A 56666-nucleotide genomic window follows, 5' to 3' on the forward strand; every position below is an offset into this window, starting at 1 on the left:
TCCAGATCTGCGCCGCGTCGGCGATCTGGCTGGTGAAGGAGGGCGCGTTGGCGGTGTCGTAGGTGACGGTGACGGTCTGCAGCCACGGGTCGGCGGCCCGCTTGGCCTTGACCGAGGCCATCACGGCTTGGAAGAAGGCCTGGTTGTGTGCGGCCTCGGCGGCCGCGCCGGCGTGCGTCGAGGCGGTGTAGCCCTGCACGGCCGGGGCGGCCGGGGCCGCGTTCGCGGTGGTGGCGGCGTCGGCGCCGGGCAGGGTGGCGAGGCCGGCCGCGAGGGCTAGGCCCAGGGCGGCGGACAGCACGGATCGCTTCATGTGGGGGCTCCTGATGCGCGGTGCGCCGCGTCGCCGGAGCCGGTGGGGGCCGGGTGCGGCGGCGGCGCACGGTGGGGGACCGCCCCGGCTGGCGGCCGTGGCGGGTTGCTGCCCCTGAGCTTCGACCCGCCCGGGCCCGTCGCGGATGATGCCAACCGGCGATAGCGCCGCCGCATACCGGTGCGGGTCGGCCGGACCGTCCGCCGGTTCGTCCTCGGGTGCCGGCCGGGCTCTTTGATTGCCTGTCATGTCCTTGGCGAGGTGGCTCCGTTCCGTCTATGCTCCCGACGTGGAGCTCGACGTGAGACACCTCCGGGTGCTGTGCGCGATCGCCGACACCGGCAGCCTCCGCAAGGCCGCGCTCCAACTCGGCATGACCCAGCCCTCCCTCACCACCCAGCTGCACCGCATCGAACGGGCCATCGGCGGCACCCTGTTCACCCGCGAGCAGACCGGCAGCCGGCCGACCGCGCTCGGCCACTCGGTGCTCTCCCGCGCCCGGCCGGTGATCACCGAGATGGCCGCCCTGGTGGCCGCCGCCCGCCAGGAGGCCCGGGACGCGACCGGGCCCGGCCGACAGCGGCGGCTGCGCATCGGCAGTGTCGGCAGCCGGGCGGTCGCGGCCTGGCTGCGCCGGGTGCACGAGCGGCTGCCGGACACCGACACCACCATCCACGTGGACGTCTCGGCCAGCGCGCTGCTGCGGATGGTCGCCGCCGACCAGCTCGACGTCGCCTTCGTGCACGAGAGCGAGGGCTTCCCGCTGCGGGTGCCGCCGGACGCCGAGCAGCGGGTGCTCATGGACCGCGAGCCGCAGTTCGTCGAGCTCGCCGTCGGACACCCCGCCGCCGGCCGCCCCGTCGTCCGCCTCGCCGACCTCGCCGGGGACACCTGGATGGTCGACCCGACCGCCGACCACGAGTACGCGGCGATGCGCCGGGTGTTCAGCCTGGCCGGGCTCAACCCCCGGGTGCTGCAGGTGCGGGACAACGCCACCGCCGCCGAACTGGTCGCCTCCGGCGAGGCCGTCCGCCCCTGCCAGCCGACCTCGCCACCGGCCCCCGGCACGGTCGTCCGCCCGGTACAGGGCGACCCGCTGGCCGTCCGGCTCCTCTTCACCTGGCGCCCGAACGCGCTCAGCCCGCCCGCGCTGGACGCCCTGTACGGCGAACTGCGCGCCGCCTACCTGGATCTGGCCAACGTCAACCCGGCCTACGCGGCCTGGCTGGCCCGGCACGAACCGGTGCTGCCGGAGCCGCCCGACCACGGCCGGGACGACCAGGGCCGGGACGACCAGGGCCCGTACGACCACGGCCCGTACGACCACGGCCCGGCGGCCGCCCGTTGCACGGCCGGCGGCCCCGCGGGCCCCCGCTAGCCCCCGTGCCGCTCGCCCGCCGGGGCGCGGCCCTCCCGGCTGTGGACCAGCACGCCCACCGCCACCGTCAGCGCGCAGACCAGGCCCGCGGCCGGTACGCCGGAGACGCCGAGCGCGGTGCAGGACAGCACCAGGACGGCCCCCACCGGTGCCACCGACTGGGCGAGCGTGCCCCGCTTGGTGTGCCGGGAGTGCAGGAACCAGACCGTGGCCAGGTAGACCGCCGTGGGCACGGTGACCGTCGCGGCGGCGGCCCGCTCGGAGATCTCCGCCGTGTGCACGGCCGACTCCACCGCCACCTCCAGCCCGGTGCCGATCGCCGCCGCCGCGCCGAACACCACGTAGTGCCCATAGCCCCAGGCGAAGGCCTGCCGGTTGGAGCGCAGGTGCGCGTGGACCGGCCGGGCGAAGTAGATCCACCAGGCGGAGAAGCAGATCAGCAGGCCGCCGATCGCGACCGGCACCAGCCGGGCCAGCCCCTCGTGCCCGTCCACCGCCGACTGCACCGCGACGGTCGCCGCCGCCACCGTCTCGCCGAGCACGATCAGGGTGAACAGCCCGTACCGCTCGGCGATGTGGTGCGGGTGCCAGGACGTCTGCATCCGCAGCTCGGCGATCACCGGCACGGCCAGCTCGCACAGCACGCCGACCGGGATGACGTACGGCCGCACGTCGTGCGGCAGGAACAGCACCACCGTCCAGCCGACCTGGCAGACCGTGATCCCCACCGCGTAGCGCAGTGCCACCCGGCGCGCCTCGCCCTGCTCGCCGGCTGCCGCGCGCAGCCACTGGGTCACCATCGCCAGGCGCATCACCACGTACCCGGTGATCGCCAGCACCAGGTCCTGGGTCGCGAACAGCCTCGGCACCCCGGCGGCGAGGATCAGCACGCCGGCGATCTGCACCAGCGTGGTGAGCCGGTACGGCACGTCGTCGCAGTCGTAGGCGGAGGCGAACCAGGTGAAGTTCATCCACGCCCACCAGATCGCGAAGAACGCCAGCGCGTAGCCGCGCAGCCCCTCCCCGTAGTGCCCGGCCGCGAGGGAGTGGGCCAGTTCGCGCCCCGCCTGGCCGACCGCGACCACGAAGCAGAGGTCGAAGAAGAGTTCCAGCGGGGTGGCGACCCGGTGCGGCTCGTCGCGGTCGCGCGGGACCATCCGGCGCACCGGCGGCGGGTCGGCGGGGTGCGTGCGGGGTGCCGCGGCGGCGGGGTCACTGGCCATCGGAGCTGCTCCGGGGTCGGGGAGGGGCTGGTCGTCCCGCGCATCCTGGCAGCGGCCCGGCGCGGGCGCACGCACCGGCGCGCGACCCGGGGAGGGCCGGTGGGGCCCGGGAAGGGCCCGGCAGGGGCCGGACGGCCCCGGAGGCGATCGCCCCGTATGCCCCTTTTCTCCTTGCCGTCAGCCGTAGTTGACGCTTCGGTGCGCGAACTGGGTGACAGCTCACGGGTTTCCGGGCGCGCCCCGCGCGCGGTGCCCCGGGAGTCCGGAGAGCGCCGCTACATTCGTCCCCGGTTGGAAGAGCGCGGGCCCTGCGGGGCCCCATGACACGGGCGGCCTGCGGGCAACGCGGAAGGTCAAGGCGGGTGGCGGGACAGCGGGGGCGGCAGAGCCGACCTCCCCTGTCCGCGCCACCGGCCTCGTGATCACCGCGCTGCTCGCCAGAGCCTGCCGTGCGGCGCTCGCCGGAGCGTGCCGTGCGCTGCTCGCCGGAGCCCGCCGTGCGGCCCGCCCGGGGTCGCCCTCAGCCGCTACTTCTCCCAGCCGACCTTGCTGTAGTCCTCCTGCGCGAGGCCGAAGGCGCCGTAGTTGGCGAGCCCCTTGCGGACGGCGACCACGGCGGGGCGCTGGTAGAGCTCGACGGTGTGGCCGAGCTCCCAGATCTTCGCGTCCGCCTGGTTGTAGAGCTTCGCGGCCTCCACCGGGTCGACCGTCCCGGCCGCCTTCTTCAGCAGGCCGTCGATCTCCGGAGTGCCCAGGCGGGACGGGTTGCTGAAGGTGTTGTCGCCCACCGGCAGGCGGAAGTTGGCCAGGCTCTTGGAGTTGGGGAAGGAGTCGGTGTTGCGCCAGCTCGCGACGTCGAACTTGCCCGGGGTCACGTACTTGGCGAAGTAGTCGTTGGCGGCCACCTTGTCCAGGTCGACCTTGACTCCGGCCGCCTGCCACATCGCCGCCGCCGCGGTGGCGAGGTCGAGCTGGGCCTGCGTGGAGCCGTCGCTGAGCACCCAGTGCAGTTCCAGCTGCTGTCCGTCCTTGGTGCGCGGCTGCCCGCTGCCGGCGTCCTTCCAGCCGGCGTCGTCCAGCTGCTTCTTCGCCGCGGCCAGGTCGAACGTGGCCCAGCTGCCCGAGTTGTCCTGGTACCCGGCCTGGTTGGGCATGATGATGTGGTTGCCGAGCGGCTTGAACTCCACCGGCACCCCGTTGTTGGCGATCTTGATCAGCGCCGAGCGGTCCAGCGCCTTGCCGAGCGCCTGGCGGACCCGCTGGTCCGCCAGCGCGCCGGTGCCGCCGAAGGAGATGTGCACCTCGTCCCAGGGGCTGGCGGCCCGGATCACGGTGTCCTTGGCGTCCTTGAGCTGCCCGTACGCGGTGGCGGTGCCGGCCGAGGCGAGGTCGATCTCGTTGTTGAGGTACGCCTGGATGCTCGCCGCCTTGTCCATCACCCGGAAGGTGATCTTGTCGAGCTTGGCCTTGGTGCCCCACCAGGCCGGGTCCGGGACGAAGCTGATGGTCTGCGCGGTCTTGTCCGCCACACCGATCTTCAGCGCGCCCGCGGTGATCGGGACCTTCTCCACCCAGCCCTTGTTGAAGTCGTCCGGGGTGGCGATGCCGGCCGCCGGGACCAGCGGGCGGAACAGGTTCTGCCAGTCCGCGTACGGCTCCGAGAAGGTGACCTTCACCTCGCTCGGGTCGGCGCCCTGCTCGACCGCGGAGATCAGCTCGTAGCCGGACGGGTCGTAGATGTTGTACGCCGGGTCCTTGCCGTTGCTCGCCTGCCAGTCGGCCTTGAAGTCCAGGTAGCTCAGCGGCTTGCCGTCCGACCACTTGGCCTTGGGGTTCAGCTTGTAGGTGATCACCTGCGGCGAGGTCGAGGTGACCTTGGCGTCCACCAGGAAGTCCGGGTTCGGCTGGAAGGTCCCGGAGGCGTCGGTGTCGAACAGCGAGGGCTCCAGGGCCCGGACGAGGTCCACCGTGTCGGTGTAGGAGCCGCCGTCCACCTGGAGCGGGTTCCACTGGGTGATCCACTGGTCCAGCGCGAAGCGCACCTCGCCGCCGTCCTTGACCTGGTCCAGCGGCTTGGCGTTGATGTCCTGGGAGTTCTGTCGCGGCGGCTCGCTCTTGGCCACGTCACCGGCGGAGCCGCCCCCGCCCGAGGTGCACGCGGTGACCGCGAGCACGACGGCGACGGCGAGGGCGGCGGCCCGGCCGAGGCGGCGGGCCGTGGTGGAAGCGTCCATGGAGGTCCCCCTGGTGAGGTCTGCGAAGCGGGAGTCGGGTCGCGGCAGGCATGACTTGGCTTGAGCGTGGGCACTCAATCCGGCACCGAGCCAGAGGAACGTAACAGCGGATCAGATCCGCCACCAGGGGGAGGAGCGCACACCTGATCCGAACGTCACGTGCCGCAATGCCGCCGCAACACCCCCGCCGTTCCCGGGTGCTTCACTCTGACCTGCACTTTCCCCAACCACCCTGATTCCAGAGCCGCCTGACGCCCCGACCGGGCCCCGACCGAAGGCCACCACCCCATGCCCACCAGACGCACCGACCCCGCCCCCACCCCGGGCGGCCGTTGATGCTCCACTACCTGGCGAAGCGGCTGAGCTACTACGCGGTGCTGCTGATCGCCGCCCTCTTCCTCGCGTACGCGGTCTCGGCGACCGCCCTGCAGCCGCGCACCTACTTCGACGCCAAGGTGCCCCGCCCGTCCGCCGAGTCCGTCGAGCGCCAGCTCACCGCGCTCAACCTGAACGACCGCACCCCGGTGGTCGAACGCTTCGGCCACTGGGCCGGCGGACTGCTCCACGGCGACCTCGGCCGGACCATCCACGACACCCCCGTCACCGACGACTTCGGCCGCCGGGTCTGGGTCTCGCTGCGGCTCCTGCTGCTCGGCAGCCTGCTCGGCATGTTCCTCGGCGTCGCCGTCGGGGCGTGGGGCGCCGTCCGCCAGTACCGGATCTCCGACCGGCTGCTCACCGTGCTGTCCTTCGTGCTGCTCTCCACGCCGGTCTTCCTGGTCGCGCTGTTCCTCAAGAACGGCGCCATCGCCGCCAAGGACGCCGCCGGGCACGAGGTGATCCCGTTCACCGGCTACGAGACCCCCGGGCTCACCGGCGGCCTCGGCACCCACCTGGCCGACTGGGCGCTGCACCTGCTGCTGCCCACCATCTCGCTGGCCCTCGGCGGCCTCGCCACCTACAGCCGCTACCAGCGCGGCACCATGCTCGACGTGCTCGGCTCCGACTACCTGCGCACCGCCGAGGCCAAGGGCCTCACCCGCGGACGGGCCCTGCTCAAGCACGGGCTGCGCACCGCCGTGATCCCGATGTCGACCATGTTCGCCTACAGCTTCCTGGGCATCTTCACCGGCGCGATCTTCACCGAGACGATCTTCGGCTGGCACGGCATGGGCGAGTGGCTGATCCAGTCGATCAACGAACAGGACGTCAACTCGGTCGTCGCGATCAACCTGTTCACCGCCGTCGTCGTCCTCGCCTCCGGCTTCCTCGCCGACACCCTGCACGCCGCCCTCGACCCGCGCGTGCGGACCTGACCGGAGGAGACCCGAGATGACCACCCTCTCCGTCGAACCGGCCGAGCCCGTGGCCACCGTCGGCGTGCCCCGGGCGGCCGGCCGCGGACGGCTCGTCCTCGCCCGGCTGCTCGCCGCCCGCGGGGCCGTCGTCGGTGCCGTCGTCGTCCTGCTGCTGTTCGCGCTCGCCTTCGGCGGGCCGTACCTCACGCCCTGGCACTACGCCACCCCCGACTTCACCGCGCTGCACCGGCCCCCGTCCGCCGAGCACTGGTTCGGCACCAACGGGGTCGGCCAGGACGTCTTCGCACAGACCGTCCGCGGACTGCAGAAGTCGCTGGTCATCGGCCTGCTGGTGGCCCTGTTCTCCACCGTGCTGGCCTCCGTGGTCGGCGCCTGCGCCGGCTACTTCGGCGGCTGGATCGACCGGGCGCTGATGTTCCTGGTGGACCTGCTGCTCGTCTTCCCCTCCTTCCTGGTCATCACCATCGTCTCCGCCCGGCTGAGGAGCGCCGGCTGGATCGCCTTCGTGCTGCTCCTCGCCCTGTTCAACTGGATGATCACCGCCCGGGTGGTCCGCTCGATGACCATCTCCCTGCGCGAGCGCGAATTCGTCCGCGCCGCACGGTTCATGGGGGTGCGGCCGCTGCGGATCATCAGCCGGCACATCCTGCCGAACGTCGCCTCCTTCCTCATCATCGACGCCACCATCGCGGTCGGCGGCGCCGTGATGAGCGAGACCGCGCTCTCCTACTTCGGCTTCGGGGTCAAGGCGCCGGACGTCTCGCTCGGCACCCTGCTCGCCGCCGGGACCAGCGAAGCCCCGGTGTTCCCCTGGCTGTTCTACTTCGCCGCCGCGCTGCTGGTGCTGTTCGTCCTCGCCGTCAACCTGATCGGGGACGGGCTGCGCGACGCCCTCGACCCCACCTCCGCGGCCGCGCCGCGCCGCCGCCCCCGCCGTTCCGTCAGCCGTAGGAAGCGCCCGTGACCACCACCGCCGGAACGACCACCGGAACCACCGCCGTCGAAACCCCGCTGCTCGCCGTCCGGGACCTGCGGGTGGACTTCGCCGGACCGCACGGCCCGGTCCCCGCCGTCCGCGGGGTGGACCTCACCCTGCACCGCGGCGAGACCCTCGGCATCGTCGGCGAGTCCGGCTCCGGGAAGTCCGTCACCGCCCTGTCCGTGCTCGGGCTGCTGCCCGGCACGGCGCGCGTCAGCGGATCGGTGCGACTGGACGGCCGGGAGCTGGTCGGGCTGCCGGGCAGGGAGCTCGCGACGATCCGCGGCCGCCGGGTCGCCATGGTCTTCCAGGACCCGCTCTCCGCCTTCACCCCGGTCTACCGGATCGGCGACCAGATCGCCGAGGCGGTCCGCATCCACCAGCGGGTGGACAAGGCCACCGCGCGCCGCCGGGCCGCCGAACTCCTCGACCTGGTCGGCATCCCCGCGCCCGACCGGGCCCTGGACAGCTTCCCGCACGAGTTCTCCGGCGGCATGCGCCAGCGCGCGATGATCGCCATGGCCGTCGCCAACGAGCCCGACATCCTGCTCGCCGACGAGCCCACCACCGCCCTCGACGTCACCATCCAGGCCCAGGTGCTGGACGTGCTGCGCACCGCCCGGCGGGAGACCGGCGCGGCGCTCGTCCTGGTCAGCCACGACCTCGGGGTGATCGCCGGGACGGCCGACCGGGTCGCCGTGATGTACGCGGGGCGGGTGGTCGAGACGGCCGGGGTGGACGACCTGTTCGCGGCCCCGCGCCACCCGTACTCGCTCGGCCTGATCGGCGCGCTGCCCCGGCTGGACGGCCGCGGCGGCCCGCTGGTGCCGATCCCCGGCGCCCCGGCCCCGATGGCCGACCTGCCGCCGGGCTGCCCGTTCGCGGCGCGCTGCCCGCTGGCGGAGGCGCGCTGCTCGGCGGCGGAGCCCGCCCTGGAGGGGGCGGACGGCCACCTGGCGGCGTGCGTACGGTCGGCGGAGCTCGCCGAGCGTCGGCCCGCGCCGGCCGAGGTCTACCCCGTTCCTGCGCTGCCCGCCGCTGCCGCCGACGGCCGCGACCGCTCCGCCCGGCCGCCCGTCCTGTCGGTGAGCGGCCTCGGCAAAACGTTTCCGCTCCTCAAGGGCGCGGTGTTCAAGCGCAAGGTCGGCGAGGTGTACGCGGTGGACGGCGTCGACCTGGACCTGCGCGAGGGCGAGACCCTCGGCCTGGTCGGCGAGTCCGGCTCCGGCAAATCCACCACACTGTTCGAACTGCTGAAGCTCGGCGCCCCCGAGACCGGCCGGATCGAACTGCTCGGCCACGACACCGCCGGCCTCACCCGGGCCGCGGCCCACCGGCTCCGCGCCGAGGTGCAGATCGTCTTCCAGGACCCGATGGCCAGCCTCGACCCCCGGATGCCGATCGGCGACATCGTCGCCGAACCCCTGCTCGCCCAGCGCACCCCGCGCGAGGAGATCGCCCGCCGGGTGCCCGGACTGCTGCGCCAGGTCGGCCTCGACCCGGAACACGCCGCCCGCTACCCGCACCAGTTCTCCGGCGGCCAGCGCCAGCGCGTCTCGATCGCCCGGGCGCTCGCCGTCCGGCCGAAACTGCTGGTCCTCGACGAACCGGTCTCGGCACTGGACGTCTCCATCCAGGCCGGGGTGCTGAACCTGCTGCAGTCGCTCAAGGCGGAACTCGGGCTCTCCTACCTGTTCGTCTCCCACGACCTCTCGGTGATCCGGCACCTCGCCGACCGGGTCAGCGTGATGTACCTCGGCCGGACCGTCGAACAGGGCGAGGTCTCCGCCGTCTTCGACCGCCCCCGCCACCCCTACACCCGGGCCCTGCTCTCCGCCGTCCCGCTGCCCGACCCCGCCGCCGAGCGCGCCCGCGACCGCATCCTGCTGGCCGGCGACCCGCCCTCCCCCACCGAGCGCCGCACCGGCTGCCCCTTCCGCACCCGCTGCCCGCGCTACGCCGGACTCGCCGACCGGGCGGACCGGGCCCGCTGCGAACAGGAAAGGCCGGCACTCGACGGCACGGCGGGCACGGACCACCAGGCCGCCTGCCACCACCCGGAACCGGGAACGGCCGACGATCACACAAGGTGACCACCCGAATACGATTCGGCGGATCGCGTCGGAGCCGTGTAAAGTCTCCGACGTCAGCAAGCGCCGCTAGCTCAGTTGGTTAGAGCAGCTGACTCTTAATCAGCGGGTCCGGGGTTCGAGTCCCTGGCGGCGCACATGGCAAGGTCTCAGGCCGTCCACTCCGGTGGGCGGCCTGAGGCGTTTCCGGGCGGCGGCGCGGCCCGGCCGTCGGGTTCCCGCTGCCGGTTCCGGCCGGCGGTTCCGTCCGACGCCGCCCCACCGGCTCCCGCCTGTTCAGCGCGTGTCGAGCACGGCCGCGGCCACCGCGTCCGGGCGGTCGAACATCACCAGGTGCCCGGCCGGGGCGGTGGTGCGGAACTCGGCGCCGAGCAGCGCCGCGAGCTCCCGCTGCTCGGCCAGCCAGACCACGGTGCGGCCGGAGTGGCGGCCGTCGTCGGCGGCCAGCACGGTGACCGGCAGGTCCTCGGGCAGCGGCCGGGTGCGCCGCAGCCCGTCCAGCTCGGCCGCCAGGTCGAGGTAGCGGGTGTTCTCCCGGAGCAGCGCGCGCAGGGCGCGGCCGGTGCGGTAGCAGTGCCGGACCAGCGGCTCCGGGGCGAGGTCCTCGCGGCGCACGGTGGACAGCCGGGCCGTCATCCGGCGGACGGTCGGGCCGAGCAGGTAGGGCACGGCGAGGGCGGTCGCCGCACCGGCCACCGCCCGGGCGGCCAGGTCGCGCGCAGCGGGCGCCGGCAACGGCCGGGCCCCCGGCTCGACGCTGCCGTCGACCAGGACCAGGGCGGCGGTCCGGTCGGGGTGCAGCCGGGCGAAGGCCTCGACGTGGAACCCGGCGAGCGAGTGGCCGACGACGGTGCAGGGCTCCCTCAGCCCGAGGCCGTCCAGCACCGCCCGGATCCGGTCGGCCTCGCCGGCCGCCGTCGGGGCGGGGCGCCCGGTGGCGGGCTCTGCGGCGCTCAGCCCGTAACCGGGCCGGTCGAAGCGGACCACGGTGCGGTAGGGCGTGAGGAACGGGACGACCAGGTCCCAGTCGAACCAGCTGCTGCCGAGGCCGCCGCTGAGCAGGCAGACCGGGCCGCTCCCCTCGGTGCGGACGTGCAGCGGGACGCCGTCGACGCGCAGGAAGCACGCCCGGGTGGCGGGGTCGTCGGGCCTGCGGGGGTCTCCCGGGCGGGCGCCGCCGGGCGCGCTCATGTCGGCCGCCGCTGCGGCAACGGTTCGTCGGCCGGGTTCGTCGCGTCGGCCGCGTCCGGCGCGGGCCCGTCCGCCGGGTTCGTCGCGTCGGCCGTCTCCGGCGCGGCCGACCGCTCGGCCCGGGCGACGCCCAGGGCCAGCACGGCCAGCCAGAGCGCGACCAGCAGCACCTGCAGCCGCTGCCCGGCCCCGAGCGCCCAGGTGCCGCGCCCGGCCTGGAAGGCGGCGATCGCGGTGAGGCTCCAGCCGGTGGCGAGCAGTTCGGCACCCAGCAGCCACGGCCCGAACCGGCGCACGGGCGGCCACCAGCCGTGGCGGCGGGCGGCGACGGTGAGCGCGACCAGCGCGGTGAGGGCGCCGAGCATCGCCAGGCTGCTGGTGACGCCGTGCGCGGTGTGGGTGGCGGGGACGAGCCCGGCGGTCTCCCGGGCGGCGCACATCTCGTCGCTGGTGGGGGCGCAGCTGAGCGGCAGCCGGGAGTCGGCTGCGGTCGCGGCGCCGAACAGGGCCAGGGCGGACCAGCCGACGAGCGCCCAGCGGTCGCGCCGGGAGGCCCCGGGCCGGCCGGTTCCGGCGGCGACGCCCGTTCCGGTGGCTGCGCCGGTGGCGAGGGCGGTGCCGGCGGCGGCGAGCAGGCAGAGCCCTGCGGCCAGGTCGGTGGCCCGGAACAGGCCGCCCAGCGGCTGGTCCTCGGCGGCGAGTTCGCTGATGTACGCCTGCACCGGGTCGAGCCCGGTGCTCAGCACGACCTCCAGCACCCACGCCGTGTACGCCACGGCGCTGAGCAGCAGCAGGCCGGCGACCGTCGTCCGGGCGGCGCGGTGTCCTGGCTGGGGGCTGGGCACGGTTCCACCCTAACCAGCGGCGAACTCCGCCCCAACCGGAAGGGGAGGGGCGGATCGGACGGCGGAGGACGGAGTGGTTCGAGGCACCCCTCCGGACCGTGTATTGTTTTCCGCGTCAGCAGGCGCCGCTAGCTCAGTTGGTTAGAGCAGCTGACTCTTAATCAGCGGGTCCGGGGTTCGAGTCCCTGGCGGCGCACAGACACCGGGGAGCCTCTCGCAGCAGCGAGGGGCTCCCCGATTTTTTGGGCCCTCGACGTCCGATTTGTGTGTGATGTCGGTCTCGATCCGCGATCCGACGGAGCCATCCGGCCCGTCCCGCCCGTCCAGGGCAGTACAACCGGAAACGGGGCGAAGGTCCCCGTCCCCGATGACCCCCATTCGTGCAGGCTGCTCAGGTCCGCTCCGCAGGAAAGGCCGCGCTTTGTCCCGAAACGCCCAGGGCGGCCGTCGCACGCCGTCGATCAGTCTCCGGCCGGTCAAGCGGCTCAGGCGCCCCACGGCCCCGCTCGGCGGGTCCGGCGGGTCCGGCGGCGGGAAGCCGCGCCGTCCTCGGCGCACCGGCTGGCGCCGACTGATACCCACCTGGCGGATGACCCTGCTCGGCTTCGTCTCCGCCCTGCTGCTCGGCATCGGCCTGTTCGCGCTGGGGATCACGCTGGTGAAGGTCCCGGACGCGCACGCCGCCGCCACCGCGCAGAGCAACACCTGGCTCTACGCCGACGGCTCGGTGATCACCCGCACCGGCCAGACCAACCGGCAGAACGTCACCCTGGACAAGGTCTCCCCCGCCGCCCAGCACGCCGCGCTGGCCGCCGAGGACCGGAACTTCTACGGCGAGGGCGCGGTCAACGTCCAGGGCCTGGTCCGCGCCGCCGTCAACACGGCCAAGGGCGAGGGCACCCAGGGTGGCTCCACCATCACGCAGCAGTACGTGAAGAACACCTACCTGAGCCAGAAGCAGTCGATCACCCGCAAGGTGAAGGAACTCTTCATCGCCATCAAGGTGGACGCCACCGAGAGCAAGGCGGACATCCTCTCCGGCTACCTGAACACCTCCTACTACGGCCGCGGGGCCTACGGCATCCAGGCCGCGGCCCAGGCGTACTTCGGGATCGACGCCTCGGCGCTCGACCCCGCGCAGGGCGCCTACCTGGCCACCCTGCTGAACGCGCCGAGCGCCTACGACGTGGCCACCGCGACCGCGGCGGGCAAGCAGAACGCCGTCAACCGCTGGAACTACGTGCTGGACGGCATGGTCAAGGAGGGCTGGCTCTCCGCCGGCGAACGGGCCGCGACCGCCTTTCCCGACGTCCGTGACCCGCAGCCCAACCCGGGCCTGTTCGGCCAGTCCGGCTACCTGGTGGACGCGGCCACCCAGTACCTCACCTCGACCGGGGTCATCAGCGAGACGGAGCTGGCCAAGGGCGGCTACACGATCAAGCTGAGCATCGACCCGGCCCGCCAGCAGGCGCTGCAGGACTCCGTCCAGGCGCAGCTGCACGACACCCTGAACCCGGACAAGCGGAAGAAGGACGCGGCCGCCCAGGCCGGTGCCGCCTCCGTGGACCCGAAGACCGGCGCGGTCGTCGCCCTGTACGGCGGCGTCGACTACCTGAAGCACTACGTCGACAACGCGACCCGGCGCGACTACCAGGCCGGTTCGACGTTCAAGGCGATCGCCCTGGCCGCGGCGTTCGAGAACGGTGCCAAGACCCAGGACGGCCGCACCGTCACCCCGCGGACGATCTACGACGGCACCAGCGGCCGGAAGGTCCGCGGCGGCAAGGGCACCCCGTACGCGCCGCCGAACGAGGGGGACCGGAGCTACGGCCAGATCACCCTGCAGCAGGCCGTCGACTGGTCGGTGAACTCGGCGTTCGCCCAGCTCGCGCAGGACACCGGGCTGCAGAAGGTCAAGGACACCGGCATCGCGCTGGGCCTGCCCGGCAACACCCCGGGGCTCGACCCGGTGCCGTCCATCCCGCTGGGTGCGGCCACCCCGAGCGTGCTCGACATGGCGGGCGTCTACGCCACGCTGGACAACGGCGGCAAGCAGATCACCCCGTGGCTGGTGCAGTCGGTGGACCGCGAGGGCGAGGCCGTGCCGCTGCCCGCGCACAAGACCACCCAGGCGATCAGCGCGGACACCGCCAACCAGGTCACCTCGATGCTCCAGGGCGTGGTGAGCGACCCGGGCGGCACCGGCTGGCGGGCGAAGGCCCTCGGCCGCCCGGCGGCGGGCAAGACCGGCACCACCGACGACCAGAAGTCGGTCTGGTTCGTCGGGTACACCCCGGAGCTGGTCACCTCGGTCGCGCTGTTCGGGCAGGACCCGGGCACGGGCGCCCAGGTCAGCCTGAGCGGTGTCGGCGGGATCGACGGCGCGGCGGGCGGCCAGTACCCGGCACAGATTTGGACCGGGTACATGAAGGCCGCGCTCAAGGGCGTGCCGGTCGGCGACTTCCCGACTCCGGCCGACGGCGGCGACTCCTCCGGCGCCACCGACCTGCCGACCGCCCCGAGCACGCCGAGCGGCACCCCGTCGACGGGCGCGGCCACCGGCGGCCCGAGCAGCGCGGCCACCCCGCCGACCGACGGGTCGGGAGCCGGGGCGAGCACGCCGAGCGGCGGCACCGCCGGCGGCGGGGCGACCACGGCTCCGACCGCTCCCCCGACCACCCAGCCCACCACCCAGCCCACGTCCCGTCCCACCGGTCGGCCCACCACCCAGCCGACGCCGACCACCCAGCCCACCACCGGCCCGACCACGCAGCCGACCACCAAGCCCACGGGCGGGGCCGACCCGCTCGTGGGCGCGGGGGCCTCGTCAGGCTCCGGGGGCTGACCGGCGGGCGCGGGGCCGCAGTCCGGTCCCGCGCCCGCACTGGCGGTCAGGTCGGCACTGGCAGTCAGGTCGGCACTGCGATCAGGTCGGCACTGCCGTCGTCGGCCTGCCTGACCTGGAAGGACGCCGTCCCTGCGGGCGAGTGACGGCGCCGTCGCGCACCGTGGGCGGCAGGACCGAATAACGAAATGACGCCTTACCGAATCATCGGTACGACTGTCACAATGCGGCGGTGCACAGATCAACGGCCTCGCCCACCCTCCCTTCGGGCAGATCCCTCGGCCTCGGCCTCGCCCTGGTCTCCGCCTTCGCCTTCGGCGGCTCCGGAACGGCGGCCAAACCGCTCATCGAGGCCGGGCTCTCCCCGCTCCACGTGGTGTGGCTGCGGGTCACCGGCGCGGCCGTGGCCCTGCTGCCGGTGGCCTACCGGCACCGCGACGCCGTACTGCGCCGCCCCGGCCTGCTGCTCGGCTTCGGCCTGCTCGCCGTGGCGGGCGTCCAGGCCTGCTACTTCGCCGCGATCTCCCGCATCCCGGTCGGCGTCGCCCTGCTCATCGAGTACCTCGGGCCGCCGCTGCTGATCGGCTACGTCAGGTTCGTGCAGCGCAAGCCGATCAGCCGTGGCGCGGCCATCGGCGCCGGCGTCGCGGTGGCCGGGCTCGCCTGCGTGGTCGAGGTGTGGAACGGCCTGGGCTTCGACGCCCTGGGCGTGCTCTTCGCGCTCGGCGCGGCCTTCTGCCAGGTCGGCTACTTCCTGCTCGCCGACGCCGGCCGCCGAGGCGAGCGGCCGGTGGATCCGCTGGCCGTCAGCGCGTACGGACTGCTCGTCGGCGCCGTCCTGCTCACCGCCGTCGCCCGCCCCTGGCAGGCCGACTGGGGACCGCTCGGCGGCGACGTGGTGATGAACGGGCACACCCTGCCGGCGTTCGTCCCGGCCGCCTGGATGGTCCTGATCGCGACCGTACTGGCCTACCTGACGGGCGTGGTCTCCGTCGGGTACCTCTCGCCGCCGGTCGCCGGGGTGGTCGCCAACCTGGAGGCGGTGGTCGCCACCGTGCTGGCCTGGGTGCTGCTGGGCGAGCGCCTGGGACTGTCGCAGATCGTGGGCGGCGTGCTGGTGCTGGCCGGGGCCTTCGCGGCTCAGGTGAGCAAGGCGGGGGCGGCTCCGGCGGAGGCGGCGGGCGCAGCGGTGGCAGGTGCGGCGGTCGCGGGCGCAGCGGTGGCAGGTGCGGCGGTCGCGGGCGCAGCGGTGGCAGGTGCGGCGCCTGCGGGGCCGGCCCCGGATCCGGCTCCGCAGGACCGGGTGGTCGCCGAGCACGGGATCAGCGGGACCGGCGGGATCAGCGGCCGGTCCAGCCGAACCAGTCGAGGTGATTGAGCGGCCACACGACGGCCGACACCGGGCCGACCACGTTGCCCACCGGCACGGCGCCGCCGCCGGGGCCGCGCTGGTGGTAGCGGGAGTCCGCCGAGTCGCTGCGGTGGTCGCCCTCGACCCAGACGTAGCCCGCGGGCACCTTGACCGGCCCGAAGTCCAGGCCGGCGCAGGAGTCGTCACCGGCGTGGAGGTACGGCTCGTCGACCTTGCGCCCGTCGACGCTCAGGGTGGTGCCCTCGCACTGCACGGTCTGGCCGCCGGTCGCGATGACCCGCTTGACCAGGTAGTTGTCGTCCTTCGGCGGCACCAGCCCGACGAAGCTGAGCACCGAGCTCACCGTGTCGGTGATCGGGTTCGGGTCCGCGGGCTGCGGCGGCAGCCAGCCCCCGGGATCCTTGAACACCACCGGCTGCCCCGGCTCCGGCTCCCAGCCGGTCAGCGGCGCCAGCTTGTTCACCCCGACCCGGTCGCCGATCCGCAGGGTGTTCTCCATCGAACCGGACGGGATGGAGAACACCTGGAACAGGCAGGTCTTGATCAGCAGCGCGACCACCAGACCCACCGCGGCCATCGCCGGCAGCTCGATCCACCACGGCCGGGAGCGGCGGCCCGAGCGGCCCGAGCGGCGACCGCCCGACTCACGCGCCCGGCGCCTGGACTCGGCCCGGCCCCCGGGCACCCGGTGGGCGTCCGGCGCGGCGGAATCGCCGGGCGTTCCACTGGGGGTTCCGCTGGGCGTTTCGGGCAGGTTCACCGCCATCGTCGCTGCTCCACCTCTCCGGCTGGGGAAACCTGCACGCTACGCCAACCGTGGAGCCTGACGAAATCGGGCATTTAGCCGCCACCGACAACTCGGGGTGCCCCCGAGCCGCCCCGGGGCCCTTCGGAACGGGTGCTCCGCGCGCGGGAGTTCCCGCCCGGCCCCCGCGGCTCGCCCTTCAGGCGCGGGCGATGGCCTCGTGGTGGCGGATGACCTCGGCGATGATGAAGTTCAGGAACTTCTCAGCGAAGACCGGGTCCAGCTTCGCCCCGGCGGCCAGTTCCCGGAGCCGCTCGATCTGGTCCCGCTCGCGCGCCGGGTCGGCCGGCGGCAGCTTGTGCTCGGCCTTGAGCCGGCCCACCTGCTGGGTCGCCTTGAACCGCTCGGCCAGCATGTGGACCACCGCGGCGTCGATGTTGTCGATGCTCTCGCGCAGGCTGGTCAGCTCCGCGCGTACGGCGTCGTCGATCCCCTCGGGCAGGCCGGCGTCGGGGGTCGTGGGGTGGTCCGTCATCGGGGCGGCTCCCGGTGTCTGAGTGGGCGCCCGGCCGTACGGCGGCCGGGCTCGGGCCCGGGCAAATCTAACAGGGCCCCTGCTCCGGGCCCTCACGATCACCCGGATCCGTCCACGATCCGGACAGCCGTCCGGTCGGTGCCCGTCCGCCGGGCCGCCCGTGCGGTCCGGCGTGCACACGGGGCGGCGGGCGGGGCGGCCCGTAGGGTGGGACGTGCATGACCGGAAGTGTCCGCACAGCCGTCCGCCAGCAATGGAGGTACCGATCGTGGCAACCACCCGCACCGCCCGCACGGCCTGGGAGGGCGACCTCCTCCACGGGCAGGGCCAGACGTCCTTCGAATCGTCCGGCATCGGCACGTTCCCGGTGTCCTGGCCGGCCCGCGCCGAGCAGGCCAACGGCAAGACCAGCCCGGAGGAGCTCATCGCGGCCGCCCACTCGGCCTGCTTCTCGATGGCCCTGTCGCACGGCCTCACCGGTGCCGGCACCCCGCCCACCACGCTGGACACCCAGGCCGACGTCACCTTCCAGCCGGGCGAGGGCATCACCGGCATCCACCTGACCGTCACCGGCGACGTGCCCGGCCTGGACCAGGCGGGCTTCGTCAAGGCCGCCGAGGACGCCAAGGCCAACTGCCCGGTCAGCCAGGCCCTGACCGGCACCACCATCACCCTCACGGCCAACCTCGCCTGAGACTCCCTCCCGCCCGGCACCGGCCGTGACCCATCGCGGCCCACTACCGGCCCGCTCCCGGCGCGCAACCAGCGCCCGGGGGCGCGGCTTCGGCGCACGCGCCCCCGGTGCACATCATGTGATGTGTACCGGGGGCGTCCGCATGTACCGCCATCCATGATCACAAAGGGGGCGAATCACCCTGGCGGCGGTCACCGCGCGTTGCCGTCGCGGCCTATGATCGGCCGCAGCGCCCTGTTCTTCACGCGGGTCCCCGCGCGACAGCGCCCCTCCCGGGCGCCCCGCAGCGGACCGACTCCGAGGACCGCGACAGAGTGCGCAGCCGACCGCCGGGTCACGACTGGCCGGCCGGACCATCGTCAAGCGTCAGCAGCGGACGGGAGCATGCCGTGCCGGGCCAGAACGAGGGGGCCGACGCACACCACCCGGGCGTGCGGCACGAGGAACCACCGCACCACCGCCACTTCGCCGCGCCGTTCGCCGACGGCGCGGCCGGGGGATCCACCACCCCGCTCGGCGTCTGCGGGACGCTGGAGGAGCCCGAGGTGCTGCTCTGCCCCACCTGCTCGGCCCCGCTGACCAGCGGCACGCACCGGGGCGCCGCCGACGGAGCCGGGGCGGAGGACGGGGAGCCCGGCCCGGCGCAGGGCGGCGGCGACCGGCTGCTGGCCGCCCTGCGGGCCAGCGAGTCCCGGTTCCGGGCCGCCTTCTGCGACGCGGTCATCGGCATGGCCCTGATCGACCCCGACGACCGGATCATCGAGGTCAACCCCGCCTTCGCCGCCCTGATCGGACGCGGCGTCGGCGAACTGGTCCGCACCCCCCTGCACGAGATCATCGACCCGGAGGGCATGCCGGACCGGCTCTTCGCCGAACTCGTCCACGGGGAGCGGGAACGGTTCCGCGTGGAGAAGCAGCTCAAGCACCGCGAGGGCCACGAGGTCTGGAGCAAGGTCACCGTCTCGCTCATCCGGGACGGCGCCGGGCAGCCGCTCTACACCCTCGCCCTGGTGGAGGACATCACCGAACAGCGCCGGCTCGGCGACCGGCTGGAGTACCAGGCCCTGCACGACCCGCTGACCCGGCTGCCCAACCGGACCTACTTCTTCGAACGGCTCGACGCCGCCTGCCTCGCCGTGACCGACGACCCCGGGCCCGGCCGGACCGCCGACGAGGGGCGCCGGGTCGGCGTCTGCTACCTGGACCTCGACGGCTTCGCGGCGATCAACGAGGCCCTCGGCCACCACATCGGGGACCAGTTGCTGACCGCCGTCGCCACCCGGCTGCGCCACCGGTTCTCCGGGCTCGACACCCACCTGGTGGCCCGGATGGGCGGCGACGAGTTCGCCGTCCTGGTCACCGACAGCCGGGGCAGCGAACAGCTCACCGAACTGGCCGCCCGGATCCTCGAAGTGCTGGAACAACCCTTCGACGTGGCCGGGCACCGACTGGCCGTCACCGCCAGCGTGGGCGTCGTCGAACGGTCCGTCCACGAGACCACCCCGACCGACCTGGTCAAGGACGCCGACGCCACGCTCTACTGGTCCAAGGCCGACGGCCGCGCCCGCTGGACCCTCTACGACCCCGACCGCGGCGCCCACCAGCTCACCCGCCAACTGCTGGCCACCGCACTGCGCCCGGCCCTGGAACGCGGCGAGTTCACCATCGAGTACCAGCCGCTGGTCGGCCTGGCCGACGGCACCGTGCACGGCGCGGAAGCGCTGGTCCGCTGGCGCCACCCCCGCTACGGGACGCTCTCCCCGGACCGCTTCATCCCGCTCGCCGAGGAGTCCGGCGCGATCGTCCCGCTCGGGAAGTGGGTGCTGGAGGAGTCCTGCCGCCAGGCGAAGCAGTGGCTCACCGAGTTCCCCGACACCGAGACCTTCGTCAGCGTCAACCTGGCCGCCCGCCAGATCTGGGACTCCGACGTCGTCGCCGACGTCGCCCGGGCCCTCGAAAACACCGGCCTGCCGGCCCGCCTGCTCCAGCTGGAGATCACCGAGAGCGCGCTGCTCGGCCCCGGCGGACGCCCCCTGCAGGCCCTGCAGGCACTCGCCGACATGGGCGTGCGGATCGCGATCGACGACTTCGGCACGGGCTACTCCAACCTGGCCTACCTCTCCCGGCTGCCGGTCCACGTGCTGAAGCTCGACGGCACCTTCATCGAGGGATTCCGCGACCCGGCCCCCGCGGACCGCCCCCGCTGCCCCGAGCTCGGCGCCCGCCGCAGCGACGCCGACGAGCAGATCGTCGGTGCGATGGTGCAGCTGGCCCACACCCTCGGCCTGACCGTCACGGCCGAGGGCATCGAGAGCGCCGCCCAGGCCGAGCGGCTGCGGCTGACCGGCTGCGACACCGCCCAGGGCTGGTACTTCGCCCGGCCCGGCGAGGCGGCGCTGGTCGCGGCCATACTCCGTGAGGGTCGCCCGGCCCTTGACGGGCGGTAGGCGCCGCGCGGGCGGGGGCGAAGGCCGCCGCCGCGCGGGCGCGGGCGGGCGGGGTCAGGCCTCGGCCGTCAAACCGTACGCCTCGGCGATCAGGCCGTAGGAGCGGAGCCGGGCCTCGTGGCCGTGGATGTGCGAGGTGACCATCAGCTCGTCGGCCCCGGTCCGCTTGCGCAGCGCCTCCAGTCCGTCGGCGACCCGGCCCGGGTCGCCGAGCACGACGTTGTCGAGCCAGCTGTCGATGAAGTCCGTCTCGGCCGGGCTGTACGGGTACTGCTCGGCCTCCTCCGGGGTGGGGATCGGGCCCGGGTTGCCGCGTCGCAGCCGGAGCATGCCGAGGGCGGCGGAGCGGGCGAGGCGGCGGGCCGTCGGCTCGTCGTCGGCGGCGACCGCGCTCACGCCGATCAGCGCGTACGGCTCGGCGAGCACGGCGGACGGGCGGAAGGACGACCGGTAGAGGTCCAGCGCCGGGAGGGTGTTGGCGCTGCTGAAGTGGTGCGCGAAGGCGAACGGGAGGCCCAGTCGGCCCGCGAGCCGGGCGCTGAAGCCGGAGGAGCCGAGCAGCCAGATCGGCGGGCGGCCCTCGCCCTTGGGGACGGCGGTCAGCCGGTCGTACGGGTGGCCGGCGGGGAAGTCGCCGTCGAGGAAGTGGGTCAGTTCGGCGAGCTGCTGCGGGAAGTCGTCCGCGCCTTCGGCGAGCCCCCGGCGCAGCGCCCGGGCGGTGGCCGGGTCGGTGCCGGGAGCACGGCCGAGGCCGAGGTCGATCCGGCCGGGGTGCAGGGCCTCCAGCAGGCCGAACTGCTCGGCGATGGCGAGCGGGGCGTGGTTGGGAAGCATCACGCCGCCCGAACCGAGCCGGAGCGTGGTGGTGTTGGCCCCGAGGTGGGCGAGCAGGACGGCCGGGGTCGAGCTGGCCACCCCGGGCATGCCGTGGTGCTCCGCCACCCAGAAGCGGTGGTAGCCCCACCGCTCGGCCTCGCGGGCCAGCGCGGTGGTCGCCGCGAGGGCCTCGGCGGGTGTGTAGCCGACGCCGACGGTGGCCAGGTCGAGGATCGAGAGCGGAGCGGGTGCCCCGCCACGGGCGGTGCCCCTGATCGCCGCGCCGGCCGTCGGCCCGGTCCCGTGCTCCTGCTGGTCCTCGGTCGTCATGCCCGTCCGCCCTCCTGGCTGTCCTCGTGCCGGCTCTCGTGGACGACCGCGCGGGCCCGGACGGCCCGGCGGTCGCTGTCGCCGACCGGGGTCAACCACCGTCGGGGGCTCCCTGTTCCCGCCCGCCGGCCGGCAGTCCGTGCCCCCGGCGGGCGGCCGGAACCGGTCGTCGTGATCCACGGCATACCGGGGTGCTTCAGGGCATGAAAAGTCGAGGCGCTAGCGTTGACCCGATACAGCCACCTGCTCGCTCGGGCGGCGTGGAGGGAGTGAGGGCCTTGAACTTCGTAGCGGCGATCGGATCTTCGTGGATCTGCGCCCTGGCTATCGTCGCCGTCCTCGGAGACGCCCTCCTCCCGTTCATCCCCAGCGGCACGCTGGTCATCCTGGCCGTGCTCAAGACGGCACAGGTCAACGGTGCCCCGCTGATGCTCGGCCTGGGCGTGGCGGTGGCGTCGTTCCTGGGTGACCTCCTCCTGCTCCAGCTGGCCCGACGCGGTGCCCCGGTGCTGCACCGCCGGCTCGCCCGGCGCCCCCAGCTGGCGGCCAGTGTGACCCGGGTCCAGCAGGCCCTGGTCGAGCGCCCGCACGGCGCGGCCGCCGCGATGGTGGTGATCGCGCGGTTCGTCCCGGCCGGGCGCACCGTCCTGGACCTGGCGATCGGCCACTCCCCGGCCCACCCGCACCGCTTCCTGCACTGGTCCGCGCTGGCGGCGCTGGTCTGGGCCGCCTACATCGTGACGCTGGGCTGGCTGAACAGCCACTGGTTCAACACCGCGTGGCTGAGCCTCGCGGTCTCCTGCGCGGCGGCCACCGCCATCAGTACGGCGGTCGCGCGCGTGGTGCGCCGCACCCGGCGGCTCGCCACCGCCTGACCGGCCCTCACCGACCGGGTCTCGCCGGGGTCGGGCCTCACCGACCGGCCCTCACCGGTCGGGCCTCACCGGGCGGCCGCCCCTACCCGACTTCGTAGAAGCCGGACCGGCAAGGGGCAAAAGTTTTCCCAAAAAGACGATCAACCGGGCCGAACGCTGACGAATTCGGCGAGGGCGGGGCAGACCGCCGGTACCGTACTGGCCGGGCCGCAAGGAGTGCGAAGCGTCACAGGACCGCAACAGACGCCGGATCCCTGCAGCCCAGCCGCGCCCGCCCGACGTGTTGAGAGTCGTCGGAGTTCGGCGACCTTGGTGGCCGCCAGGGCGACATGACAAGCTAACGGCGGAATACACATCAATTGCCCGATTTGACCGGTGTGGCCGTACGGGCCCCCACCACCGGCATCGGCACCCAGGGGAGACCATGACCAGCATCTCGCGCAGGACGGTGCTCAGTGCGACCGCTGCGACCGCAGCACTCGGCGCGGTCGCAGCCTGCTCCAGCAACGGATCCGGTCCGAGCCAAGGCTCATCCACCCCCGGCTCCGGCGGCGGCACGAGCGCCACCCAGGGCAGCACCGGCGACCCGACCCAGGCGACGGTGCCCAAGGGCACCCCGATCGGCGACGGCTCCAACGCCGACACCGGCCCGCAGCCGAACCAGCCCAAGCCCGAGAAGCTCAAGCCCGGCGAGCGGCCGCCGCAGTTCGTGGTGTTCTCCTGGGACGGCGCGGGCGGCACCGACGACGGCCAGTTCCCCCGCTTCCTGAAGCTGGCGGAGCAGTACAAGGCCACGATGACCTTCTTCCTCTCCGGGATATACGCCCTGCCCAAGAGCAAGTCCGACCTGTACCACCCGCCGAAGCACTCGGTCGGCGCCTCCGACATCCCGTACCTGTCGGACGGCGCGGTCAAGAGCACGCTCAAGCTCATCAGCCAGGCCTGGGTGGCCGGGCACGAGATAGGCACCCACTTCAACGGGCACTTCTGCTCCAGCCGCCCGGACAAGAACGGGGTCAACATGTGGACCCCGGAGGACTGGCAGAGCGAGATAGACCAGGCGATCGGCTTCGTCACCCAGTGGCGGACCAACACCGGCTTCACCGACGTCGACCCGTTGCCCTTCGACTACAAGAAGGAGCTCATCGGCGGCCGCACCCCGTGCCTGGAGGGGCAGAAGGCGCTGCTGCCGACCATCGCCAAGCTCGGCTGGAAGTACGACGCCAGCTCCGCGGGCGGCCTCCAGATATGGCCGCAGAAGGTCCAGGACGGCAAGGTCTGGGACTTCCCGCTGCAGTCGATCCCGTTCCCCGGCCACACCTTCCAGGTCCTGTCGATGGACTACAACATCCTGGCCAACCAGTCCGGCGGCAGCACCAAGGGCGACCCGGCCAAGTACGACGAGTGGCGCACCCAGGCCACGAACTCCTACCTCGCGGGCTTCGACCGCGCGTACAACAGCAACCGCGCCCCGTTCTTCGTCGGCAACCACTTCGAGCAGTGGAACGGCGGCATCTACATGGACGCCGTCGAGCAGACGCTCAAGGCCGTCGCGGGCAAGCCCGACGTCCGGCTGGTCTCCTTCAAGCAGTTGGTCGAGTGGCTGGAGGTGCAGGACCAGTCCACCCTGCGCAAGCTTCGCACGCTCAACGTCGGCCAGGCACCGGCGGGCGGCTGGGAGAGCTTCCTCGGCGCGGCAGGCTGACCCGCCCGGGCCGGGGGGTCGACACCGCTGCGGGACCGGTACGGCCGGCGGGGCACGTGGCCCCCGCCGGCCGTCGTCGTGCCCGGTCCGGCCGGACGGGCAGCCGGCGCACCGCAGCCGCCGCATTTCCGGTCCGGGAGGCCCAACCGGCGCGCGGCGGCGCCGAATTCACCGCAATAGCATCAACGCCCGGCGGATCGGCCGGGAACCGCGGCATCTTCACGCTTGCGCGGTGGCGGTCTCCCGACTGGTTGCGATCACCGTTACGCTCAGGGAGAGTTGGGGTCGAGGAAGCCGATGTTCCCGAAGCGCCCGGAGGGGAAGCCGGAAAGCGCACCGGGATCCCGGATTCGAGGCCGCCGTACCGACGCACAACTGAACCGGTCGCACACACTGGATGTGCCGGACAGCCCGGAAACCGCCTGAGGACCGCAGTCCACCGGGCCCTGTTCCACCCGGACGGCCCCGAGTCGAGGCAAGGCCACGCGGAAGCCGAGCGAGCGGAACAAGGCGCGAACTCCGGGGGGAGCAGCTATGACCACGCCGTTCACGCGACGAAAGGGCGTCGGAACGGCCCACGGGCGGGGCACCGGGCAGCCGGACGAGGCCGCCCTGAGCGCCGAACCCGCACCCGAAGCCCCCTACGACTACGGTCACTTCAGCCGCCTCGCCGGCCCCGCGCACGACCCCGGCGAGGCCGACGGGTTCGACGGGGGCGGCGGGTTCGACGAGTTCGACGAGTTCGACGAGTTCGACGGCGGCGTCTACTGCACCGAGCCCTCCGTGAGCCATGCGGAACAGGACACCCGCCCCGACTCGGCGGCCCGGCCCGCGCCGCCCCCGGCAGCCCCCTACCGCGTCCGGTACCGCAGCCTGCTGCACCGCGAGCCGCACCGGGTCCGTGCCGCCCTGCTGCTGCTGGCCGCACCGGCGGTGGAGGCGGTGCTGCTGGTCTGGCTGCTGCTGCCGGAGCACTGGCCGGAGCGGCTCGACGAGACGAACTCCCTGGTCCTGCTGGGCGACAAGGTGATGATCGGGATCATCGCCGTGGTCGAGGTGTTCCGGCTGGTCAACGTGGTCTCCAACACCCATGCCACCCTGGTCGCCCGCGATCCCGTGCCCGTGACGCCGGAAGCGGGCACCCGGGTCGCGTTCCTCACCACCTGCGTGCCGGGCAAGGAGCCGCCGGAGATGGTCCGGGCGACCCTGGTCGCGGCCCGCGCCGTGCGGCACCGAGGACCGTACGACGTCTGGCTGTTGGACGAGGGAAACGATCCTGCAATGCAGGAGCTCTGCGCCGAACTGGGCGTCCGCCACTTCAGCCGCGCCGGCCGGCCGCACTGGAACCGTCCGAAGGGCCGGTTCCGCGCCAGGACCAAACACGGCAACTACAACGCCTGGCTCCAGGCCCACGGCGACGACTACGACTTCTGGGTGTCCGTCGACACCGACCACGTGCCGCTGCCGGACTTCTGCGAACGGATGCTCGGCTACTTCCGCGACCCCGACGTGGCATTCGTGGTCGGCCCCCAGGTGTACGGGAACTACCGCAGCTCGGGATCGGCCGTCACCAAATTCTCCGAGAGCCAGCAGTACCTCTTCCACGCGCTCATCCAACGCGCCGGAAACCGTTACGGCGCGCCCATGTTCGTCGGCACCAACAACGCCGTCAGAATTCGCGCACTCCAGTCGATCGGCGGGTTGTACGACTCCATCACGGAGGACATGGCGACCGGACTGGAGTTCCACCGGAGCCGGAACCCGGAGACCGGAGAGCGCTGGAAGTCCGTGTACACCCCGGACGTGCTCGCCGTCGGCGAAGGACCGTCCTCCTGGACCGACTTCTTCGCCCAGCAACTGCGCTGGAGCCGGGGCACCTACGAGACCCTGCTCACCCAGTACTGGCGCGCGACCCGGCGGTTGTCGCCGGGCCGGCTCCTCAACTACTCCCTGATGATCGGCTTCTACCCGATGGCCGCGCTCACCTGGCTGCTCGGCGGCCTGTCCAGCGTGCTCTACCTGGGCTTCGGAGCCTCGGGCGTCCACGTCTCCTCCGAGATCTGGATGATGCTCTACAGCGACGCCGCCGCGCTCCAACTCCTGCTCTACACCTGGAACCGCAAGCACAACGTGAGCCCGCACGAGCCGGCCGGCTCCTCCGGGGTGGCCGGCATGGTGATGTCGGCGCTCTGCGGCCCGATCTACGCGGCCGCGCTGCTGCAGGCCCTGGTCCGCCGCCGCAGCCGCTTCGAGGTGACGCCGAAGGGCCGCTCGGCCAGCACCGACCGCCTGGGCACCTTCCGCTTCCACCTGTTCTGGACCCTGGTGTTCGGCGGCGCGATCGCCGCGTCCTACGTCACCGGCTACGACCACGTGGCGATGCGCACCTGGGCGTGGATCGCCCTGGTGCTGACCCTCCTGCCGATCCTCATCCTGGCCGGCGACACCGCCCACCGCCGCCGGGCCCGCCCCACCGCCACCCTCACCGTCACCGGCGGCCCGGCAGCCGCCCCGAGGGTCGTCCTGGAGAAACACCGCCCGCGCCACGCCCGCGACCCCCGGACGGCGCCACGGCCCGCAGGAGCCCAACCGCCCGCCCGGGCACCGCAGCCGACCCAGGCGTTCCCCCTCCCCGCACCCGACCGGGCCGAGAGCGGCACCCGCATCCACTGAGGGAGCAACCACCGTGAGGATCCACAAGACCGGTCGCACCAAGCGCTTCGCCCTCGGCAGCACCGTCGCCCTGACGGTGGCCGGGATGAACGCGCCGGCCGTCCTCGGCTTCGCGAGCCGGCAGTACCACCACTACGTGATCAACCGGCCCGAGTACAAGGCGCAGTACGGCCACTGGCAGACCCTGACGCTGCCCGCCGAGTTCCGGGTCAACGCCGTGCACGCCACCCTGCTGCGCACCGGCAAGGTCCTGATCGTGGCAGGCTCCGGCAACGACGAGAAGCAGTTCGACGCGGGCACCTTCCGGAGCCTGCTCTGGGACCCGGCGAAGAACACCTACAAGCTGATACCCACCCCGGCCGACATGTTCTGCGGCGGCCACGCCTCGCTGCCGGACGGCCGGGTCCTGGTGGCCGGCGGCACCCAGCGCTACGAGAAGCTGGCCGGCGCGGTGAAGAAGGCCGCCGGTGTCATGCGGATCCGCAACGAGAGCCCGGACCACGACCGGACCTTCCCCAAGGGCACCGTCCTCGTCGCCCCGAACGGCCGCGAGTACGCCACCACCGCCCCCGTGACCGTCCCGGCCGCGGCCAAGAGCGGCTCCGGCAGGCAGACCGTGGTGACCGCCGGCGAACAGCACGTGTTCGTGGAGGCGCTCGGCCCGGGCCCCGACTACGTCATCGGCTCCCCCGCCCAGTACCGGATCAAGGGCCTCAGCGGCGCCGACGCCCACGACCTGTACGGGCAGAGCGACAAGCTGACCCTGGACAAGCAGGAGTACCAGGGCATCCGCTCCGCCTTCGAGTTCAACCCGGACACCGAGCTGTACGAGCCGGTCACCGACATGGCCCACGCCCGCTGGTACCCGACGCTGACCGGCCTGGGCGACGGCCGCGTCCTCACCGTCTCCGGGCTCGACGACACCGGGGAGATCCTCAACGGCAACGACAACGAGATCTACGACCCGAAGAACAAGACCTGGGCCAAAGCCCCCGAACGCTACTTCCCGACCTACCCGTCGATCTTCCTGACCGCGTCCGGCAAGCTCTTCTACTCCGGCTCCAACGCCGGCTACGGGCCCGCCGACAAGGGCCGCGACCCCGGCGTGTGGGACCTGGCGGACAACAGCTTCCGGCCCGTCCCCGGCCTGCGCGACCCCGGACTGACCGAGACCTCCTCCTCGGTGCTGCTGCCACCCGCGCAGGCACAGAAGGTGATGGTGCTCGGCGGCGGGGGCGTCGGCGAGTCGCCGCTGTCCACGGCCCGCACCGACATCGCCGACCTCACCGCCGCCGAACCCGTCTACACCCCCGGCCCGGACCTGCCGGCCGGCGGCACCCGCTACCTCAACAGCGTGATCCTCCCGGACGACACCGTCCTCACCACCGGCGGCTCCAGCGGCTACCGCGGCCGGGGCAGGAGCGACCTGCTCAAGGCGCAGGTGTACCACCCGGATTCCAACAGCTTCAGCGCCGTCGCCGAACCGGCCGTCGGCCGCGACTACCACTCGGAGGCGCTGCTGCTGCCCGACGGCCGGGTCGCCGTGCTCGGCTCCAACCCGCTCTTCGCGGACAAGGCCGAGACCCAGCCGGGCGGCTTCGAGCAGCGCATCGAGATCTACACCCCGCCGTACCTGTACCGCGGCGACCGCCCGCAGGTCAGCGCCGCTCCGCAGACGGCGAAGCTCGGCGGCACCCTCGCCGTCGGCACCACCCGGCCGGACGCCGTCGCCACGGCCAAACTGATCCGGCCCAGTTCGGTCACCCACGTGACGGACGTCGAACAGCGCTCGGTGGCCCTCGACATCACCGGGCGGACGGCCGACGGCGTCTCGCTCGCCCTCCCCGGCAACCCCGACCTGCTGCCGCCCGGCTGGTACATGCTGTTCCTGACGGACGCCGCCGGCACCCCGTCCGCCGCCCACTGGATCCAGGTCACCGGGTGAGCCGCGCGCCCGGTGCGACGCGATCCCGGCGTCAGCGCGCCGCCTGCGCCAGCCCTAGCGCGTACGGCAGCCAGAACTCGCCCGCCCGGGGCTCGCCGCGGCCGCAGTCGCCGTCCGACTCCCCCGGGTTCTTGATCCACAGGTAGGCGTCCACCCCCGGCCGTCCGGTGTCGGCGGTGGGCCGCTGCCCGAGCGCGCGACCGGGCGGATTGCACCAGGAGTCGCCGCCCAGCGCGCCGTTGCCACTCCGGCTGGTGTCGATGACGAAGTGCTTGCCGTCCAGGGCGGCGGAGAGCCGGGCGCCGTACGCCGCGTTGCGGTCGGTGTCGTAGAAGTTGGCGACGTTCACGGCGAAGCCGTCCGCCGCGGCGATGCCCGACTTGCGCAGGGCGGCGGCCAGGGCCTCCGGGTCCTGCGCCCAGCCGGGGTTGCCCGCGTCCAGGTAGACCCGGACGTTCGGGCGCTTCTTCAACTCCTGGACGGCGAAGGCCAGCAGGCCGTACCGCTCGGCGGCCAGGTCGCCCTTGACGCCGCAGCCGTCCAGGGTGTGCGCGACCGCGTCCGGCTCCAGCACCACCCACGCCCGGCGGTCGCCGAGGGCCTGTGCGACGTCGGTGATCCAGGCCCGGTAGGCGGCGGCGTCGGGGGCGCCACCGGCTGAGTACTGGCCGCAGTCGCGGTGCGGGATGTCGTAGGCGACGAACACCGCCGTCCGGCCCGCCTCGGCGGCCCGGCGGCTCACCTGCTCGGCGATCTCCTTGGCGCCCCGCTCGCCGAGCCACTGGGAGGAGGGCTGGGAGGCGATCCGCGCCAGCATGTCGGCTTCGGCCGTGCGGCCCTGGCCGCGCAGTGCGGTCATCTGGCGGGCCGCGTTGGTCTGGTCGGAGACGTAGAAGGCCTGCCCGGGGAGTTGGGCGAGGGCCCCGGGAGCGGGGGCGGTGGCGGTGCTGGTGGTGGGGACGGTGGCACCGGCTGTGGCGGTGACGGTCGAAGCGGCGGACGGCGTGTCGCCCGGCCCGACGCCGTCCCCACCGCTGCAACCGGACACGGCGACCAGCGCCCCGGCCAGCGCCGCCCCCACGACCCACCGGGAGACCCCCGCCCCCCGGAACGTCCTCGCCCGCCGAAACCCGCGCACGTACCACCCCTCCCGCACCGGTCCGGCGACCGGTCGGACCCAGCCAAGCACACCCGGCGCCGGCAGCAGGCCACCAGCGGTGAACACCAAGTGGCCTCGGTCGGACCGGAGGTCGACGCCGTGACTGCCCCCGCGACCACCCCCGCGACCGCCCACTGCCACGGCCACCGACATCCTCAGGCCCGCTCCCCCAAGGCTCAGTCCTTCGTCAGGTTGGGCACCTGCCAGTCGATCGGCTCACCGCCGAAACCCTCCAGCGCGGCATTGATCTGCGAGAACGGGCGGCTGCCGAAGAACAGCCTGGCGGACAACGGCGACGGGTGCGCGCCCTGCACCACCACGTGCCTGTCGGTGTCGATCAGCGGCAGCTTCTTCTTCGCGTAGTTGCCCCACAGCACGAAGACCACCGGCTCCTCGCGGTCGCTCACCGCCTTGATGACCGCGTCGGTGAACTTCTCCCAGCCCTTCGCCTTGTGCGAGTTGGCCTCGTGCGCGCGGACCGTCAGCACCGCGTTCAGCAGCAGCACGCCCTGCTCGGCCCAGTGCATCAGGTAACCGTTGTCCGGAGCCGGAACGCCCAGATCGGCCTGGAGCTCCTTGAAGATGTTGCGCAGCGACGGCGGAATCCTGGTGCCGGGCAGCACCGAGAAACTCATGCCGTGGGCCTGCCCGTTGTCGTGGTACGGGTCCTGGCCGAGCACGAGCACCCGGACCTTCTCGTACGGCGTGGCCTCCAGTGCCGCGAACTCCTGGCCGCTCGGCGGGAACACCTCGTGCTCCGCGCGCTGGGCCGCGACGAAGGCCGACAACTCGGCGAAGTACGGCTTCTCCGTTTCGGCGCCCAGCACCTCGCGCCAGGACCCGGGCAGCTCCAGCCCGTCGCCCGCGCCGGCCCCGACCACGCCCGCCCCGACCGTGTCCGCCTCGACCGTGTCCGTCACGACTTCTACCTCCACACCGCGGCTGCTGCGCCGCACGCCCGCTGACACCCCGAACGCTACACAGGCCCACCGACAACTCACTCCACGGGAGCCGCCGGGAGCACCCCGACCGCGGCCCGCGAGACCCGCTCCACCCTGAGGTGCTCCAGCACGTTGAGCGCCACCAGCAGCACCGCCAGTGCCACCAGCACCACCAGGGCCGGCAGCCGCACCATCGCGGGCAGCAGCGCCAACACCACGGCCGCCGCGCCGATCCGCGTCCCGGCGACCTTGCGGAACATCATCCAGCGCGTGTACCCGAAGGTCAGCAGGTACAGCCCGCAGCCGCCGTACAGCAGCGTCACCGACCCCGGCCCGAGCGCCCGCCACGGATCCGCGACCGTCTCCCCGAAACCGACCGCCACCCCGATCACCCCGGCCACCAGCGCCAGGTGCCCGTACTGGAAGACCCGCCGGACCACGTCCCGACGCGATTCGGCGATCACCACGGCATGCCGCATCGCGTCCGCCGCGTACACGAAGTACTGCCACCACAGACCCGCCGAGATGGTGAACGCGGCCGCCACCGCGACGAGTTCGGCCACGTCCAAGCGGGCGGAGGCCGCCGTGCCGCCGATCCCGACGATCGACTCGCCCAGCGCCACCAACAGGAACAGCGCGAACCGCTCCGGCATGTGCGCCGGGTGGTAGGCCACCTTCGCGAGCCGCCGCCGGAACACCAGCGGCGCGGCCAGGTCACAGGACGCGGCCACCGCCCACAGCGCCGCCCGCGGCCCGTCCGGCAGCAGCCCGCCCGCCACCAGCAGCGGCCCGCTGACCAGCACGCCCACCCCGTACGGGCCGCGCCAGACGCCCGGCACCCGTACCAGCAGGAGCAGCAGCACCACCCGGGCCAGCCAGTACGCGGCGCCGAGCAGCACGCCCCGCCCGCCGTACGCACCCGGGATCGCCAACGCCATGAACAGGCCGGCCAGCCCCACCAGCAGGATGCCCAGGCGGTCCCGCAGGTTGTCCACGTCCCGGATGTTGGCCTGCACGGTGGTGCCCACCCAGCACCAGTACACCGGCACGAACACCACCAACGCCCGGACCAGGCCGACCGCGTCGTGGTGGTGGTGCAGCAGACCGGACACCTGGGTGATCGCGAAGACGAAGACCAGGTCGAAGTAGAGCTCCGCCCACGTGACCCGCTTCTCCTCCGGGCCCGGCGGTTCCTGGCCTTGCTGTTCCGTGCCCTCCGGCACCCTCACCGGCGCCCCCGCCGACTCCCCCGCCGCGCTCATCCGCGCCCCGCCTCCCCCAAGCCCAGCCGACACGTACGAAGCGGGCCCCGCCCCGGCGACCGGCCGGAACGGGGCCCACGACAGCACCGCAGAGGCTAGACCAGCTCGACCAGGTCCGCGATCGACTTGGCCACCCGGGTCGGCCGGTACGGGAAGCGCTCCACGTCGGCGGCGGAGGTCAGGCCGGTGAGCACCAGGATGGTCTCCATGCCGGCCTCCATGCCCGCGACGATGTCGGTGTCCATCCGGTCGCCGATCATCACGGCGGTCTCCGAGTGGGCACCGGCCGTGTTCAGCGCCTCGCGCATCATCAGCGGGTTGGGCTTGCCGACGAAGTACGGCTCGACGCCCGTCGCCTTGGTGATCAGGGCCGCCACCGAACCGGTGGCCGGCAGCACGCCCTCGGCGGAGGGGCCGGTCTCGTCCGGGTTGGTGCAGATGAACCGGGCGCCCTGGTTGATCAGGCGGATCGCCTTGGTGAGCGCCTCGAAGGAGTACGTGCGGGTCTCGCCGAGGACCACGTAGTCGGGCCTGTTGTCGGTCAGCACGTAGCCGGCCTGGTAGAGCGCGGTGGTGAGCCCCGCCTCCCCGATGACGTACGCGGTGCCGTTCGGGCGCTGGCCCTTGAGGAACTTCGCCGTGGCGAGGGCGGAGGTCCAGATGCACTCCTCCGGCACCTCCAGGCCCATCCCGGCCAGGCGGGCGCTGAGGTCCCGCGGGGTGTAGATCGAATTGTTGGTGAGGACCAGGAACGGCTTGCCGGACTCCCGCAGCCTGCGCAGGAACTCCTCCGCCCCGGGGATCGGCGTGCCCTCGTGGATGAGGACACCGTCCATGTCGGTCAGCCAGGACTCGATGGGCTTGCGGTCTGCCACGTAGGTGTCTCCTCGGTCTTGCAACGGTTCTGAACGATCTCGCACATCGCTCCGGACCGGACACCCTCGGCCGGCCGGGCGCCAGTGGCTGCCCCAACGCGGGCCAGCCTAGTCGTCTCGCGGCCCTGTTCGTAGGGGCTGCCGGCCCCGGTGGGCGTGACCGGCGGCCGTCGCGGGCCCCGGTGGATCGCCGTCCCGTCCCTGTCCCGTCTCCGTCCGGCCGAAACCGGGAGCAACCGGGCGGCACGTGATTGAGTGGGCCGCATGAATCCGCAGACGACCTCCCGCCCCCAGTCCGACCGGCCGCTGCGTGTCGGCCTGATCGGCTACGGTCTGGCCGGCTCGGCCTTCCACGCGCCACTGATCGCCACCACTCCGGGGCTGCGGCTGGACGCCGTGGTCACCGCCAACTCCGAGCGGCGGGCGCAGCTCGCGCAGGAGCACCCCGGCGCCCGCGCCGTCGACAGTCCGGAGCAGCTGCTCGCCGCCCCGGACTCGCTCGACCTGGTCGTCATCGCCTCGCCCAACCGCACCCACGCCCCGCTCGCCGGTGCCGCCCTGCGGGCCGGCCTGGCCACCGTGGTCGACAAGCCGCTGGCCGGCACCGCCGCCGAGGCGTTGGAGCTGTGCCGCCTCGCGGAGGAGCGGGGCGTGCTGCTGTCCGTGTTCCAGAACCGGCGCTGGGACGGCGACTTCCTCACCGCCGGACGCCTGGTGCGCGGCGGCGCGCTCGGCCGGGTGCACCGCTTCGAGTCCCGCTTCGAGCGCTTCCGTCCCAAGCCCAAGCCCGGCTGGCGCGAGCTGGCCGACCCGGCGGAGGTCGGTGGCACGCTGTACGACCTGGGCAGCCACCTGGTCGACCAGGCGCTCTCGCTGTTCGGCCCGGTTGAGACGGTGTACGCGGAGATCGACGTGCGGCGCGACGGCGCGGTCGTGGACGACGACGCCTTCCTCGCCCTCACGCACGCCTCGGGCACCCGCTCGCACCTGTGGACCAGCGCCATCGCCCCGCTGACCGGCCCCCGGCTGCGGGTGCTCGGCGACACCGCCGGCTACGTCAAGTCGGGCATGGACCCGCAGGAAGCCGACCTGCGGGCGGGTCTGCGCCCCGGCGGCAGCCGCCCCTGGGGCGCCGACGAGCCCGCGCACTACGGCACCCTCGGCACCGACGAGTCCGCGATCTCCCTCCCGACCGACCCGGGCGACTATCCCGCCTACTACGCGGGCATCGCCGCCGCGCTGTCCGCGCCGGGCACCCCGCCCCCGGTCGACCCGCGCGACGCGGTGGCCACCCTCACCGTCCTGGAGGCCGCCCGCGCGTCCGCGGCCACGGGGACGACGGTGCGCCTGGGCTGAGGGCTGCCCCGTCGACGGTCTCTCGCCCCCTGGTCCCACCCGTGTGATGAGCGCGTGAGCGCCAGGGGGCGGCCGGGGGGCGGAGGAGCGGCAGGCCGGGCAGGCGGCACCGCCCCCGCCCTCACACTCCGATGACCTCCACGGCCGAGCCCAGCCCCCGGAAGTCCGCCACGTTGCGCGTGTACAGCGGCAGCCCGTGGGCGGACGCCACGGCGGCGATCATCAGGTCGATCCGGCGCGGACGCGGCTGCCGTCCGGCGGCGATGGTGAGGGTGACCAGTGTCCCGTAGCGGGCGGCGGCGGCCGCGTCGAAGGGCAGCGGGTCGAAATCGGCCATCGCCGCGCCCAGCACCTCCAGCCGCGCCGCCCGGCTGGCCGCGTCCCGGGCCATCGACACGCCCTGCTGCAGTTCGGCGAAGGTGATCGCGGTCAGCTCGGGCACGGCCGGCAGGTCCGCCGGGTTGAGCAGTGCCAGGTCGATGTAGACGCAGGTGTCCAGCACCCCGGCCGGCCGGCGCCGGGACGCTCTCCGGCGCTCAGCCACGCCGCCGCTCGAACGGGTCGTCGCCCTCGTCCCCGACCAGTTCCTCGGGCCCGAAGTCCTCCTCGGCCTCCTTGCGCATCTGCTGGTAGTCCACCCGCGGCAGCTTCACGTGCCGCGCCACCAGTTCCTCCGCCGTGAGCCGCCGGCGCCCGGCCACCGGCCTCAGCTCCGCGACCTCGACCCCGTTCCTGGTGATGTGGAAGATCTCCCCCGCCTCCACGGCGTCCATCACCGCGGCGGAGTTGTTCCGGAACTCCCGCTGGGTAATCGTCTTCATCCCTCCAAGGTAGCCCCGTGTAGCACCGCTGGCTACGGTCTCGCGCGGGGGGTGCCGGGACGGAATCCGGTGGCGGACGGGAACCCGGCGGGTCGTACGATCGTCCTGCTGTACGTCCGGGAGCCGACTGAACACCGAGAGGAGAGCACGCCGTGGCCGTGATCGCGATGCTGCTCGGCCTGCTCCGGGTGTTGACCGGCGAACTCGGGGAACTGGTGAGCGGCAACGGGTCCTTGGCGTCCGTCGCCGCGGTCGCGGCCGTGGTGCTGGTGGCCGGGGCGGTTGCCGGGGCTTCGATCGGGGCCCGCCTCCTGGGGGCGCGGGCGCCGGCGGCGGTGCGCAGCGGGGTGCTGCGGCGCCGGGCGTTCCGTACGGCGTTCCTTCCGCAGCGTGATCCGGACGCCCGGGGCCGGCGACGCCCCAGGGCGCCGGGGGCGGCCCTGGCGGCCGCGTAACCCCTCGCAGTACCGGAGCAGCGCAGTAGCGCGGTTCTTCGCGGCCGTCCTCCGCCGACCACTTATGTCCTGAGACCCCGGAGGGCTCGCTCCACCATGTCCGTACTCGCCGTTCTCGACCCGGCCGTCGCCGCCGCGCACGCCGTCGTCTCCGTCCTCACCCACGTCCTGCCGGCCGCGCTGGCGATCGTGCTGTTCACCGTCGCCGTGCGACTCGCCCTGCATCCGCTGGCCAGGGCTGCGGCGCGCGGGGAGAAGGCGCGGGCCGTGCTCGCGCCGAAGGTCGCCGCGTTGAACAAGAAGTACGAGAACCGGCCGGAGAAGCTGCGGGAGGCGCTGGCCGAGATGTACCGGAAGGAGCAGGTGTCGCCGTTCGCGGGGTGCCTGCCGGTGCTGGTGCAGATCCCGTTCTTCTCGGTGATGTACCGGTTGTTCACCACGCCGAACGACCTGTTGGACCACACCCTGTTCGGTGTGCCGTTGGGCCTGCACGTCTCGGGCGCGCACGGTGCCGGGCAGTTCGTGGTGTTCGGCCTGCTGTACGCGGGGATGGCGGCGGTCGGGTTCGTCAACTTCCGCCGGGCGCGGCGTGCGGCGGCGGCGCAGCCCACCCCGCAGCCGGGGGCGGGTCTGCTGCCGTACCTGTCGTTCGGGTCGGTGCTGTTCGCGCTGCTGGTGCCGGTGGCCGCCGCGCTGTACCTGCTGACGACGAGTGTCTGGTCGGCGTCCGAGCGGGCCTGGCTGTACCGGGGCGGGGCGCCGGTGCCGGTAGCCGCGCTCGCCGGCTGAGCGGCGGCTGAGCAGCAGCCGGCGGCTGGGCGGCGACGGGCGGCGCCGCACCGGCCGGGCGCCGGTGCGGCAGCCGGGCGCCGGTGCGGCGGCCGGGCACGGCTCAGAAGTGGCGCAGCAGTTCGGGGAAGGTCGCGAGCTGCAGCGTCGCTTCGTCCGGGCCGAGGTCCTGGTGCTCCAGCACCCAGGTGTGCTGGTGGGGGATGAAGACGGTGCGCAGGCCGGCCCGGCGGGCGGGGGCGATGTCGGACTTGGGCGAGTTGCCGATCATCCAGGTCCGGTCCGGGTCGAGGCCGAGGTCGGCGGTGAGCACCCGGTAGGTGTCGACCGACTTCTCCGCCACGATGTGGATGCCCCGGAAGTGGTGGTCGATCGTGGAGGCCGTCACCTTGCGCTGCTGCTCGTCCTGGTCGCCCTTGGTGAGCAGCAGGAGGTGGTGGCGGGCGGCGAGGGCGGTGAGGGTTTCGGCGACGCCGGTGATCAGCTCGACCTGTCGGCTGCTCAGCGGGGCGAGGAGTTCGTCGATCCGGTTCTGCTCGGCGGGGGTGGGGGTGCGGCCGCCGTTGAGCTGCTGCAGGCAGTCGGCGAGGCTCTGCCGGAAGACGGCGGCGCCGTAGCCGAGGGCGCCGGAGTTGGCGGCTTCGATGCCGTCGAGGACGGTGCGGGCGCGGTCCCGTTCGGCGGGGGTGGCGACCCAGTCGAGGAAGCCGTCGATGACCCGCTCGAAGAGGACGTTGTTCTCCCAGAGGGTGTCGTCGGCGTCGAAGATGAGGATCTGGTCGGTGTGTGTCTGGGCGGTGGGCATCGGACGTTCTCTCCAGCGGGCGGGTGCTCAGGCGGGGGCGGCAGGTGCGCGGACGGCAGGTGCGCGGGCGGCAGGTGCGCGGGCGGAGGCGGCGCGGTCGGCGGAGGCGGGGCCGCGAGCGGGCACGAGCAGGGGCGAGCGCGGGCGAGCGGGAGTGGCTGCTCAGGCGGGGGTGAGCAGGCGGGCGGCGCGGTCGAGGGTCTCGCGGAGGTTGTCCTCGGTGGTCCGCTGCCGGGCCTCCTCGACGGTGAGCCATTCCAGCGGGGAGGCCGGGTTCTCCGGCCGGGCGAGGTCCGGGGTGGCGGTGGCCAGGAGGAAGCGCAGGTCGGCGTGCTCGTGGGCGGGTTCGACTGGTGAGGCCGGGACGGGCACCACGGCGAGGTGGACCAGGGCGGCGTCGGGCCACGGGGTGAGGTCGGTGAGGCCGGTCTCCTCCCGGCCCTCGCGCAGGGCGATGTCCAGCGGCAGGGTCTCCCCCGGGTCGCCGTGGCCGCCGACCTGCAGCCAGGCCTGCTGGCGGACGTGCCAGCGCAGCAGGACGCGGCGGGTCGGCGGGTGGACGATCAGCGCGGAGGCGGTGAAGTGGAGGGGGAGGGTGGCGCGGTCCCAGGCGTCGGCGGTGTCGGCGAGGCGGCGGGCGCGTTCGTGGTCGGCGGTCTCCGCCGGGCCCTGCGGCCGGTGGCCGTCCAGCAGCCGGGCCAGGTCGGGGCTCTGGGACGGGCCGCCTGTGGTCACCATGGATCGACACTCCTCGTTCTGCCCCGAGGCGTGCCGGACCGTCTCAACCCGCTTGCGGGGGTGGGTGGTCGGGCCCGGGGCGTCCGGTTCCAGCGAACCCGGGCAGCCTAGCGCCGGGCCGTCGGCGGGCCCACCGGTTTTCCCGCCGACCGCAGGGGTGTACCGGCTGGTGGGGGCGTTCCTCGCAGGCCGTAGCCTGTGGTGATCGTCAGGGGACAGGTGGAGGGATTTCGTCATGGTGGCTGCTCCGGCGCTGGCCGAGCTGCGCGAGGTGTGCCAGCCGCAGGCCAAGCTGCAGAGCCGTAACGGTGAGCACTGGGCGGGTCGGCTGTACATGCGGCGGGTCTCGCTGCGGACCACCCGGCAGCTGGTCCGGACGTCGGTGGCGCCGAACACGCTCACCTGGGTGATGGTGGTGTGCGGGGTCGGCGGCGGCGCGGCGCTGCTGGTCCCGGGCCTGACCGGCGCGCTGCTGGCGGCCGTGCTGTTCCAGCTGTTCCTGCTCTTCGACTGCGTGGACGGCGAAGTGGCGCGTTGGAAGCGCCAGTTCAGCATGGCCGGGGTGTACGTGGACCGGCTGGGCGCCTATCTGGCGGACGCCGCGCTGATGATCGGCGCGGGTGTCCGGGCGGCGCGCGGCGGGTCGGAGCTGTGGGTGTCGGTGGGCCTGGCGGCCGCGCTGGGCGTGGTGCTGCTCAAGGCGTCGACGGACCTGGTGGACGTGGCCCGGGCGCGCAGCGGACGGCCGCCGGCGGACGAGGAGTCGACGCAGCCGCGCTCGCAGGGCATCGCGACGGCCCGTCGGCTCGCCTCGCTGTTCAAGATCCACCGGGTGACCAACGGGATCGAGGCGTCGCTGGTGCTGCTGGCGGCGGCCGCGGTGGACGCCGGGCTCGGCAACCTGGACGCGACGCGGGCGGCGGTCGCCGGGATCACGGTGATCACCTGGGGCATGGTGGTCGCGCACCTGACATCGATCCTGTCGTCGTCGCGCCTGCGCTGAACGTCCGGGCCGTCCGGGACTGTTGAAGGTCGAGGCGCCCCCCGCTCGGGGGTGCCCGGGCGAACCCGTCGCGGGTGGACGCGGATGCCGGGGCGGCCCGGGAGGGCGAAGGCATGGGGCTGACGCCGGCCCGGTCCGCTGCCGCCGGCTCAGCCGCTCCCGCCGCCTGCGCCGCCGCCGCTGCCACCGCTCCCGCCGGCGGCACCGCCGGCCGCGGTCACCGTGTCGCACCACCGCCGGCACCGGCGTCGGCGGTGGCGCGCCCTACGGCCGGACACCCCACGCCCGGGCACCCCACGCCCGGGCACCCCAGGCCCGGGCACCCCAGGCCCGGGCACCCCAGGCCCGGGCACCCCACGGCCGGGCGCCTCCTGGGCGCGACCTCCGACTGAGGCGCGCCCCCGCGCGAATCCCCCGGTCGTGACGCCGGCCCATTCTTCTGCGGAACCCATCCCCGGGAACCAGTCGGACTACATATTCAGTCCAACGACATATACAGTCGTCCGACAGACAGAAGGGGGGCACGCCCATGCCGCAACGCACCACACCCCGGCCGAGCCCGGCCGAGCCCGCGACCGACCGATCCGCGACCGACCGCTCCACCACCGCCCGTTCCACCACCGCCCGCTCCGGCCACACCCATTCCGCAGGCGCCCTGCTCGCCACCCTGCAGGCGGCATCGGCTGCCGTCCGGGTGGCAGTCATCCGGACGGCAGCCGCGCGACCCGCCGTCGCCCTGCTCGTCGGCTACCTCGCCGAGCTGCTGTTCCGACTCGTCCTCGTCCGGCACATGAGCTACCCGTCCGTCCACCCCGACGAGGACTCCTACCTCGCCCTGACCCGCGTCCTCGCCGGCCGGCCGCCGACCGAGATCCCGGTCGGTGTGGTCGTCCCCGGCGGCTATCCCCTGCTGATCTCCCCCGCACTGCGCCTGGCCGACGACCCGACGACCGCCTACCACCTGATCATGGGCATCAACGCCGCGGTCAACGCGCTCGTCCTGCCGCTCGCCTACGTCGCCCTGCGCCGCCTCGGCGTGAGCCGGCGCCTCGCGTACCTCTTCGGCGCCGCGACCGCCCTGCTGCCGCCCGTGGTCTTCTACTCGCAGTTCGTGCTGACCGACGCCGTCCTGCCCGTCCTGGCGCTCGCCTGGCTGCTCTGCCTGCACGGCTGGCTCGCCGACGGCACCCTGCGCCGCCGCGCCTGGCACGCCGCCGGGGCGGGCGCGTCCGCCGGCTACGCGATGGCGGTGCACGACCGCGGCGGCGTGATGGTCGCCCTGACCGCCGCCGTGCTCCTCGGCGCCCTGCTGCTGCGCCGCACGCCGTGGCGGGCCACGGCCGCCGGGCTCGCCGCGCTCGGCCTCGGCGTGCTCGGCGCCCAAGGGCTGGCGGCCTGGCTGCACGCGCAGTTCACGGTCGAGAACAGCGACGTCGGCGGGTACCTGTGGAAGGGGCTGACCGACCCGGAGGCCGCCCAGCGGACCCTCACCCGGACCGCCGGCCAGATCTGGTACTTCACGGTCTCCACCTGGGGCGTCGGCGGACTGGCCGTCGTCGTCTGCGTCGTCGCGATGGCCCGCCGCCGCCTCCCCGCCGCGCACCGGGTCACCGGCGGCGTGCTGGTGGCGCTGCTGTTCGGCACCGCCCTGGCCGCCTCCGCCGCCCTGCCCCCCGACGGCCGGATCGACGACTGGGTGTACGCCCGCTACACGTCCTACCTCGTCCCGGCGGCCTTCACGGTGGGATCCGCCGTGCTCGTCCGCGGCGGACGCCGCGCCCTGGGCCGGGCGGCGGCGGCAGCGGCCGGACTCGCGCTGCTGCTCGCCGAAGCGGTGCTCCAGTCGGCCGGCTCGAAGCTGCGCACCGAGCTCTTCATCCCCTGGGCCATGCCGGACATCTCGTTCCTGGCCGCCGACTGGGGCAGGCTCAGCATGCTCCGGACGACCGCCGCCGCCCTGGTCGTCCTCGGCTCGGTGGTGCTGGTACGGACTTCCGGTGGGCGTCGGGTGCTCCCGGCGGTCGCCCTCTCCCTGGCGATGTTCGCCGCCTTCGCGACCTCGACGATCACCGCCCAGGTCGCCCAACCGCACGCGAAGTGGCGCGCGGGCCTGGCGACCGGCTTCACCCGTGCCGCCGGGATCGGCGCGGGGGACAACGTGGTGTTCGCCTGGGACATCGACTGGGCGCTGCGCGCCGCCCAGGCCTTCGAGGTCTACCAGGGCCGGGTCTGGTACCGCGATCCCCGCTGGCAGCCCGTCCCGGCGGAGGCGAACGTCCTGGTCACCCCGCTGCCCGGGGCGGGCCTGGCGCCGGAGGCCTACTGGCCCGACCACCCCGCCGCCTGGTACGTCGAGCGGGCCGACGCCGGGCAGAACTGGGCGGTCTGGCGCCGGCGCTGAGTACCGGTCAGCCCTCGGCCCCGGGCCGCACCTCCGCATGGGCGGGGGCGGGGGCAGGGGCAGGGACGTGGGCATGGGCGTGGGCGGCGAGGATGGTGTCGAGGAGACCGGGGAAGCGCATCTCCAGGTCGACCGTCCGCAGCGCGGAGAAGCGGCGGTTGGCCTCCTCGCGCTGGGTGATCACGCCGGATTCGCGCAGCACCTTGAAGTGGTGGCTGAGGGTGGAGGGCGCGACGTCCACGGGGAAGGTGCCGCAGGCGCGTTCGGGCTCGGTGCGCAGGACGCGGACGATGGTCATCCGGGTGGGGTCGGAGAGTGCGTGCAGGACGTCGAGGAGGTCGATGTCCTCGGCTGCGGGGTGGGCGGGCGCCGATCGGCGGCGGGTGCTGCGGGGCATGGTCCATCCTCCCTGATCTGCGATGTTCGACATCCGTCGAAGAGGCGTGGTACCACTGTCCCGCGCCAATTTCGTAGTTCGTCGAACATCGTATCCGAGGGGGACCGACATGCGTGCACTGGTGATGACCGCACCCGGGGGAGCCGAACACTCGCAGATCCGGGAAATCGGGGCACCGCGCCCCGGAGCCGGCCAGGTGGCGATCGACGTGGCCTACGCCGGACTGAACTTCGTGGACGTGATGACCCGCCGCGGGGACGCCGCGTACGCCACCGAGTGGCCGTACCGGCCCGGCAAGGAGGTGTCCGGGACGGTCCGGGAGATCGGCGAGGGCGTCACCGGGCTGGCCGTGGGCGACCGCGTCGTGGCCGCACCGGCCGGCGAGGGGCTGGCCGAGGTCGTGGTCGCGGAGGCGGCACTCACCGTGCCGCTCCCGGCGGGCGTGGCCCTGAGCGAGGCCGCCGCCGTCCCGCTGGGCCTGGCCACCTCGATGCTGCTGCTGACCGACGCCGGCCGCTTCACCCCCGGGGACACCGTCCTGGTGCACTCGGCGGGCGGCGGCATCGGCCACGCCATCGCCCAGCTCGTCCCGCTGCTCGGCGGCGGCCGACTGATCGGCACCGTCGGCCGGCCGGAGAAGGCCGCCGCCGCCATCGCCTCCGGCTACGACCACGCCTTCGCGCGCGCCGAGGCACTGCCCGAGGTGATCCGGGCCGCCACCGACGGCCGGGGCGTCGACCTCGTCCTCGACCCGCTGGGCACCGAGGCCCTGGAACTCGACCTCGCCGTGGCGGCGCCCGGCGCCCGGATCGTCCTGTTCGGCAACGCGGGCGGCGGCGCCGTCGCCGACCTGCCGCCGCTCGGCCGCCTGATGGCGGGCAACCTCACCCTCACCGGCTTCAGCCACCGCGGCCTGGCCGCCACCGCCCCCGACCGCCTGGCCCGCGCCATCCGCCGGGTCCTCGACCTCCTCGCCGACGGCGGACTGAAGCTCCCCGTCACCGAACTGCCCGGCCTGGCCGCCGTCCCGGCCGCCCACGACGCCATGGAGGACGGGCGGGCGACGGGTAAGTACGTGGTCCGGGTCGGCGGCTGATCCTCCGGCCGACCGGAAGGGCCCCGGGGCGGGCGGGGCGCACTTCCCGGCCCGGCCCCGACTCCACGTACGCGGCCCGCACGAGCCGTCGCGCGGACGCGCGCCGCCGTCAGACCGTGAAGGCCGCACCCGGATCCGCATGGGCGACCGGGCCGGTGAAGTGGGCCGCCGCGCGGCTGACGGCCTCGGCCGGCGTCATGGCGCGGCCCACGTGGGTGACGAGCAGGCGGGCGGCGCGCGCCGCCGTGGCGGTGGCGCCGGCCTGTTCGGGGGTGTGGTGGACCGGGTCTCCGCCGTCCGGATCCGACTCCGACTCCGCGTTCTCCGCCTCGCAGAGCAACAGGTCGCAGTCCTTGGCGAGTTCGGTGAGGCCGGGGCACGGGGCCGTGTCGCCGGAGTAGACGAGCGACCGCCCGCCGGCCTCCACCCGGAGGGCGAAGGCCGGCATGCCGTGGTCCACCGCCCGGCTGGTCAGCGCCAGCGGGCCGACCTGCACCCGGTGGCCGTCGGACAGCTCGGTGACGGCGAAGGCGGATTCGACCGGGCTGCGCCGCGCCGAGTTGGTCAGGAAGTCCGCCAGCCGGTCGGCGGTGCCGGGCGGCCCGTAGAGCGGGATCGGCGCGGTGAGCCGGATGTCCGCGTAGCGGGCGCCGTAGTAGGCGGTGAGCAGGTCGGCGCAGTGGTCGGCGTGCAGGTGCGAGATCCAGATCGCGTCCAGCTCGTCCAACCGGGCGTGGCGCTGCAGCGGGCCCAGGGTGCCGGTGCCGGCGTCCACCCACACCCGGGCGCCCCCGCCGGACACCAGGTAGCCGGAGCACGGATTGTCGACGCTCGGGTAGGGCGTCGCGCTTCCCAGGACGGCGAGGTGCAGGCGTTCGTCGGGCATCCGGCGAGGGTAGCGCCGGACGCCGGCCCTGGCGACCGAGGCTCCCTACCCCGCACCCGGGTGGCGTAGGGGCCGACATGACCGGAGTTCTTGTGACCGGTGCGAACGGCTGTGCGGGCAGGGCGCGTTGTGGGCAGGGCACGTTGCGGGCAGGGCACGTTGCGGGCGGGGCACGTTGTGGGCAGGGCGCGTTGCGGGCAGGGCACGTTGCGGGCAGGGCACGTTGCGGGCAGGGCGCGTTGTGGCGTCACCGGCCGAAGAGGGCCACGACGTGCGGGCGTTGGTACGGGGCACCGCAACGGCAGTGCCGCCCGGGTGGCCGACACCGTGGAGCGGGTGCTCGGGCCGCCGCCGCGCGACTTCCGCTCCTGGGTGCGGGACCATGCGGCGGTCTTCCGGTCGGCGCCCGCCCCTACGGCCGGTGCACCGGGCCCGGCGTGGGTCAGCGACGCCCTTCCGGTGCCTCCGGTACCGCAGGCACCTCCTGCACCCCCTGCACCTCCGGCACACCCGACGTTCCCTGCTCCTCCAGCGAGTCGAGCCAGTGCAGCAGGCGGGCCCCTTCGCGGGTCATCACGTCCGGGTCGCGCAGGGCGTTGGCCAGCAGCGACATGCCCTGGTAGCCGGAGACCAGGGTGAGCGCCAGGCCGTCCGGGTCGGGCAGGCCGAGTTCCCGGAACTGGCGCCCGACCCAGTCGAGCAGCCGCCGGATCACCGCACCGGCCTCCGCGTCGAGGACCCCGTCGGCCCGCTTGTCGAGTTCGGTGGCCAGGGTGCCGGTGGGGCAGCCGAACCGGGCGGCGGTGTCGCGCTGGTCGACCCAGGCCCGGATCAGCGCCTTGAGGCGGTCCAGGGGGTCGGCCGACTGCTCCAGCGCGTCGGTGAGTTCGTCCAGGTGCGCACCGTGTTCGGACAGCGCGGCGCGGACCAGCTCGTCCTTGGTCTTGAAGTAGTAGTAGACGTTCCCGACCGGGACGTCCGCCTCCCGCGCGATGTCGGCGAGGGTCGTGCGTTCGACGCCCTGCTCGTGGAGGACCCGGGCCGCGGCCGCCGCGAGCCGTCGACGCTTCTGGGACGCCTGGACGCGCCGATTCACTGAGTCAGTCACCCGACTGACTATAGACAGCCGCCGGTGGCCGCGTGCTACGGTCTTTCTCAGTCAGCCAACTAACTCACAACTGGAGGGGACTTCGATGATCACCGTGACGGGAGCCACCGGCAACATCGGGCGGACACTGGTGGAACTGCTGAGCGGGGCGGGCGAAGAAGTGACAGCCGTGTCCCGACAGCCGCAGCCCGCGCACCCCGCAGCCGGCGTCCGCTGGGCCCAGGGCGACCTCGGCGACACCGCGAGCCTGCGGCCCGCCCTCGAAGGGGCCCGGGCGCTGTTCGTCCTCCTCGGCGGAGAACTCAACAGCCGGGGCGAGAGCCCGAAGACCCTGCTCGACGCCGCCACGGACGCCGGAGTCGAACGGATCGTACTGGTGTCCTCGCAGGTCAGCGCCACCCGACCGGACGCCCGGTCGCACGCCCGCCTGCGCGAGTTCGAGGCCGCCGTACGCACCTCCGGACGGGACTTCACCATCCTGCGCCCCGGCGGCTTCGCCTCCAACGCCTTCGCCTGGGCCGAGACCGTCCGCACCAAGCGCACGATCCTCGCCCCGTTCGGCGACGTGGCACTGCCCGTCGTCGACCCGGCCGACATCGCGGCAGTGGCCGCCGCCGCACTGCGCGAGGACGGGCACGCAGGCCGCACCTACGAGCTGACCGGCCCCGAAGCCATCGGCCCGCGCGAACAGGCTGCGGCCATCTCCGAGGCGCTGGGCGAGGAAGTGACCTTCGTCGAGCTGTCCCGCGAAGAAGCCCACGCCCACCTGGCACGGTTCATGCCGGAGCAGGTCATCCCCGGCACCCTCGACATCCTCGGCCACCCGCTCCCGGCGGAGCTGACGATCAGCCCCGACATGGCGACGGTCCTGGGCCGCCCCGCCGCCCCCTTCCACGCGTGGGTCGCACGCAACCTACCCGCGTTCCGGTAGGCCGACGGACTCCACCGCCGACACCTGTGGGGAATGCCTCATGCCGGGGACACAGCCGGACCGTACGAGCACTACCATCCCAGCTGAAGCGCTCTTCGTTGATCTCCGACCGCCGCCTGGGGCGAGGAACTGCCGGTCTCGCCGGACGCGAAGCACCCCGAGCGGAGGGACCAACCCATGCCAGTCGGTACCTGGTCGCAACTCCTGCTCTCCTCCGAGCGGTTCACCGCCCTTTACACCGAGTTGCCGCGCCTGGAGCACCTGGTCCTGCGGTCGGTGCACCTGAGCCCGTACGGATCCGCCGTGACACTGCGGGTCGAGTTCCCCCGATTTCCGGACCTCGCTCCACCGGACTGGACCGAAGCGGGCTGCGACCGGTTCGAGGCCCAGATCGAGTTCATGGCGGTGGGCGAGGACCTGCGGATGCGAGGTGTCCCCGCCGGCACCGTGGTCGACGTCGAGTTCGGCCCCCTCGTCCGGACCCCGGAGCGCCGGATCAGGATCGCGGTGAGCGGCCCGGAGTTCTCACTGCACTTCACCGCGCACGCCCTCAAGGTGGGCCGTCTCAACGCCTATCGCTCCGACGATGCGGACCCTTACACGGCTCGGCGGTGGTTCGAGAGTCCCGTCGACCGGCGCCGGCACCAGGTGCTGCCTCCCACGACTGCGAAGGCGTTCTATGAGTGAGCGTGACTGGTCAGCCGAGTTGGCCAACCCCGAGGCGATCCGCGAAGTCCTGGGCTCACCTCCGCCCCCGTTGACGGACTACTACCTGGCCTCCGTTCTCATCGACGAGCGCGAAGCGTCGGTCACCTTGAGGTTCTCCGCCTTTGCCGTCCCGGCCGGTGCCGCAGACCTGTGGCAGGCACGAGGCCACAACGCGGTCGAGTTCGCCCTGGTCTGCATCGGCGTGAAGAACTTCGAGGTCGACGCCTGGTCCGGCTGGCCCACAACCGCCGCCACCCTCGCCGGACGAACCGTCGTACTCGCCGGCCAGGACAAGCGCGTTTCCTTCGAGACCGCCGAGATCCGCGCTCAGGCCCCAGTCGGACACCTGTGGAGTCGAGCGCAGTGACAATCACCCGGCGGTAAGCAGGGATTGGCGCGTCGGGGGTCTCACCTCGGAGATGAACACCGAGGACGTTCGACAGTGACCCCGAACGGGAGACACCACCGCAGGTCAGCGGGCCGCCCCGCGTCCTGATCGCCCATCGACCACTTCCGTCGTGAAGTGCGAGGCCCAGCCGAGAGGTCGGCGCGGATGGGCGAGGTGAAGAGGAGACTGACGGTCAGGGGCGGGCGTCGCGGTTGCGCTTGTACTCGCGCAGGAGCGCGAGAAGGTTGATGAGGGTACTGGCCGGGATGTTGCCGAGGTTGATGAGCCGCAGGCCGTTCAGGTTGATCTCACCCGGCGACGCGGACGGCCAGAGGAGCCCGAACTCGCGGCCCTCAGCACGGAGCTCCACGATCAGTCCGGCCAACTGGCGCGAGGTGAGGTGCAGTAGGGCCGGATCGGCGGGGTGGAGGGGGTGGTGGGCGCTCACGCGGCACCGTCCAGCTCGAACCAGATCGTCTTGCCGAGCTGCTGGGGGTCCACGCCCCAACGGTGGGTGAGGCCGGCGACGAGCTGGAGGCCCCGGCCGGACTCGGCGAGGACGGAGAGCGGTTGCTGCTCCGGGAGGCTCGGACTGCGGTCGGAGACGGTGACCCGAAGGGTGTTGGGGAGGAAGAGGATGAGGACGACCGGGGAGGTCGTGTCCGCGTGTCGCCAGGCGTTGACGATGAGTTCGACCATGGCGAGCTCGGCGTCCGCGATGGAGGAGGGCGGCCAGCCCGCGCGGGTCATGCCGTCCCGGAGGGCGTCGCGGGAGAGCGTGAGAGAGGGGGAGTTGAGGTTGCGCACAGGGGTCTCCCGAAGGGGGAAAGGGTGAGACCGGCGGATGCATCGCCGTGAACGAGCCCATTGGGCATGGGTGTTCTTCGGTGCCGAGCGGCGTTTCTGACGAATCGTCCGGTGATCGGTGCATCACAGACTGTAGGGCATCTTTGCTCACATGTGCCACCAGATCGGGAAACATGGTCCCCTCGCAGGCGCTGGACTGTTGACTGAACGACGTAGATGCTTGGGCCATGCCACCACGTACCACCCCATCGGCCCGGCAGGAACGGTTGGGCATCGAGCTGCGGAAGATGCGAGACCACGCCCGCCAGACGACTGCCCAGGCCGCAGCCGTCTTCGGACTGGATCGAACGAAGATCACTCAGGTTGAGAAGGGGCACTACCCGATCACGGCCGAGCGAGTCCGCACGCTCGCTGAAGCCTTCGGAGAAACCGACGCCGCATACATCGAGGCTCTCGCAACCATGGCGGAGGAGAGGCGCAAGGGCTGGTGGGACGAGTATCGAGGCTTTGTTCCACAGGGCTTTCTCGACATCTGCGAGTTCGAGCACCACGCGAAGGGCATGTACTCCTACCAGATCTGCCATCCGCCAGGCCCGATGCAATCAGAGCGCTACAGTCGCGCGATCTTCCAGGACAATCAGGTCCAGCTGACTCCGCGCGTGGTGGAGACGCGTGTCGAGCAACGGATGCTGCGATCCGAGATGTTGATGGCGAAAGGCACCCATCCATACACGGCGATCGTCCACGAGGCGGCTCTCCGCATGCAGTTCGGCGGCCGTGACGTGGCACGGGAACAACTGGACTGGATGCTGGAGTTGTCCCAGCTGCCACATGTCACGCTTCGAGTGATCAGCTTCGCGGCTGGAGGCTTCAAGGGGCCTGGCCAGGCGATCTACTACGCGAACGGGCCCGTACCCAGGCTCGACACGGTCAGTTACGACTCCATGGAGGGGCCGAGCTTCCTCCACCTGGCTGAGCACCTGGAGGAGTACCGTGCGGTCATTGGACAGATGACTGACAGGTCTCTCTCGGTCGAGGACTCCCGCGATCTGATCGCGAAGATCAAGAAGGAGATATAGCCGATGGAGAACCGCTCCTGGATTCGGCCGAGTGCATGCTCAAACGCAGGCAACTGCCCGGAAGTAGCAATCACCGCCGATGCCGTCTACGTCCGCAGCAGCCTTCGCCCCGAGGCCGTCGCCCAACTCAATGTCAGCGAATGGCGTGACCTCGTTTCCGCCATCCGCGCCGGGGAGTTCGACGCCTGATCCTCACCACCGGGCGGGCCGTTCGCCGCACGGCCCGCCCTTCCCTCCCCTGCTGTCAGTCCCCGCGCCTAGGCTTGCGATCAAGCCGGGCGACAACGGGGAGCAGCACAGTGCGGATCGAGCGTCACCAGGTCAGCGAGTCGGCCATCTCGGCGGCCCGTGAGGGCTTCGTCGACCGGATCGGAGGCATGGTCCACTCCTACTCGCGCGCCGGGCTGATGGCTGCCACCGAATGGCGGCTGATCGCCGAGGAGTTCCTCGACTACCTCGGCGCGCTCTCCGTCAAAACCCCCTCGCTCGACACCCCCGAGGCCAAGGCCGTCCTCAAGGACGCCACCGAGGCCGCCGCCGGCGCCATCGCGTTCGCCGCGTACTACTCGTACGACAGCTTCCAGGTCTTCCTCGACTACCCGAACTTCGGGATGAGCTACGACCGCTCGGAGGCGGACGACACCCTCCGCGAGAGCACCGTCCGCCCCCAGTGCTGGCTGGACGCGTTCTGCCTCGCGATCCTCTCCGACAAGGTCTCCTGGCGCGGCGAGGCCTTCGCCTTCACCTGGCAGTCCATGCCGACCACCGAGGGCAACTCCGCCGCCGAGCTCGCCAACGGCTTCATGGCCCATTTCTTCGGCGACACCCGCGACCAGGTCGCGCCCGATGCTGAGACCCCGGAGCAGCGGCTGGCCGCCATCGACGCCGCGCTGTCCCGCGTCCAGGACCGCGACAGCGAAGCCGCTCTGGCCCTGAGCACCCTGCGCGCCCTCGCCGCCGAGGACCGCGAGGCCTTCGACAGCGGGATGCTCTCCCTCCTCGACCGCGCCGACGGCAGCCGTCCCCGCACGCTCCTCCCCCTGCTCCCCCTCGCCCTGGCCGCGCTCGCACACCGCGCCCACGGCTGGCTCCCCGCCGTCGACACCGACTACCTCCCGCACGCCCTGGTCACCGGCTTCCCGACGTCCGAGCCCCGGGTCGGCGCCCTCGGCCGCGACCGGCGGCCCGACGCCGTCGCCCAGTTCGCCGCCGGGCCCGTCCGCCTGGACCGGCCGACCCCTGCGCTGCCCCTCCACCCCGACAGCGAGGCCGGGTTCGAACGCCGGATCCAGGAGGCGATCAGCCCGGACCCGGACGACTCGCTCGCCGTCTACCGGCTCGCGCGTGCCCTGGACCGGCAGGCGCACCTCCTGCTGGTCCGTGCCTCCCGGTCCGCAGACGTCACGGACGCCCAGCTCGCCGATCTCCGCCTGGCCTCCCGACTGGGCGCTGCCCTCTTCCGCATCGCCCTCGCCGAGCCGGGCACCGAGGCCGAGGTGACCTTCGACGGCCGGACGGTTCGCTACCCGGCCACCCGGGACAAGCACTCCGGCCCCGGCCAGTGGCAGCTCGCCCTCGAACTCGCCCTGATCACCGGCGACCGCGAGGGCCTTGCCCCGATCGTCCTCGCCGGGCCTGTCCACTCCGCCGCCGACCGCTCCTCGTACGCCTCCTACCGCGTCGCCCTGCACGACTACTTCCGGGGCGTCGACCCGCTCCCGGCCACCGAACGGGCCCTGCGCGACGTCGAGAGGGCCGGGGACGCGGGCTTCCTCCCACCGCCCGTCGTCCTCTTCTCCCAGCTCGTCGAGGGCGACGAGACCAGCTTCAACCTGGCCCTGCTGGACGCCCTGGAAGCCCACCGCGACCACCACTCGGTCGCCGACCGCGGCACCGACCGCGACGCCCCGCTCAGCCTCGGCGTCCTCGCCCTCGCCTGCCACGCCCGCCGCCGGGGCTGGGCAGTCCGCGTCGAGTCCCCGTACCTCCCGGCCCGTCTGCTGGCATAGCGCTCCGCCGGGAGACGTCGGCGGACTGCCGGATCAGGGTCGCCGCACGGGACGGGCTGCCCGGAGGACGGGTGAGCGGATCGCCCACCCCGAGCAGTCATGCGCGGGGTGGGCGTCCACGTCTTCCAGCCGAACTCCCGGGCACTGGACGGGGATGCCCGCGCGGAACCGCTCGACCCATTCGGTGTCGTGACGGCGGAGCGGTTCGACCTGCCTGGCCAGTCGGCCGATCCGGGTGTCCCGGCCTTCGGGGAACCGGTGTCGCTGCCCCAGCTCCCAGCGCGTTGCCATCGAGCGGGTGGCGTCGAGGACAAGACCTGCTGCACTATCTTGCTCCACCTGCTACCTTGTGACGCATGGTACCTGGCACCGCAAGCCCCGACGGCCCCGGCGAGGCCTCCACCGAGCCCTCCGACGGGCCGGTGGCGACCCAGCTTCGCAAGGGCGTGCTGGAGTACTGCGTCCTCGCGCTGCTGCGGGACGGCCCCCGGTACGGGGTCGAACTGCTGCAGGAACTCGGCCGCTTCCCCATGCTGGCCACCAGCCAGGGCACGATCTACCCCCTGCTGTCCCGGCTGCGCCGCGCCGGGCTCGCCGACACCTTCCTGCGGGACTCTGCCAGCGGACCGTCCCGCCGCTACTACACCCTCACCGACACCGGCCGGGAAGCGCTGCGGGAGTTCACCACACTGTGGCCCGCGTTCCGCGAAACCGTCGACCACGTCCTCGACCTGGGAGAGACCCTGTGAACAGCCCCATCGAGCACCCCCTGGTCCGCGCCCACCTCGACGCGGTCACCCGCTTCACCGCGCCGCTGGCCGAGGAGCGCCGCCGCGAACTCCTCGCCGACCTGCGCGAACACATCGAGGTCTCCCTCGCCGACCACGACCCCGCCGACGAGACCGCCGTCCGCCGAGTGCTGGAGCAGCTGGGCAGCCCCCGGCGGATCGCCGACGCCGCCCTCGCCGAGGACGGCCTGCCCCTCCCCGAACCCGAGGGCAGCCGCCGTACGAACGTGACGCTGCTCCTCGCGGTGCTCCCGTTCCCCCTGCTGCTGGTCCCGGCCATCGGGCCCGTGCTCGCACTGGCCGCAGCCGTCGCCGCCGCCGTTCGCGTCACCAAGTCCCGGGTGTGGAGCCGGCGGCAGAAGAAGCAGGCCGCCCTGCTCCTCCTCGCTCCCGCCCTGGCCACTCCCCTGGCCGCCGCCGCGTTCGCCGCCTCCCCGTCCGGGCTCACCCCGGTCAACCTGCTCGCCGCGTGTGCTCTGGGCTTCAGCCCGGTCCTGGTCGCGGCGGCCCTGCTGTTCCGCTCCGCCGCCCGCCTGCGCAGCGCCACCACCACCGCCACCACCGCCTGACGGCTGTCGCCACCGGCTTCGGTGGCCGCCCGGGCCGCGTTCGACTGCCTCCGCGTGCGCGCCCCCCGGCTCCAACCGGTGACGCCGAACCGGCGCAGCTCGGCGCCGATGTGGATGGGGAGCGGCCCGCACCCGGGGGCCGATGCCGCGATGCCCGCCGACATCACGCCCCGATTCCCCGGCGCCACCGTGATGTCCGAGGCGAGTTCGGCGGCCGTCCGCCTGAGGACGGCGCCCGGGCTGCCGGTGGCGGCGAGGACGGGAAAAGCTCCGAGTCCAGCACGCCAGTATGGCGACAGGACCAGTGCAGATCTCAAAATCGGCTTGATCACACCGCTTCCGAACTTCGTGAGCGGAATGCGGTTTTCCGCTGCGGAAGGCCGGGGTAGTGGCCGAGGCGTTCGCACTCGTACGGTTCGCAAGCCGACTGCGACGCGAGAGCTTTGACTTTTCCTCAGCAAAGGAATCCAGCATGGACAGGCTCCTCCGGAACACCCTCGTCGCCGCCGCTGCCGTCGGCGCCCTGGGTATCGCCGCCGCGCCCGCCGCCACCGCCGCCACCGAGCAGGCCCAGCCGGTGGCCGGGGTGCAGGCCCAGGTCCGCAACCCGAAGACGGTCAAGGCCGACGCCTACAACCAGGCCCGCAGCATCCTCGCCCACGCGGGCAGCCAGACCGCCGCCAAGTCGCACCCGGTGCACGGCAAGAACGACGTCCCGGTCTCCTACGGCACCAGCCTCCTCGCCTCCGCCCGGGACGAATTCCGGACGGCGGACAAGAACCTGCCCGCAGGCCAGAAGAAGTCCGACATGTCGATTCCCCACTACAACGCCATTCATGACGCGGCGAAGGCCATGGGCATCGACCGCTGGTGAACCCTGGTCCCCGGCCGGTCACTCCACCCGCGCGGGGGCCTGCCGGTGACCCGGTGCCGGCGGGGCCGCCGGCGGGCGGACGGCGGGCAGCGGGATACGGGCGGCTGGCGGCTGGCGGCTGGCGATCTCCTACCGGGGCGTGACCTCGGGCTGGCCCAGCCGACCGTCGCCACCGACGGTGTAGACCCTGGTCTCGTGCTCCACGGTCACCGTGATCCGGTCCGGTCCGCTCCACTCGGCCCTCCGGAAGCCGTCCCCCTCCTCCCAGGTGCCCACGTCCCAGTGCCGGGCGGACCAGCCGCTGCCGGTCAGCAGTTCCACCCGGTAGATCGGGTCGATGGAGAAGGCGATGTCGGTGACGGTCAGGACGTGTCGGGGGTTGCCCGGAGCGGGCTTGCGGTCGATCAGCCGCCCGTCGTCGCCGAAGGCGTAGGCCAGGGCCCCGATCGCCGCCCCGATGACGATGAGCGGGGAGAGGACGGCGGCGAAACCGATCTGCGCCCACCTTGCGCGGAATTCGAACTGGACCACCATCGAAACCACGAGCAGCACCGCCGCAGCCCCGAGCAGCAGCACCGGATGGTTCAGCCAGTGCTCGACCTCCACCAGGCCTCCCGAACGGGAAGCCTGATGCCCCGGCAGGTACGCCAGCAACGCCACCAGCGCGGCGCCCCTGAACCACCATTCGATCCGTCTGTGCCGCGCAGCCGCCGCCATGCAATCCCCCTGGGTGAACTTTTGCCCGGACTTTACTACGGGCTCACCCAGGGCCCGGGCGACGGTGGCCCCGTCGCCCGGGCCGCATCCGCCGGCCGTACCCCCGTCACCGCCGGTGGAAGACGCTCCGCGACCAGAGGTAGCCGAGCAGCGTCAGCCCGGTGCACCAGGCGAGGGCGCTCCAGGCGCTGGCGCCGATCCCGGTGCCTGTCAGCAAGCCGCGCAAGGTCTCGATGACGGGCGTGAAGGGCTGGTACTCGGCGAACCAGCGCAGGACGGTCGGCATGGAATCGGGCGGGACGATGGCGCTGCCGATGAAGGGCAGGAAGGTCAGCGGCAAGGGCGTGTTGCTCGCGCTCTCCGGCGTCTTGGACACCAGCCCGATCCCCGCCGATATCCACGTCAGCGCCAGCGTCACGAACATCAGCAGCCCTGCGGCCGCCAGCCACTCCACCGGCCCGGCCTGCGACCGGAACCCCATCGCGAAGGCCGCCCCGATCACCAGCACCAGCGCGACCATCGTCTGGATCACACTGCCGACGACGTGCCCGGCGAGGAACGCCGACCGCGATATCGCCATCGTGCGGAAGCGGTTGACGATCCCCTCCGTCATGTCGACGCAGACGCCCACCGCCGTGGCGACCGACCCCGCCGTCGCCGTCATCAGGACGATGCCCGGCGTCACGTAGTCGATGTAGCTGCCGCCCCCGATCCCCAGCCCCAACGCGCCCCCGAAGGCGTAGTTGAAGAGCGCCAGCATCATCACCGGCATCACGACGACCGAGAAGGTCATCGCCGGATAGCGCTGCGCGCGTTTGAGGTTCCGCCGCAGCATGGTCAGCGAGTCGCGGACCGCGTAGCTCGTCGTCGCGCTCGTCGCGCTCATCGCGCCCCCTCCCCGGTCAGCGTGAGGAAGACGTCGTCCAGATCGGCCGTCTCCACGACCAGTGACTCCGCCCGGACGCCCGCGTTGTCGAGCGTGTCCAGCACGGCCTTGACGGTGAGCACCGAGTTGTCCCCCGGGATGTCCAGCCGCAGCGCCTCCGCGTCGGCGGCGGCGTAGTCGAACAGGGCGGCGGCGGCTGCCAGTCGGCCGGCGTCGGTGAACTGCAGTCGGATCCGGCCGCCGGGGACGATCCGCTTCAGCTCCTCGGCCGTGCCCTCGGCGACGATCCGGCCGCCGTCCAGGACGGCTATCCGGTCGGCGAGTCGGTCCGCCTCGTCCAGGTACTGGGTGGTGAGGAAGATCGTCACCCCGTGGTCTCCGACCAGCCGGCGGATGATCTCCCACATGGTGCGCCGGCTGCGCGGGTCCAGCCCGGTGGTCGGCTCGTCGAGGAAGATCACCTTCGGGTCGCCGACCAGTGTCATCGCCAGGTCGAGCTTGCGCCGCATGCCGCCGGAGAAGGTGGCGACGGGGGTGCGGGCGGCCTCGGTGAGATCGAAGCGGCGCAGCAGATCCTCGGCCCGCCTCCGCCCCTCCCGACGGCGGAGGTGGTTGAGGTCGGCCATCAGGAGCAGGTTCTCCTCGGCGGTGAGCAGGTCGTCCACCGCCGAGAACTGGCCGGTGACGCCGATCGCCCTCCGGACTCCGTCGGCGTCGCGGGCCACGTCGTGCCCGGCGACCCGGGCCGTGCCGCCGTCCGCCGGGATCAGGGTGGAGAGGATCTGCACCGTGGTGGTCTTGCCGGCGCCGTTCGGCCCGAGGAGGGCGAACACGCTGCCGGCCGGGATCTGCAGGTCGATGCCCCGCAGCACCGCCTTGTCCGCGTAGGACTTGGTCAGTCCGACCGCCGAGATCGCGGCCATCAGGCCCTCCGGATGATGACGTTGCCGACCTGCGTGCGGCCACGGACCTCGGCGGTCTCGCGGGCGTCGCCCGGGCCCTGCGTCTCACCGAGGGTGTTGCGGACGCCGCCGAACTTGCTGTGGACGTCGAGCCAGGCCGCCGTGCCCTCCGCGATGCCGACCTCCACGTCCCCGACGCCGGTCTGCAGGGTGATCCTGCCCCGGACCACTCGGCCGACCCGCAGGTGGCCGTTCGCCGACTTGGCGTCCACGTCCGCCCCGGCGAGGCCGACGTGGATCCGACCGTTGGAGGCGTTGGCGGTCAGCTCGCCGCGCACCTCGTCGATCTCCGTGTCGCCGTTGCTGTTCTTGACCGTCAGCTCGCCCCCGACGGTGCCGATCTCGATCCGGCCGCAGCCGGACACCTCGGCACCCCCGGCGACCGTGCCGACGCGGATGTCCCCCATGTCGGTCTTGAGCCGCACGTTCTCGGCCCGGTCCACCTGGATCCGGCCCATGGACGTCTTCAGCCGGCAGTCGCCCAGCGGGCCCTCGGCGACGAAGTCCGCCATCGGGGAGTCGGCGTGCACCTGGGAGCCGGCCGGCAGCTCGACCAGGACCTCGATCGAGCCCTTCTTGCTGGAGAACACGGTGCGCTGCTTGGGGCCCTTGACGGTGAGCCGACCGCCGGAGAAGTCGACCAGGGTCGACTCGGCGGCCTTGACGTCCGCCTCCCTGGCCGCGTTGGCGGGCCGGACCTCCACCACGGCGTCGGTGCGCTCGCCGGCGGTGATCCACACCGCACCGATCTCGAACTCGAAGGCGGCGGAGATCGGACCGTGGGTCTCGTACGTAGGCATGGCTGTCCCGTCCTCTTGACTCGTGTGAGTGTTCCCGCTGGTCGGAGCGGGGGTGACGTTGAAGGTGCGAAGTCTTGGGGGGTGCGAAGGCTTGGCGGTGCGAGGCCGGGGGAGGCGTCAGTGGACCCAGCCGGTGAAGCCCTGGCCGCCGACGGTCCGCGGGGCGCGGCCTGCGGGGTCCGCAGCCGAGCGGGCGGCCGAGCGGGCGGGCGGCCGGTCGCCGTCCACCGCGCCGGCGACGGCCCGGACCAGCCAGGCGTTGAGGGACAGGCCCTCCTGCCCGGCGGCCTCCTCCGCCCGGGCCTTGAGGTGGGCGGGCAGGCGCAGGTTGATCCGGGCGGTGCCGCTCTCGTCCGACTCCGGCACCATCGGGGCCGTCGGCGGCGCCACGGACGGCGCCACGGACGGCTCGAATGGCGTCGACAGCGCCACGGACGGGACATCGCCGTGGAAGGCGTCGGATCCAGGCGGCGCCGTCACCACGAACTCCGGATCGAGTCCG

At 73.1% G+C, this 56666-nt stretch carries 52 protein-coding genes, 2 tRNA genes and 1 pseudogene (2 of these 55 cut by a window edge); 29 read left to right on the forward strand and 26 right to left on the reverse strand.

Annotated elements, in window-relative coordinates:
- On the reverse strand, window positions 1-313 hold the 5' portion of the coding sequence (snpA, locus tag IF30_RS0117415; protein WP_030238735.1) for a snapalysin. 353 nt of this gene lie to the left of the window's left edge; only the first 313 of its 666 coding nucleotides appear in the window; the start codon lies at window positions 311-313; its stop codon lies beyond the left edge, outside the window.
- A gap of 289 nt (window positions 314-602) precedes the next feature.
- Here snpA and IF30_RS0117420 point away from each other — a divergent pair, with 289 nt between their 5' ends.
- Window positions 603-1691 (forward strand): LysR family transcriptional regulator, encoded by a 1089-nt coding sequence (locus IF30_RS0117420; RefSeq protein ID WP_234322735.1) that lies wholly within the window; start codon window positions 603-605, stop codon window positions 1689-1691.
- Here the strand turns inward: IF30_RS0117420 and IF30_RS0117425 are convergent.
- The gene (locus IF30_RS0117425; protein ID WP_030238741.1) at window positions 1688-2914 is read right to left on the reverse strand and encodes a low temperature requirement protein A; all 1227 of its coding nucleotides are present in this window, start codon (window positions 2912-2914) and stop codon (window positions 1688-1690) included. The two genes, IF30_RS0117420 and IF30_RS0117425, sit on opposite strands and share 4 nt — an antisense overlap.
- A gap of 527 nt (window positions 2915-3441) precedes the next feature.
- Window positions 3442-5148 carry an ABC transporter family substrate-binding protein gene (locus IF30_RS0117430; protein ID WP_030238744.1) on the reverse strand — a complete coding sequence of 569 codons (1707 nt, stop codon included), beginning with the start codon at window positions 5146-5148 and terminating at the stop codon, window positions 3442-3444.
- A gap of 335 nt (window positions 5149-5483) precedes the next feature.
- Between IF30_RS0117430 and IF30_RS0117435 the strand changes: the two genes are divergently transcribed.
- The 4 genes from IF30_RS0117435 to IF30_RS0117450 all read left to right on the forward strand — a co-directional run bounded on the left by IF30_RS0117435 (window position 5484) and on the right by IF30_RS0117450 (window position 9673).
- The gene (locus IF30_RS0117435) at window positions 5484-6464 is read left to right on the forward strand and encodes an ABC transporter permease (protein ID WP_030238748.1); all 981 of its coding nucleotides are present in this window, start codon (window positions 5484-5486) and stop codon (window positions 6462-6464) included.
- A 16-nt stretch (window positions 6465-6480) separates the two neighbouring features.
- Entirely contained in the window at window positions 6481-7431 is a 951-nt protein-coding gene (locus IF30_RS0117440; protein ID WP_051710478.1) for an ABC transporter permease, read from the forward strand.
- On the forward strand, window positions 7428-9539 hold the full coding sequence (locus IF30_RS0117445) for an ABC transporter ATP-binding protein (RefSeq protein ID WP_051710480.1): 2112 nt from the start codon (window positions 7428-7430) through the stop codon (window positions 9537-9539). The genes IF30_RS0117440 and IF30_RS0117445 overlap by 4 nt, the downstream gene beginning before the upstream one ends.
- A gap of 60 nt (window positions 9540-9599) precedes the next feature.
- A tRNA-Lys gene (locus IF30_RS0117450) sits at window positions 9600-9673 on the forward strand.
- A gap of 139 nt (window positions 9674-9812) precedes the next feature.
- On the opposite strand, the gene IF30_RS0117455 is transcribed toward IF30_RS0117450, so the two are convergent.
- Both IF30_RS0117455 and IF30_RS0117460 read right to left on the reverse strand, forming a co-directional pair.
- On the reverse strand, window positions 9813-10727 hold the full coding sequence (locus IF30_RS0117455; protein WP_078891458.1) for an alpha/beta fold hydrolase: 915 nt from the start codon (window positions 10725-10727) through the stop codon (window positions 9813-9815).
- Entirely contained in the window at window positions 10724-11572 is an 849-nt protein-coding gene (locus tag IF30_RS0117460; RefSeq protein ID WP_051710482.1) for a DUF998 domain-containing protein, read from the reverse strand. Before IF30_RS0117460 ends, IF30_RS0117455 begins: the two co-directional genes overlap by 4 nt.
- 122 nt (window positions 11573-11694) lie before the next feature.
- On the opposite strand from IF30_RS0117460, the gene IF30_RS0117465 reads away from it, so the two are divergent.
- The 3 genes from IF30_RS0117465 (at window position 11695) to IF30_RS41610 (ending at window position 15795) form a co-directional block, all read left to right on the forward strand.
- Window positions 11695-11768: transfer RNA gene (locus IF30_RS0117465), tRNA-Lys, on the forward strand.
- 393 nt (window positions 11769-12161) lie between these two features.
- Window positions 12162-14417, forward strand: coding sequence for a transglycosylase domain-containing protein (locus IF30_RS0117470; RefSeq protein WP_051710484.1), 2256 nt, complete (start codon window positions 12162-12164; stop codon window positions 14415-14417).
- 232 nt (window positions 14418-14649) lie between these two features.
- Window positions 14650-15795, forward strand: coding sequence for an EamA family transporter (locus tag IF30_RS41610; protein WP_051710486.1), 1146 nt, complete (start codon window positions 14650-14652; stop codon window positions 15793-15795).
- Here IF30_RS41610 and lepB read toward each other — a convergent pair.
- Complete coding sequence (gene lepB, locus IF30_RS0117480) at window positions 15758-16555, reverse strand: signal peptidase I (RefSeq protein WP_078891460.1); 798 nt, start codon at window positions 16553-16555, stop codon at window positions 15758-15760. The genes IF30_RS41610 and lepB overlap by 38 nt on opposite strands.
- 178 nt (window positions 16556-16733) lie before the next feature.
- Window positions 16734-17069 carry a chorismate mutase gene (locus IF30_RS0117485; protein WP_030238772.1) on the reverse strand — a complete coding sequence of 112 codons (336 nt, stop codon included), beginning with the start codon at window positions 17067-17069 and terminating at the stop codon, window positions 16734-16736.
- 268 nt (window positions 17070-17337) lie between these two features.
- On the opposite strand from IF30_RS0117485, the gene IF30_RS0117490 reads away from it, so the two are divergent.
- Window positions 17338-17763: an OsmC family protein gene (locus IF30_RS0117490; RefSeq protein WP_030238774.1), complete on the forward strand. Its 426-nt coding sequence runs from the start codon at window positions 17338-17340 to the stop codon at window positions 17761-17763.
- A gap of 545 nt (window positions 17764-18308) precedes the next feature.
- The gene (locus tag IF30_RS0117495) at window positions 18309-20210 is read left to right on the forward strand and encodes a putative bifunctional diguanylate cyclase/phosphodiesterase (RefSeq protein WP_420791144.1); all 1902 of its coding nucleotides are present in this window, start codon (window positions 18309-18311) and stop codon (window positions 20208-20210) included.
- 54 nt (window positions 20211-20264) lie between these two features.
- Here the strand turns inward: IF30_RS0117495 and IF30_RS0117500 are convergent, their stop codons facing one another.
- Complete coding sequence (locus IF30_RS0117500; protein WP_051710490.1) at window positions 20265-21356, reverse strand: LLM class flavin-dependent oxidoreductase; 1092 nt, start codon at window positions 21354-21356, stop codon at window positions 20265-20267.
- Between the two features lie 278 nt (window positions 21357-21634).
- On the opposite strand from IF30_RS0117500, the gene IF30_RS0117510 reads away from it, so the two are divergent.
- From IF30_RS0117510 to IF30_RS0117525, 4 genes and pseudogenes are all read left to right on the forward strand, one after another.
- Window positions 21635-22231, forward strand: a complete 597-nt coding sequence (locus IF30_RS0117510) for a DedA family protein (RefSeq protein WP_037900248.1) — start codon at window positions 21635-21637, stop codon at window positions 22229-22231.
- Window positions 22232-22655: 424 nt separating this feature from the next.
- Window positions 22656-23936 carry a hypothetical protein gene (locus IF30_RS0117515; protein ID WP_030238787.1) on the forward strand — a complete coding sequence of 427 codons (1281 nt, stop codon included), beginning with the start codon at window positions 22656-22658 and terminating at the stop codon, window positions 23934-23936.
- Window positions 23937-24703: 767 nt separating this feature from the next.
- Window positions 24704-26609 (forward strand): annotated as a pseudogene (locus IF30_RS0117520) (glycosyltransferase family 2 protein).
- Between the two features lie 13 nt (window positions 26610-26622).
- A complete protein-coding gene (locus tag IF30_RS0117525) occupies window positions 26623-28554 on the forward strand; it encodes a galactose oxidase early set domain-containing protein (RefSeq protein ID WP_030238792.1) in 1932 nt (643 codons plus the stop codon).
- Window positions 28555-28585: 31 nt separating this feature from the next.
- On the opposite strand, the gene IF30_RS0117530 is transcribed toward IF30_RS0117525, so the two are convergent.
- The 4 genes from IF30_RS0117530 to IF30_RS0117545 form a co-directional block, all read right to left on the reverse strand.
- On the reverse strand, window positions 28586-29635 hold the full coding sequence (locus tag IF30_RS0117530) for a glycoside hydrolase family 6 protein (protein WP_030238796.1): 1050 nt from the start codon (window positions 29633-29635) through the stop codon (window positions 28586-28588).
- Window positions 29636-29889: 254 nt separating this feature from the next.
- Window positions 29890-30567, reverse strand: a complete 678-nt coding sequence (locus IF30_RS0117535; RefSeq protein WP_037900307.1) for a uracil-DNA glycosylase — start codon at window positions 30565-30567, stop codon at window positions 29890-29892.
- Window positions 30568-30710: 143 nt separating this feature from the next.
- Window positions 30711-31916 (reverse strand): low temperature requirement protein A, encoded by a 1206-nt coding sequence (locus IF30_RS0117540; protein WP_078891461.1) that lies wholly within the window; start codon window positions 31914-31916, stop codon window positions 30711-30713.
- 95 nt (window positions 31917-32011) lie between these two features.
- Entirely contained in the window at window positions 32012-32791 is a 780-nt protein-coding gene (locus IF30_RS0117545) for an HAD-IIA family hydrolase (protein WP_030238804.1), read from the reverse strand.
- Window positions 32792-33055: 264 nt separating this feature from the next.
- Between IF30_RS0117545 and IF30_RS0117550 the strand changes: the two genes are divergently transcribed.
- The gene (locus IF30_RS0117550; protein WP_030238807.1) at window positions 33056-34147 is read left to right on the forward strand and encodes a Gfo/Idh/MocA family oxidoreductase; all 1092 of its coding nucleotides are present in this window, start codon (window positions 33056-33058) and stop codon (window positions 34145-34147) included.
- A gap of 121 nt (window positions 34148-34268) precedes the next feature.
- On the opposite strand, the gene IF30_RS0117555 is transcribed toward IF30_RS0117550, so the two are convergent.
- Together IF30_RS0117555 and IF30_RS0117560 are read right to left on the reverse strand one after the other, a co-directional pair.
- Complete coding sequence (locus tag IF30_RS0117555; protein WP_037900250.1) at window positions 34269-34691, reverse strand: type II toxin-antitoxin system VapC family toxin; 423 nt, start codon at window positions 34689-34691, stop codon at window positions 34269-34271.
- Entirely contained in the window at window positions 34684-34968 is a 285-nt protein-coding gene (locus IF30_RS0117560; RefSeq protein ID WP_030238812.1) for a type II toxin-antitoxin system Phd/YefM family antitoxin, read from the reverse strand. Before IF30_RS0117560 ends, IF30_RS0117555 begins: the two co-directional genes overlap by 8 nt.
- A gap of 152 nt (window positions 34969-35120) precedes the next feature.
- Between IF30_RS0117560 and IF30_RS0117565 the strand changes: the two genes are divergently transcribed.
- A complete protein-coding gene (locus tag IF30_RS0117565; protein WP_037900254.1) occupies window positions 35121-35423 on the forward strand; it encodes a DUF6412 domain-containing protein in 303 nt (100 codons plus the stop codon).
- A 96-nt stretch (window positions 35424-35519) separates the two neighbouring features.
- Window positions 35520-36212, forward strand: coding sequence for a YidC/Oxa1 family membrane protein insertase (locus IF30_RS0117570; RefSeq protein WP_030238818.1), 693 nt, complete (start codon window positions 35520-35522; stop codon window positions 36210-36212).
- 103 nt (window positions 36213-36315) lie between these two features.
- Here the strand turns inward: IF30_RS0117570 and IF30_RS0117575 are convergent, their stop codons facing one another.
- The gene (locus IF30_RS0117575) at window positions 36316-37017 is read right to left on the reverse strand and encodes an HAD family hydrolase (RefSeq protein ID WP_030238820.1); all 702 of its coding nucleotides are present in this window, start codon (window positions 37015-37017) and stop codon (window positions 36316-36318) included.
- Between the two features lie 162 nt (window positions 37018-37179).
- Window positions 37180-37755, reverse strand: coding sequence for an NUDIX hydrolase (locus tag IF30_RS0117580; RefSeq protein WP_030238823.1), 576 nt, complete (start codon window positions 37753-37755; stop codon window positions 37180-37182).
- Between the two features lie 235 nt (window positions 37756-37990).
- Here IF30_RS0117580 and IF30_RS0117585 point away from each other — a divergent pair, with 235 nt between their 5' ends.
- Window positions 37991-38758: a CDP-alcohol phosphatidyltransferase family protein gene (locus IF30_RS0117585; protein ID WP_030238827.1), complete on the forward strand. Its 768-nt coding sequence runs from the start codon at window positions 37991-37993 to the stop codon at window positions 38756-38758.
- A gap of 529 nt (window positions 38759-39287) precedes the next feature.
- Window positions 39288-41159: a phospholipid carrier-dependent glycosyltransferase gene (locus tag IF30_RS0117590; RefSeq protein ID WP_051710493.1), complete on the forward strand. Its 1872-nt coding sequence runs from the start codon at window positions 39288-39290 to the stop codon at window positions 41157-41159.
- 7 nt (window positions 41160-41166) lie between these two features.
- Here IF30_RS0117590 and IF30_RS41615 read toward each other — a convergent pair whose 3' ends face one another.
- The gene (locus IF30_RS41615; protein WP_051710495.1) at window positions 41167-41556 is read right to left on the reverse strand and encodes an ArsR/SmtB family transcription factor; all 390 of its coding nucleotides are present in this window, start codon (window positions 41554-41556) and stop codon (window positions 41167-41169) included.
- A gap of 109 nt (window positions 41557-41665) precedes the next feature.
- Between IF30_RS41615 and IF30_RS0117600 the strand changes: the two genes are divergently transcribed.
- Window positions 41666-42652, forward strand: coding sequence for a quinone oxidoreductase family protein (locus IF30_RS0117600; RefSeq protein WP_030238836.1), 987 nt, complete (start codon window positions 41666-41668; stop codon window positions 42650-42652).
- A gap of 109 nt (window positions 42653-42761) precedes the next feature.
- On the opposite strand, the gene IF30_RS0117605 is transcribed toward IF30_RS0117600, so the two are convergent.
- Both IF30_RS0117605 and IF30_RS0117610 read right to left on the reverse strand, forming a co-directional pair.
- Complete coding sequence (locus tag IF30_RS0117605; protein WP_030238839.1) at window positions 42762-43538, reverse strand: MBL fold metallo-hydrolase; 777 nt, start codon at window positions 43536-43538, stop codon at window positions 42762-42764.
- A gap of 442 nt (window positions 43539-43980) precedes the next feature.
- Entirely contained in the window at window positions 43981-44646 is a 666-nt protein-coding gene (locus IF30_RS0117610) for a TetR/AcrR family transcriptional regulator (protein WP_199807882.1), read from the reverse strand.
- An 85-nt stretch (window positions 44647-44731) separates the two neighbouring features.
- Here IF30_RS0117610 and IF30_RS0117615 point away from each other — a divergent pair, with 85 nt between their 5' ends.
- The 3 genes from IF30_RS0117615 to IF30_RS0117625 all read left to right on the forward strand — a co-directional run bounded on the left by IF30_RS0117615 (window position 44732) and on the right by IF30_RS0117625 (window position 46652).
- On the forward strand, window positions 44732-45577 hold the full coding sequence (locus IF30_RS0117615; RefSeq protein ID WP_030238843.1) for an SDR family oxidoreductase: 846 nt from the start codon (window positions 44732-44734) through the stop codon (window positions 45575-45577).
- Window positions 45578-45754: 177 nt separating this feature from the next.
- On the forward strand, window positions 45755-46264 hold the full coding sequence (locus tag IF30_RS0117620) for an Imm50 family immunity protein (RefSeq protein ID WP_030238846.1): 510 nt from the start codon (window positions 45755-45757) through the stop codon (window positions 46262-46264).
- Entirely contained in the window at window positions 46257-46652 is a 396-nt protein-coding gene (locus IF30_RS0117625) for an Imm50 family immunity protein (RefSeq protein WP_158835221.1), read from the forward strand. The genes IF30_RS0117620 and IF30_RS0117625 overlap by 8 nt, the downstream gene beginning before the upstream one ends.
- A 214-nt stretch (window positions 46653-46866) precedes the next feature.
- On the opposite strand, the gene IF30_RS0117630 is transcribed toward IF30_RS0117625, so the two are convergent.
- Together IF30_RS0117630 and IF30_RS0117635 are read right to left on the reverse strand one after the other, a co-directional pair.
- On the reverse strand, window positions 46867-47121 hold the full coding sequence (locus IF30_RS0117630) for a hypothetical protein (protein ID WP_030238851.1): 255 nt from the start codon (window positions 47119-47121) through the stop codon (window positions 46867-46869).
- Window positions 47118-47480: an ATP-binding protein gene (locus IF30_RS0117635; protein ID WP_037900258.1), complete on the reverse strand. Its 363-nt coding sequence runs from the start codon at window positions 47478-47480 to the stop codon at window positions 47118-47120. The genes IF30_RS0117630 and IF30_RS0117635 overlap by 4 nt, the downstream gene beginning before the upstream one ends.
- A 266-nt stretch (window positions 47481-47746) precedes the next feature.
- On the opposite strand from IF30_RS0117635, the gene IF30_RS0117640 reads away from it, so the two are divergent.
- The 6 genes from IF30_RS0117640 to IF30_RS0117660 all read left to right on the forward strand — a co-directional run bounded on the left by IF30_RS0117640 (window position 47747) and on the right by IF30_RS0117660 (window position 52799).
- Window positions 47747-48559 carry a DUF5753 domain-containing protein gene (locus IF30_RS0117640; protein WP_051710497.1) on the forward strand — a complete coding sequence of 271 codons (813 nt, stop codon included), beginning with the start codon at window positions 47747-47749 and terminating at the stop codon, window positions 48557-48559.
- Window positions 48560-48562: 3 nt separating this feature from the next.
- Window positions 48563-48748 (forward strand): DUF397 domain-containing protein, encoded by a 186-nt coding sequence (locus IF30_RS45310; RefSeq protein ID WP_078891463.1) that lies wholly within the window; start codon window positions 48563-48565, stop codon window positions 48746-48748.
- 110 nt (window positions 48749-48858) lie between these two features.
- Complete coding sequence (locus tag IF30_RS0117645; protein ID WP_030238862.1) at window positions 48859-50568, forward strand: immunity 49 family protein; 1710 nt, start codon at window positions 48859-48861, stop codon at window positions 50566-50568.
- A 356-nt stretch (window positions 50569-50924) separates the two neighbouring features.
- On the forward strand, window positions 50925-51317 hold the full coding sequence (locus IF30_RS0117650; RefSeq protein ID WP_030238864.1) for a PadR family transcriptional regulator: 393 nt from the start codon (window positions 50925-50927) through the stop codon (window positions 51315-51317).
- The gene (locus IF30_RS43720; RefSeq protein WP_030238868.1) at window positions 51314-51925 is read left to right on the forward strand and encodes an HAAS signaling domain-containing protein; all 612 of its coding nucleotides are present in this window, start codon (window positions 51314-51316) and stop codon (window positions 51923-51925) included. Before IF30_RS0117650 ends, IF30_RS43720 begins: the two co-directional genes overlap by 4 nt.
- A 472-nt stretch (window positions 51926-52397) precedes the next feature.
- The gene (locus tag IF30_RS0117660; RefSeq protein ID WP_199807883.1) at window positions 52398-52799 is read left to right on the forward strand and encodes a hypothetical protein; all 402 of its coding nucleotides are present in this window, start codon (window positions 52398-52400) and stop codon (window positions 52797-52799) included.
- A gap of 129 nt (window positions 52800-52928) precedes the next feature.
- Here the strand turns inward: IF30_RS0117660 and IF30_RS0117665 are convergent, their stop codons facing one another.
- The 5 genes from IF30_RS0117665 to IF30_RS0117685 all read right to left on the reverse strand — a co-directional run.
- On the reverse strand, window positions 52929-53516 hold the full coding sequence (locus tag IF30_RS0117665) for a hypothetical protein (protein WP_158835224.1): 588 nt from the start codon (window positions 53514-53516) through the stop codon (window positions 52929-52931).
- Window positions 53517-53622: 106 nt separating this feature from the next.
- Window positions 53623-54402, reverse strand: coding sequence for an ABC transporter permease (locus IF30_RS0117670; RefSeq protein ID WP_030238876.1), 780 nt, complete (start codon window positions 54400-54402; stop codon window positions 53623-53625).
- Window positions 54399-55325 carry an ATP-binding cassette domain-containing protein gene (locus IF30_RS0117675; RefSeq protein ID WP_030238878.1) on the reverse strand — a complete coding sequence of 309 codons (927 nt, stop codon included), beginning with the start codon at window positions 55323-55325 and terminating at the stop codon, window positions 54399-54401. Before IF30_RS0117675 ends, IF30_RS0117670 begins: the two co-directional genes overlap by 4 nt.
- Entirely contained in the window at window positions 55325-56164 is an 840-nt protein-coding gene (locus tag IF30_RS0117680) for a DUF4097 family beta strand repeat-containing protein (RefSeq protein ID WP_030238881.1), read from the reverse strand. Before IF30_RS0117680 ends, IF30_RS0117675 begins: the two co-directional genes overlap by 1 nt.
- Window positions 56165-56281: 117 nt before the next feature.
- Window positions 56282-56666 carry the 3' portion of a toxin-antitoxin system HicB family antitoxin gene (locus tag IF30_RS0117685; RefSeq protein ID WP_030238884.1) on the reverse strand. It continues 206 nt past the right edge of the window, so only the last 385 of its 591 coding nucleotides appear in the window; its start codon lies off the right edge, out of view; its stop codon occupies window positions 56282-56284.

The sequence above is a fragment of the Streptomyces sp. NRRL S-350 genome (assembly GCF_000719705.1).
Lineage (GTDB): Bacteria > Actinomycetota > Actinomycetes > Streptomycetales > Streptomycetaceae > Kitasatospora.

Coding starts and splice junctions, on each gene's coding strand:
- IF30_RS0117580 (WP_030238823.1), bottom strand. CDS start 37,755: ATGGTGACCACAGGCGGCCCGTCCCAGAGCCCCGACCTGGCCCGGCTG.
- lepB (WP_078891460.1), bottom strand. CDS start 16,555: ATGGCGGTGAACCTGCCCGAAACGCCCAGCGGAACCCCCAGTGGAACG.
- IF30_RS0117620 (WP_030238846.1), top strand. CDS start 45,755: ATGCCAGTCGGTACCTGGTCGCAACTCCTGCTCTCCTCCGAGCGGTTC.
- IF30_RS0117540 (WP_078891461.1), bottom strand. CDS start 31,916: ATGAGCGCGGCGGGGGAGTCGGCGGGGGCGCCGGTGAGGGTGCCGGAG.
- IF30_RS45310 (WP_078891463.1), top strand. CDS start 48,563: ATGGAGAACCGCTCCTGGATTCGGCCGAGTGCATGCTCAAACGCAGGC.
- IF30_RS0117570 (WP_030238818.1), top strand. CDS start 35,520: ATGTCCGTACTCGCCGTTCTCGACCCGGCCGTCGCCGCCGCGCACGCC.
- IF30_RS0117675 (WP_030238878.1), bottom strand. CDS start 55,325: ATGGCCGCGATCTCGGCGGTCGGACTGACCAAGTCCTACGCGGACAAG.
- IF30_RS0117660 (WP_199807883.1), top strand. CDS start 52,398: ATGGACAGGCTCCTCCGGAACACCCTCGTCGCCGCCGCTGCCGTCGGC.
- IF30_RS0117500 (WP_051710490.1), bottom strand. CDS start 21,356: ATGACGACCGAGGACCAGCAGGAGCACGGGACCGGGCCGACGGCCGGC.
- IF30_RS0117435 (WP_030238748.1), top strand. CDS start 5,484: ATGCTCCACTACCTGGCGAAGCGGCTGAGCTACTACGCGGTGCTGCTG.
- IF30_RS0117600 (WP_030238836.1), top strand. CDS start 41,666: ATGCGTGCACTGGTGATGACCGCACCCGGGGGAGCCGAACACTCGCAG.
- IF30_RS0117455 (WP_078891458.1), bottom strand. CDS start 10,727: ATGAGCGCGCCCGGCGGCGCCCGCCCGGGAGACCCCCGCAGGCCCGAC.
- IF30_RS0117605 (WP_030238839.1), bottom strand. CDS start 43,538: ATGCCCGACGAACGCCTGCACCTCGCCGTCCTGGGAAGCGCGACGCCC.
- IF30_RS0117650 (WP_030238864.1), top strand. CDS start 50,925: ATGGTACCTGGCACCGCAAGCCCCGACGGCCCCGGCGAGGCCTCCACC.
- IF30_RS41615 (WP_051710495.1), bottom strand. CDS start 41,556: ATGCCCCGCAGCACCCGCCGCCGATCGGCGCCCGCCCACCCCGCAGCC.
- IF30_RS0117425 (WP_030238741.1), bottom strand. CDS start 2,914: ATGGCCAGTGACCCCGCCGCCGCGGCACCCCGCACGCACCCCGCCGAC.
- IF30_RS0117585 (WP_030238827.1), top strand. CDS start 37,991: ATGGTGGCTGCTCCGGCGCTGGCCGAGCTGCGCGAGGTGTGCCAGCCG.
- IF30_RS0117470 (WP_051710484.1), top strand. CDS start 12,162: ATGACCCTGCTCGGCTTCGTCTCCGCCCTGCTGCTCGGCATCGGCCTG.
- IF30_RS0117665 (WP_158835224.1), bottom strand. CDS start 53,516: ATGGCGGCGGCTGCGCGGCACAGACGGATCGAATGGTGGTTCAGGGGC.
- IF30_RS0117680 (WP_030238881.1), bottom strand. CDS start 56,164: ATGCCTACGTACGAGACCCACGGTCCGATCTCCGCCGCCTTCGAGTTC.
- IF30_RS0117670 (WP_030238876.1), bottom strand. CDS start 54,402: ATGAGCGCGACGAGCGCGACGACGAGCTACGCGGTCCGCGACTCGCTG.
- IF30_RS0117615 (WP_030238843.1), top strand. CDS start 44,732: ATGATCACCGTGACGGGAGCCACCGGCAACATCGGGCGGACACTGGTG.
- IF30_RS0117430 (WP_030238744.1), bottom strand. CDS start 5,148: ATGGACGCTTCCACCACGGCCCGCCGCCTCGGCCGGGCCGCCGCCCTC.
- IF30_RS0117590 (WP_051710493.1), top strand. CDS start 39,288: ATGCCGCAACGCACCACACCCCGGCCGAGCCCGGCCGAGCCCGCGACC.
- IF30_RS0117515 (WP_030238787.1), top strand. CDS start 22,656: ATGACCAGCATCTCGCGCAGGACGGTGCTCAGTGCGACCGCTGCGACC.
- IF30_RS0117575 (WP_030238820.1), bottom strand. CDS start 37,017: ATGCCCACCGCCCAGACACACACCGACCAGATCCTCATCTTCGACGCC.
- IF30_RS0117625 (WP_158835221.1), top strand. CDS start 46,257: ATGAGTGAGCGTGACTGGTCAGCCGAGTTGGCCAACCCCGAGGCGATC.
- IF30_RS0117560 (WP_030238812.1), bottom strand. CDS start 34,968: ATGAAGACGATTACCCAGCGGGAGTTCCGGAACAACTCCGCCGCGGTG.
- IF30_RS0117440 (WP_051710478.1), top strand. CDS start 6,481: ATGACCACCCTCTCCGTCGAACCGGCCGAGCCCGTGGCCACCGTCGGC.
- IF30_RS0117550 (WP_030238807.1), top strand. CDS start 33,056: ATGAATCCGCAGACGACCTCCCGCCCCCAGTCCGACCGGCCGCTGCGT.
- IF30_RS0117485 (WP_030238772.1), bottom strand. CDS start 17,069: ATGACGGACCACCCCACGACCCCCGACGCCGGCCTGCCCGAGGGGATC.